At 76.2% G+C, this 57,671-nt stretch carries 43 protein-coding genes and 2 pseudogenes (1 of these 45 only partly in view); 31 read left to right on the top strand and 14 right to left on the bottom strand.

Annotated features, from left to right (window positions below; all coding sequences use genetic code 11):
* Positions 1 to 9: 9 nt before the first annotated feature.
* Genes PH190_RS14295 through PH190_RS14275 form a run of 5 tightly spaced genes read left to right on the top strand, consistent with a single transcriptional unit; the run spans position 10 to position 4,172 of the window.
* A complete protein-coding gene (locus PH190_RS14295; protein WP_274232191.1) occupies positions 10 to 861 on the top strand; it encodes an ABC transporter ATP-binding protein in 852 nt (283 codons plus the stop codon).
* A gap of 37 nt (positions 862 to 898) precedes the next feature.
* A complete protein-coding gene (locus PH190_RS14290) occupies positions 899 to 1,678 on the top strand; it encodes an enoyl-CoA hydratase/isomerase family protein (RefSeq protein ID WP_274232190.1) in 780 nt (259 codons plus the stop codon).
* Positions 1,678 to 2,607 (top strand): class I SAM-dependent methyltransferase, encoded by a 930-nt coding sequence (locus tag PH190_RS14285; RefSeq protein WP_274232189.1) that lies wholly within the window; start codon positions 1,678 to 1,680, stop codon positions 2,605 to 2,607. Before PH190_RS14290 ends, PH190_RS14285 begins: the two co-directional genes overlap by 1 nt.
* Complete coding sequence (locus tag PH190_RS14280) at positions 2,604 to 3,818, top strand: THUMP-like domain-containing protein (protein ID WP_274232278.1); 1,215 nt, start codon at positions 2,604 to 2,606, stop codon at positions 3,816 to 3,818. The genes PH190_RS14285 and PH190_RS14280 overlap by 4 nt, the downstream gene beginning before the upstream one ends.
* A gap of 15 nt (positions 3,819 to 3,833) precedes the next feature.
* A complete protein-coding gene (locus PH190_RS14275) occupies positions 3,834 to 4,172 on the top strand; it encodes a TraR/DksA family transcriptional regulator (RefSeq protein WP_274232188.1) in 339 nt (112 codons plus the stop codon).
* 60 nt (positions 4,173 to 4,232) lie between these two features.
* Here the strand turns inward: PH190_RS14275 and PH190_RS14270 are convergent, their stop codons facing one another.
* From PH190_RS14270 to PH190_RS14260, 3 genes are read right to left on the bottom strand one after another with little or no spacing between them, the layout of a single operon-like run.
* Complete coding sequence (locus PH190_RS14270) at positions 4,233 to 4,802, bottom strand: DUF5709 domain-containing protein (protein WP_274232187.1); 570 nt, start codon at positions 4,800 to 4,802, stop codon at positions 4,233 to 4,235.
* Between the two features lie 8 nt (positions 4,803 to 4,810).
* On the bottom strand, positions 4,811 to 5,764 hold the full coding sequence (locus PH190_RS14265; protein WP_274232186.1) for a nucleoside hydrolase: 954 nt from the start codon (positions 5,762 to 5,764) through the stop codon (positions 4,811 to 4,813).
* On the bottom strand, positions 5,761 to 6,609 hold the full coding sequence (locus PH190_RS14260; RefSeq protein WP_274232185.1) for a ribokinase: 849 nt from the start codon (positions 6,607 to 6,609) through the stop codon (positions 5,761 to 5,763). Before PH190_RS14260 ends, PH190_RS14265 begins: the two co-directional genes overlap by 4 nt.
* A gap of 16 nt (positions 6,610 to 6,625) precedes the next feature.
* Between PH190_RS14260 and PH190_RS14255 the strand changes: the two genes are divergently transcribed.
* The gene (locus tag PH190_RS14255; protein WP_274232277.1) at positions 6,626 to 7,399 is read left to right on the top strand and encodes an acyltransferase; all 774 of its coding nucleotides are present in this window, start codon (positions 6,626 to 6,628) and stop codon (positions 7,397 to 7,399) included.
* Between the two features lie 40 nt (positions 7,400 to 7,439).
* Here PH190_RS14255 and PH190_RS14250 read toward each other — a convergent pair whose 3' ends face one another.
* The 4 genes from PH190_RS14250 to PH190_RS14235 form a co-directional block, all read right to left on the bottom strand.
* Positions 7,440 to 8,669: a glycosyltransferase family 4 protein gene (locus PH190_RS14250; protein ID WP_274232184.1), complete on the bottom strand. Its 1,230-nt coding sequence runs from the start codon at positions 8,667 to 8,669 to the stop codon at positions 7,440 to 7,442.
* A 74-nt stretch (positions 8,670 to 8,743) separates the two neighbouring features.
* Positions 8,744 to 10,309 carry a 1,4-alpha-glucan branching protein domain-containing protein gene (locus PH190_RS14245; RefSeq protein ID WP_274232183.1) on the bottom strand — a complete coding sequence of 522 codons (1,566 nt, stop codon included), beginning with the start codon at positions 10,307 to 10,309 and terminating at the stop codon, positions 8,744 to 8,746.
* 31 nt (positions 10,310 to 10,340) lie between these two features.
* The gene (locus PH190_RS14240; RefSeq protein WP_274232182.1) at positions 10,341 to 11,099 is read right to left on the bottom strand and encodes a class I SAM-dependent methyltransferase; all 759 of its coding nucleotides are present in this window, start codon (positions 11,097 to 11,099) and stop codon (positions 10,341 to 10,343) included.
* 49 nt (positions 11,100 to 11,148) lie between these two features.
* Positions 11,149 to 11,616 (bottom strand): BLUF domain-containing protein, encoded by a 468-nt coding sequence (locus PH190_RS14235; RefSeq protein WP_274232181.1) that lies wholly within the window; start codon positions 11,614 to 11,616, stop codon positions 11,149 to 11,151.
* Positions 11,617 to 11,915: 299 nt separating this feature from the next.
* Here PH190_RS14235 and PH190_RS14230 point away from each other — a divergent pair, with 299 nt between their 5' ends.
* The 15 genes from PH190_RS14230 (at position 11,916) to PH190_RS14160 (ending at position 26,445) form a co-directional block, all read left to right on the top strand.
* On the top strand, positions 11,916 to 12,950 hold the full coding sequence (locus PH190_RS14230) for a FecCD family ABC transporter permease (RefSeq protein WP_274232180.1): 1,035 nt from the start codon (positions 11,916 to 11,918) through the stop codon (positions 12,948 to 12,950).
* Positions 12,947 to 14,014, top strand: coding sequence for a FecCD family ABC transporter permease (locus PH190_RS14225; protein WP_274232179.1), 1,068 nt, complete (start codon positions 12,947 to 12,949; stop codon positions 14,012 to 14,014). Before PH190_RS14230 ends, PH190_RS14225 begins: the two co-directional genes overlap by 4 nt.
* Entirely contained in the window at positions 14,011 to 14,868 is an 858-nt protein-coding gene (locus PH190_RS14220; RefSeq protein WP_274232178.1) for an ABC transporter ATP-binding protein, read from the top strand. Before PH190_RS14225 ends, PH190_RS14220 begins: the two co-directional genes overlap by 4 nt.
* A gap of 68 nt (positions 14,869 to 14,936) precedes the next feature.
* On the top strand, positions 14,937 to 15,896 hold the full coding sequence (locus PH190_RS14215) for an iron-siderophore ABC transporter substrate-binding protein (RefSeq protein ID WP_274232177.1): 960 nt from the start codon (positions 14,937 to 14,939) through the stop codon (positions 15,894 to 15,896).
* 103 nt (positions 15,897 to 15,999) lie between these two features.
* On the top strand, positions 16,000 to 17,427 hold the full coding sequence (locus PH190_RS14210; protein ID WP_274232176.1) for a lysine N(6)-hydroxylase/L-ornithine N(5)-oxygenase family protein: 1,428 nt from the start codon (positions 16,000 to 16,002) through the stop codon (positions 17,425 to 17,427).
* Positions 17,424 to 18,200 carry an SDR family oxidoreductase gene (locus tag PH190_RS14205; protein ID WP_274232175.1) on the top strand — a complete coding sequence of 259 codons (777 nt, stop codon included), beginning with the start codon at positions 17,424 to 17,426 and terminating at the stop codon, positions 18,198 to 18,200. Before PH190_RS14210 ends, PH190_RS14205 begins: the two co-directional genes overlap by 4 nt.
* A 45-nt stretch (positions 18,201 to 18,245) precedes the next feature.
* Entirely contained in the window at positions 18,246 to 19,538 is a 1,293-nt protein-coding gene (locus PH190_RS14200) for an isochorismate synthase (RefSeq protein WP_274232174.1), read from the top strand.
* A gap of 14 nt (positions 19,539 to 19,552) precedes the next feature.
* Positions 19,553 to 21,235 (top strand): (2,3-dihydroxybenzoyl)adenylate synthase, encoded by a 1,683-nt coding sequence (locus tag PH190_RS14195; RefSeq protein WP_274232173.1) that lies wholly within the window; start codon positions 19,553 to 19,555, stop codon positions 21,233 to 21,235.
* On the top strand, positions 21,232 to 21,915 hold the full coding sequence (locus PH190_RS14190) for an isochorismatase family protein (protein ID WP_274232172.1): 684 nt from the start codon (positions 21,232 to 21,234) through the stop codon (positions 21,913 to 21,915). The genes PH190_RS14195 and PH190_RS14190 overlap by 4 nt, the downstream gene beginning before the upstream one ends.
* Positions 21,912 to 23,027, top strand: a complete 1,116-nt coding sequence (locus PH190_RS14185; protein WP_337993813.1) for a FecCD family ABC transporter permease — start codon at positions 21,912 to 21,914, stop codon at positions 23,025 to 23,027. The genes PH190_RS14190 and PH190_RS14185 overlap by 4 nt, the downstream gene beginning before the upstream one ends.
* Positions 23,028 to 23,047: 20 nt before the next feature.
* Positions 23,048 to 24,091, top strand: coding sequence for a FecCD family ABC transporter permease (locus PH190_RS14180; RefSeq protein WP_274232171.1), 1,044 nt, complete (start codon positions 23,048 to 23,050; stop codon positions 24,089 to 24,091).
* Entirely contained in the window at positions 24,088 to 24,966 is an 879-nt protein-coding gene (locus PH190_RS14175) for an ABC transporter ATP-binding protein (RefSeq protein ID WP_274232170.1), read from the top strand. The genes PH190_RS14180 and PH190_RS14175 overlap by 4 nt, the downstream gene beginning before the upstream one ends.
* Positions 24,967 to 25,035: 69 nt before the next feature.
* A complete protein-coding gene (locus PH190_RS14170; RefSeq protein ID WP_274232169.1) occupies positions 25,036 to 25,278 on the top strand; it encodes a phosphopantetheine-binding protein in 243 nt (80 codons plus the stop codon).
* Positions 25,279 to 25,325: 47 nt separating this feature from the next.
* Entirely contained in the window at positions 25,326 to 25,553 is a 228-nt protein-coding gene (locus PH190_RS14165; protein WP_274232168.1) for an MbtH family protein, read from the top strand.
* A 34-nt stretch (positions 25,554 to 25,587) separates the two neighbouring features.
* Complete coding sequence (locus PH190_RS14160; protein ID WP_274232167.1) at positions 25,588 to 26,445, top strand: siderophore-interacting protein; 858 nt, start codon at positions 25,588 to 25,590, stop codon at positions 26,443 to 26,445.
* 278 nt (positions 26,446 to 26,723) lie between these two features.
* Here PH190_RS14160 and entS read toward each other — a convergent pair whose 3' ends face one another.
* Positions 26,724 to 28,076, bottom strand: a complete 1,353-nt coding sequence (gene entS / locus PH190_RS14155) for an enterobactin transporter EntS (RefSeq protein WP_274232166.1) — start codon at positions 28,074 to 28,076, stop codon at positions 26,724 to 26,726.
* Positions 28,077 to 28,287: 211 nt separating this feature from the next.
* Between entS and PH190_RS14150 the strand changes: the two genes are divergently transcribed.
* The 4 genes from PH190_RS14150 to PH190_RS14135 are packed head-to-tail and all read left to right on the top strand — an operon-like array spanning position 28,288 to position 48,127.
* Entirely contained in the window at positions 28,288 to 34,713 is a 6,426-nt protein-coding gene (locus PH190_RS14150; RefSeq protein WP_274232165.1) for a non-ribosomal peptide synthetase, read from the top strand.
* The gene (locus tag PH190_RS14145) at positions 34,710 to 46,208 is read left to right on the top strand and encodes a non-ribosomal peptide synthetase (protein WP_274232164.1); all 11,499 of its coding nucleotides are present in this window, start codon (positions 34,710 to 34,712) and stop codon (positions 46,206 to 46,208) included. The genes PH190_RS14150 and PH190_RS14145 overlap by 4 nt, the downstream gene beginning before the upstream one ends.
* Positions 46,208 to 47,179, top strand: coding sequence for an ABC transporter substrate-binding protein (locus PH190_RS14140; RefSeq protein ID WP_274232163.1), 972 nt, complete (start codon positions 46,208 to 46,210; stop codon positions 47,177 to 47,179). Before PH190_RS14145 ends, PH190_RS14140 begins: the two co-directional genes overlap by 1 nt.
* 9 nt (positions 47,180 to 47,188) lie before the next feature.
* The gene (locus PH190_RS14135; protein ID WP_274232162.1) at positions 47,189 to 48,127 is read left to right on the top strand and encodes a methionyl-tRNA formyltransferase; all 939 of its coding nucleotides are present in this window, start codon (positions 47,189 to 47,191) and stop codon (positions 48,125 to 48,127) included.
* A gap of 52 nt (positions 48,128 to 48,179) precedes the next feature.
* Here the strand turns inward: PH190_RS14135 and PH190_RS14130 are convergent, their stop codons facing one another.
* Positions 48,180 to 48,359, bottom strand: a complete 180-nt coding sequence (locus PH190_RS14130) for a hypothetical protein (RefSeq protein WP_274232161.1) — start codon at positions 48,357 to 48,359, stop codon at positions 48,180 to 48,182.
* A gap of 259 nt (positions 48,360 to 48,618) precedes the next feature.
* Here PH190_RS14130 and PH190_RS14125 point away from each other — a divergent pair, with 259 nt between their 5' ends.
* Together PH190_RS14125 and PH190_RS14120 are read left to right on the top strand one after the other, a co-directional pair.
* The gene (locus tag PH190_RS14125; protein WP_274232160.1) at positions 48,619 to 49,401 is read left to right on the top strand and encodes an electron transfer flavoprotein subunit beta/FixA family protein; all 783 of its coding nucleotides are present in this window, start codon (positions 48,619 to 48,621) and stop codon (positions 49,399 to 49,401) included.
* A 29-nt stretch (positions 49,402 to 49,430) separates the two neighbouring features.
* Positions 49,431 to 50,390 (top strand): electron transfer flavoprotein subunit alpha/FixB family protein, encoded by a 960-nt coding sequence (locus PH190_RS14120; RefSeq protein WP_274232159.1) that lies wholly within the window; start codon positions 49,431 to 49,433, stop codon positions 50,388 to 50,390.
* 178 nt (positions 50,391 to 50,568) lie between these two features.
* Here the strand turns inward: PH190_RS14120 and PH190_RS14115 are convergent, their stop codons facing one another.
* From PH190_RS14115 to PH190_RS30800, 3 genes and pseudogenes are all read right to left on the bottom strand, one after another.
* Positions 50,569 to 50,730: a hypothetical protein gene (locus tag PH190_RS14115; RefSeq protein ID WP_274232158.1), complete on the bottom strand. Its 162-nt coding sequence runs from the start codon at positions 50,728 to 50,730 to the stop codon at positions 50,569 to 50,571.
* Positions 50,731 to 50,745: 15 nt separating this feature from the next.
* Positions 50,746 to 50,952, bottom strand: a pseudogene (locus PH190_RS30805) (cytochrome P450); the annotation flags it as partial.
* Positions 50,953 to 51,020: 68 nt separating this feature from the next.
* Positions 51,021 to 51,320 (bottom strand): annotated as a pseudogene (locus PH190_RS30800) (cytochrome P450); the annotation flags it as partial.
* A gap of 703 nt (positions 51,321 to 52,023) precedes the next feature.
* Here PH190_RS30800 and PH190_RS14105 point away from each other — a divergent pair.
* The 4 genes from PH190_RS14105 (at position 52,024) to PH190_RS14090 (ending at position 55,329) form a co-directional block, all read left to right on the top strand.
* Entirely contained in the window at positions 52,024 to 53,211 is a 1,188-nt protein-coding gene (locus tag PH190_RS14105; RefSeq protein ID WP_274232156.1) for a cysteine desulfurase family protein, read from the top strand.
* 70 nt (positions 53,212 to 53,281) lie between these two features.
* Entirely contained in the window at positions 53,282 to 54,358 is a 1,077-nt protein-coding gene (gene mnmA, locus PH190_RS14100; RefSeq protein WP_274232155.1) for a tRNA 2-thiouridine(34) synthase MnmA, read from the top strand.
* Between the two features lie 141 nt (positions 54,359 to 54,499).
* The gene (locus PH190_RS14095; protein ID WP_274232154.1) at positions 54,500 to 54,961 is read left to right on the top strand and encodes a hypothetical protein; all 462 of its coding nucleotides are present in this window, start codon (positions 54,500 to 54,502) and stop codon (positions 54,959 to 54,961) included.
* A gap of 11 nt (positions 54,962 to 54,972) precedes the next feature.
* On the top strand, positions 54,973 to 55,329 hold the full coding sequence (locus tag PH190_RS14090) for a PRC-barrel domain-containing protein (RefSeq protein ID WP_274232153.1): 357 nt from the start codon (positions 54,973 to 54,975) through the stop codon (positions 55,327 to 55,329).
* A gap of 4 nt (positions 55,330 to 55,333) precedes the next feature.
* Here PH190_RS14090 and PH190_RS14085 read toward each other — a convergent pair whose 3' ends face one another.
* Both PH190_RS14085 and PH190_RS14080 read right to left on the bottom strand, forming a co-directional pair.
* Positions 55,334 to 56,227 carry a cyclase family protein gene (locus PH190_RS14085; protein WP_274232152.1) on the bottom strand — a complete coding sequence of 298 codons (894 nt, stop codon included), beginning with the start codon at positions 56,225 to 56,227 and terminating at the stop codon, positions 55,334 to 55,336.
* Positions 56,224 to 57,671, bottom strand: the 3' portion of a protein-coding gene (locus tag PH190_RS14080) for a xanthine dehydrogenase family protein molybdopterin-binding subunit (protein ID WP_274232151.1). It continues 979 nt past the right edge of the window; only the last 1,448 of its 2,427 coding nucleotides appear in the window; the start codon falls outside the window, past its right edge; its stop codon occupies positions 56,224 to 56,226. Before PH190_RS14080 ends, PH190_RS14085 begins: the two co-directional genes overlap by 4 nt.

The raw sequence follows: 57,671 nt of genomic DNA, 5'->3' as shown, positions 1-57,671 counted from the left end.
TCCGTCAGGATGGCGGCCGTGACCCAGCCGGAGCGCAGCACACCGAGCATCGGGACCAGCACCGCCGACGGGGCCGACGCGGACACCGTGATCCGGCTGGCCGGCGTGGGGGTGCGGCGCACCGGCAGCGACCTGCTCGCCGACCTCGACTGGACCGTCGAGCTCGACGAGCGCTGGGCGGTCCTGGGCCCCAACGGCGCCGGCAAGACGACGCTGCTGCGCCTGGCGGCGGCCGAGATGCACCCGACCACGGGCACCGTCGACCTGCTGGGCGAGCGCCTCGGCCGTGTCGACGTCTTCGAGCTGCGCCCCCGCATCGGCCTCGCGTCGGCGAGCCTGGCCGGCCGCGTGCCGCCCGACGAGACCGTGCACGACGTGGTACGCAGCGCGGGCTACGGCGTCGTCGGGACCTGGCGGGAGCGCTACGACCCCGAGGACGACCACCGCGCGTCCGCGCTGCTCGAGGTCATGGGCGTCGCCGACCTCGCGGGACGGCGCTACGGCACGCTCTCGACCGGCGAGCGCCAGCGGGTGCTCCTCTCGCGCGCGCTGATGACCGACCCGGAGCTGCTGCTGCTCGACGAGCCCGCCGCGGGCCTCGACCTCGGCGCCCGCGAGGACCTCGTCGAGCTGCTCACCGAGCTCGCCGCCGATCCGGACGGGCCCGCGACGGTGATGGTCACCCACCACGTCGAGGAGATCCCGCCGAACTGCAGCCACGCGATGCTGCTGCGGGAGGGCCGCGTGATCGCCCAGGGGCTGCTCGACGACGTCATGACCTCGGAGAACCTGTCGGCCACGTTCGGCCAGCCGCTCGAGCTCACGAGCCGGCGGCGTCGCTTCACCGCGTTCCGGCGATAGGGTCCGCCGGGACCGACCTGATCGAGGAGGCTCTTCGGTGACGGAGTTCGTGCGGCTCGAGGTGGACGGCGGGGTGGGCACCATCCGCCTGGACCGCCCCCCAATGAACGCGATCAACCGCCAGGTGCAGGACGAGCTGGTGGAGGTCGCGACGGAGGCGACCAGCCGCTCCGACGTGCGCGCGGTGGTCGTGTACGGCGGGGAGAAGACGCTCGCGGCCGGCGCGGACGTCAAGGAGATGGCCGACATGACCTACTCCGAGATGGCCGAGCGGACCCACCTGCTCTCGCGCGGCTTCGGGGCGGTCTCGGAGATCCCCAAGCCCGTGGTCGCGGCCGTCACCGGCTACGCGCTGGGCGGCGGGTTCGAGGTGGCGCTGTCCTGCGACCGGCGCATCGCCGGCGACAACGCGACGGTCGGCCAGCCGGAGATCCTGCTCGGGATCATCCCCGGTGGCGGCGGGACCCAGCGCCTCACGCGCCTCGTCGGGCCGGCGAAGGCCAAGGACATCATCTTCACCGGCCGCTTCGTCAAGGCCGCCGAGGCTCTGGAGATGGGGCTGGTCGACGAGGTCGTGCCCGCCGACGAGGTGTACAGCCGGGCCCGCGCCTGGGCCGAGCAGTTCGCCAACGGCCCCACCCGCGCCCTCGCGGCGGCCAAGAACGCCATCGACCGCGGCATGGACATGGACCTGCGCGACGGCCTCGCGTTCGAGTCCGAGGTGTTCGCGGCCCTGTTCGGCACCGAGGACCAGACGATCGGCATGCGGTCCTTCGTCGAGAACGGGCCCGGCAAGGCCCAGTTCCTGGGCCGCTGATGGCGCCCACGCAGGCCGAGGTCGACGCCGCCCGCGACGACCCGAAGCTCGCGAACGTCCTCTACCACGACTGGGAGTCGGACACCTACGACGAGAAGTGGTCGATCTCGTTCGACGAGCGCTGCACGACGTTCGCGGTGGACCGCTTCCGCGCGGTCGCCGGGGATGCGGGACCGTTCGAGCACGCCCTCGAGCTGGGCTGCGGCACCGGGTTCTTCCTGCTCAACCTCATGCAGGGCGGGGTCGCGCGCCGCGGGACGGTCACCGACCTGTCGCCGGGCATGGTGGCGGTGGCGAGGCGCAACGCGGCGAACCTGGGCCTGGACGTCGAGGGCCGGGTGGCGGACGCCGAGACGATCCCGGTGCCCGACGCCAGCGTCGACCTCGTCGTCGGGCACGCCGTGCTGCACCACATCCCGGACCTCGACCGGGCGTTCCGCGAGATCCTGCGGGTGCTCAAGCCCGGCGGGCGTTTCGTGTTCGCCGGGGAGCCGACGCGCATCGGTGACCTCTACGCCCGCAAGCTCGGGCAGGCGACGTGGTGGGCTACCACCCGGTTCGCCCCGGCGTCGTGGCTGCGGCCGCAGACCGAGCTGGACGAGTCGTCGCGCGCGGCGGCGCTGGAGTCGGTGGTCGACCAGCACGTCTTCGACCCCGACCGCCTCGAGCGCTACGCCCACGCCGCCGGCGCGGTGGACGTCCGCGTCGTCACCGAGGAGCTCACGGCGGCGGTCTTCGGCTGGCCGGTGCGCACCTTCGAGGCCGCGGTGCCGCCCGAGAAGCTGGGCATGGGCTGGGCGATGTTCGCCTACCGCACCTGGCAGCGGCTCTCGTGGCTCGACGAGCGCCTCTCCCGCGTCGTGCCGCGCTCGCTGTTCTACAACGCGCTGGTCACCGGGGTGCGGCCGGCGGACCCGGTGGCGCTCTGACGTACCGGTTCACCCTCGACGACGTCGCGTTCCTGGCCTCGGACGCCGGGCGCGACGCCGTCGCGGGGGCGGCGTCGCTGGTCGGCGGGGACCGGCTGCGGGCGGTGTCCCTGCTGCGCGCGCGGCTGGGCGGCCGGGCCGCGCCGGTGCTGGAGACGGCGCTGCTGCAGGACCGGGCGCGGGGGCGGGTGCCCGACGGCTGGCTGCTCACCGCCGAGGCCGCCGAGCAGGCCACCGCCGCGCCGGTCGCCGCGCACCGCGCCGCCCGGCTCGCGGGGCGCGACGTGCACGACGTGACCTGCTCCGTGGGGGCGGAGCTGCACGCGCTCCGGGGTGTGGCGGGTCGCCTGGTCGGCTCGGACCTCGACCCCGTGCGCCTGGCCATGGCGCGCGTGAACGTGCCGGGCGTGCTGCTGGTGCGCGCCGACGCGCTGGCCCCCTGCTCGCGGGACACGGTGCTCGTCGCCGACCCCGCCCGCCGCACCGCCGCCGGCCGCCGCACCTGGCGCCCCGCCGACTTCACCCCGCCGCTCGACGGGCTCGTGGAGGCGGCCGGCGTGTTCCAGCCTGGCGTCCACGCTGGCACTGGACGCCAGGAAACCCACCACGATCTCGTGGTCTCGACGGCCCCGGGCCTCGACCCGGCGCTGGTGCCCTGGGCGGCCGAGGTGGAGCTCGTGAGCCTCGACGGGCGGGTGCGGGAGGCCGCGCTGTGGTCGGCGGGCCTGGCCACGACGCGCCGGCGGGCCACGGTGCTGTCGACCCGCGGCCCCGGGTTCGCGGTCACCGACGCCGAGGACGACGCCTGCCCCGTCGCCCCGGCCGGCGCGTGGATCGTCGACCCGGACGGCGCGGTGGTGCGCGCGGGCCTGGTGCGCCAGTACGGCGCGCGGCACGGGCTGTGGCGCCTCGACGAGCACCTCGCCTACCTCTCCGGCGACGCGCCGCCGCCGGGCATCCGCGCGTTCCGGGTGCTCGAGCACGGCCGCTACAGCGAGAAGACGCTGCGCACGACGTTGCGGCGCCGCGACGTCGGGCGCGTCGAGATCCTGGTGCGCGGCCTGGACGTCGACCCGAACGCGCTGCGCCCGCGGCTCAAGCTCGCCGGGTCGCGGGAGGCCACCGTCGTCCTCGCCCGCCTCGCGAGCGGTCCCGAGGCGTACGTGTGCGAGGCCGTGACCGACCGGGTAAGCCCTGCCGACCGATCCTGAGGAGGCACCACCGGAATGGACGCCGAGACCGCCCGCCGCGCGCTGACCGAGGAGCGCGAGCGCCTGCGCGAGATGGGCTCGTGGTCCCGCGAGCACGAGCCCGCCGTGGCCGTGCAGCAGGAGGGCGCGCTGGGCCAGCACCCCGGTGACTACGGATCCGAGGTCGAGGAGACGATGGAGCGCGAGGGCCTCGCCGACGAGAGCGACCGCCAGGTCGCCGAGATCGACGCGGCGCTGGCGCGGATCGAGGACGGGACGTGGGGCCGCTGCCGTGTCTGCGGGCAGCAGATCGACGACGAGCGCCTCGAGGCCCGCGCTCAGGCCGACACGTGCCGGGAGCACGCGGACCAGTAGCACGCGGACCAGCACTGACGACGGCGGCCCGGCACCCGGTGGTGCCGGGCCGCCGTCGGTTCAGAGCCGGTTCTCGGGGACGCCGCTCGCCGGATCGACGTCCTCGTCGTCGAGGCGCACCTCCGGCCCCTCGAGCTGCTCGTCGGGGTCGCGGCCGATGGCCTGGCCGGTGTCGTCGAGGTCGGCGAGGTCGTCCTCTCCGATGTCGTGCACCGCGGCCTCCTCCGCGGAGGCGGCGCCGCCGGCGATGCCGACGTCCTCGGCGGCGAGCGAGCGCCCCGGCACCTGGTCGGGGTCGGGCTCGGCGGCCGTGAGACGTCCGCTGCGGCCCTGACCGGCCTCGGAGGCGATCCCGCCCTCGGAGAGCTCGGGGCCGGGCGCGGTGGCGGCACCGCCGGTGTCGTCGGGGATCTCGCGGGTCAGGCGGTCGTCGATCGTCTCGCGCTCGCGCTGGCCCTCGGGCGTGGTGTCGGGGTCGTCGAGGCCGAAGGGCCGGTTCGGGGCGACGACGCCGGCGTCCAGGCCGTCGGTGCCGGGCCGGCCGTCGAGCGTCTCGCCGGACTCGAGCTGGACGCTCGCGCCCAGGTCGGGCTCCTCGGGGACCTCGTCGCTGTGCTCGGGCTCGGTCATCCCGGCGGCTACCCGGGTGACGGGCCGGGCACGCCGGCGAGGCACCGGAACAGGGACCGGCGTACCCCGTCGACGTCGGTGCCCTCGGGCAGGGCGACGTCGACGGTGCGGCCGAGCGGGGCACGCCCGCGGCGGTCGGCGAGCACCATCCCGCGGCACGGCCCGAGCGAGGTGTCGACCTCGACCTCCAGCGGCACCGTCGCCAGGGTCCCGGGCTCGATCGCCTCCAGCAGGGCGACCGCGTCGTGGATCGGCACCCGGTCCGCGCCGAGGGCCTCGCCCCGGCCGTAGACGGTGCGGGTCGCCGCGAGGGCCTCGCCGACCGGCCCGGACGCGGCGAGCGCCTCCAGCCACGCGCGGTCGACCGTGACGACGTGGGTGAGGTCGAGCGGCACCAGCGTCGTCGGCACCCGCTCCTCGACCAGGACGCGCCGCGCGGCCTCGGGGTCGGACCAGACGTTGAACTCCGCGCCGGCGCTGACGTTGCCGCCGATGCCGATCGAGCCGCCCATGACGACGAGGCGGCCGATGCGCTCGGCCAGGTCGGGGCGGGTCGCGAGCAGCAGCGCGACGTCGGTGAGGGGGCCGATCGCGGCGAGGACGACGGGCTCTCCGGCCGTCTCGAGGACGTCCGCGATGACGTCGAGGGCCCGGCCGGCGGGCTCGGGACCGAGCGGGCCGAAGCGGTCGGCGACGCCGCCGAGGCCGTCGTCGCCGTGCACGTCGGCCGCGCGCTGGGTCACGGGGTGGATGAGCGGGCGCTCGGCGCCGACGCCGAGCGGGACGTCGCCGCGTCCGAGCATCCCGAGCAGGCGGCGCGCGTTGGTCGTCGTGGTGGCGAGGTCGACGTTGCCGAAGACGGCGGTGACCGCGCGCAGGTCGGCGGCGGCGTGCCGGGCCGCGAGGGCGATCGCGTAGGCGTCGTCGACGCCGGGGTCGGTGTCGATGACGAGCGGGGTCACGGGACGTCCACCTCGTCGAGGGTCGGCAGGGACGGCTGGGCGCCGGCGCGCGTCGCGGCGAGCGCGCCGGCCCGGCAGGCGCGGAGCAGGGCGGCCTCGTCCTCGAGACCCGTCGCGAGCCCGAGGGCCAGGGCGGCGGTGAACGCGTCGCCCGCGGCGGTGCCGTCGACCGCGTCCACCGGCGGCGGCTCGACGTGCGCGACGACCCGGCCGCGGCGGCGCAGCTCGGCGCCCGCCGCGCCGTGGGTGATCGCGACGGCGACGACGTCCTCGAGGTCGGCGTGCGCGGCGAGCTCGCCGTACTCGGCGGCGTTGACGCAGAGCAGGTCGAGCCCCGCGAGGACGTCGCCGGCCACGGGGCGCGCCGGGGCGGCGTTGAGCACGGTGAACGCGGACGCGGCCATGGCGGTGGCGACGGTCTCGTCGGGCACCTCGAGCACGGTGAGCACGACGTCGGCGTCCAGCTCGTCCGGGGTGACGGTGAGGGTGGCGTTGGCGCCGGCGTCCACGACGATGGTGGTCTCGCCGTCGTCGTCGACCTGGATCATCGCGGTGCCGGTGGGGGCGTCGTCGTGGATGCGCACGCCCGCGAGGTCGACGCCGCCGGCGCGCAGGAGGGTGAGGGCCTCGCCGGCCAGCGGGTCGTCGCCGACCGCGGCGTGCAGGCGCACCCGGCCCCCGAGGCGGGCCGCGGCGAGGGCCTGGTTGGCGCCCTTGCCGCCGGGCACGCGGGTCACGCCGCGCGCCGTGAGGGTCTCGCCGGGCGCGGGGAGCCGTTCGACCCGCGCGACCAGGTCGAGGTTGACGCTGCCGACGACGGCGACCCTCGGGCCGGGGCGGGACACCGGGCGATCGTAGGGTCTGCAGACCGTGAGGTCGGATCCGCGCCAGCCGCGACTGTTCACCGGGGCCTCGCTGCGCTGGATCGTGCGCCACCGCGCGTGGACGCCGTTCTACCTGGTGCGGTACTGGCGGATGCTGAAGGTGCGCGTGCGCCAGCCGCACATCGTGCTGCACGGGCTGGTGTTCCTGGGCAAGGGCGTGCAGCTCGAGGCGCGGGAGGGGTTCGGGCGCCTCGAGATCGGCCGGTTCGTGCACATCGGCGACCACACCCGGCTGCGCTGCCACGAGGGGTCGCTGCGCATCGGGGACAAGTCGGTGTTCGGCAACGAGAACACGATCAACTGCTACCTCGACATCGAGTTCGGCGAGGCGACGCTGCTCTCGGACTGGATCTACGTCTGCGACTTCGACCACCGCTACGCCGACGTCCACGCGCCGATCAAGGACCAGGGGATCGTCAAGTCCCCGGTGCGCATCGGGCCCGAGACGTGGATCGGGACGAAGGTGACGGTGCTGCGCGGCGCGCGGGTGGGGCGCGGCTGCGTGCTGGGCGCGCACGCGGTGGTGCGGGGCGACGTGCCGGACTGGTCGGTGGCCGTCGGCGCCCCGGCGCGGGTGGTGCGTGACCGGATGGCGGACTACGAGGCCGCGGCCGCCCAGCGCGAGGCCCTCGCCGACATCGCCCGCAAGACGGCGCTGGCGGCGGGGCAGGCTCTCCCGGCCGGCCCCGGCGACCCGGCCGGCGCTCCTGGGACCTCGGCGGGGGAGCCCGCGCGCCCCCTATGTGAGTGATGTTCCCGGCTATGGCCGCGAAAATCACTCACGACCCCGGTCAGGTCCGGCCGAAGACGTTCCCCGTCGGGATCTTCGGGCGCCCCAGGACGCGGGGCGGGCCGGGGCGGGCGGCGGCGTAGACCGCCGCGGTCTCCTCGGCGATGGCCGGCCAGGCGAAGTCGGTGTCGAGGCGGTCGCGGGCGGCGCGGGCGCGGTCGCGGGCGGCGTCGGGGTCGTCGAGGCAGCGGATCACGGCCCGCGCCAGCCCGGGCACGTCGCCGGGCGCGAAGGACAGGCCCGTGACGCCGTCGACGACCACCTCGCCCAGCCCGCCCGCCCGTGACGCGACGAGCGGCGCGCCGGCCGCCGCCGCCTCGAGCGCGGTGATGCCGAAGGGCTCGTAGCGGCTGGGCAGCACGGCGGCGTCGGCGCGGGCGAGCAGGTCGCGCAGGGTGGCGTCGTCGACGTGGCCGAGCAGGCGCACCGCGCGCCGGACCCGGGCGACCCGGGCCCGCTCGGCGAGCCAGTCGGAGCACGAGCCCGTGCCGGCCACGGCGAGCGTCGTCCCGGGGTGCGCGCGGCGGATCGCGGGCAGGGCGGCGACGAGGTCGTGCACGCCCTTCTCCCACTCGAGCCGCCCGAGGTAGAGCAGGGTCGGCGGGCCGGTGCGCGGCCGGCCGGGCCGCAGCCAGTCGACCGGGTCGATCCCGTTGTGCACGACGGCGACGTCCTCCGGGTCGAGGTCGAACAGCCCCGCGACCTCGTTCCGCATGGCCTGCGAGCAGGTGACGACGGCGTCGGCGCGGCGCGCGAGCCACCACTCCACGGAGTGCACCTGCTGGTTGAGCGGCTGCGAGAGCCAGCCGCCGTGCCGCCCGGCCTCGGTGGCGTGCAGGGTCGCCACCAGCGGCGCGCCGGTGAGGTCCGCGAGCGCGATCGCCCCGTGCGCCACGAGCCAGTCGTGGGCGTGGACGACGTCGGGGGTCCAGTCGCGCAGGAGGCCCGCCGCGGCCCGGAGCATCGCGTGCCCGATCCCGAGGGTCCAGGCGACGAGGTCGCGCACGAACTCCAGGTGCGGCGGGTCCTCGGCGACACGCAGCACGCGCACCGGGCCCACCCGCTCCAGCGTCGTCGGGTGCGTCTCGGCGTCGGTCCCGGCGGGGTGGCGGGCGACGACCACGACGTCGTGGCCCGCGGTCCCCAGCGCCTGGGCCAGCGCGTGCACGTGCCGCCCCAGCCCGCCGACCACGACCGGCGGGTACTCCCAGGACAGCATCAGCACGCGCACCCTGCGAGCGCCTCCCGGTGATCGAGGTGGGTTTCCTGACGTCGAGCGTCAGCGTGGACGCCAGGCTGGCACGATCAGGCGAGCGACCCTACTCCGGAGTAGGTAGGAGCGGTGCGACGGTGGTCACCGCTCGGGTGACGCCGCAGCCCCCGGGCGTCGAGCCGGCCGAACACGTCGTCCTGCGCCGCGAACGCCGCGGCCCGGGCTCCGGCCTCGGCGTGGCGCCCGGCGGGCAGGAGGTCGGTGAGCTCGCGGACCCGGTCGCGGTGCTCGGCCGCGCGGCGCCGGGCGTAGTGGGCGGCGGAGTCCTTGGTGACCATGAACGCCCAGTCGCTCGACAGCGCCAGCGCCGCCTGGGTCGCGAGCGCGTCGAGGGTGGCGTCGCGGCCCGCGGTCGGCGCGGCCCCGTCGACGGCGGCGAGCAGGCGCCGGGCGACCTCGGCGTTGTCGGCCACCATGTCGCGCACCGCCGGTTCCCCGGCCCCGTCCCACACCCGCCAGTCCTTGCCCGACCCCCACGACGACGCCGGCAGCACCACCGGCTCGCGGACGTGCCCCGCCTCGACCGCGCCGCGCAGCGTCGTCACCCGGACCCCGGCCGCCGGCAGCGCGGTGAGCACGGCCGCGAGCCAGTCCGGGCCCTCGTGCCACCAGTGGCCGAAGAGCTCGGTGTCGAAGGCGCTGACGACGACGCCGGGGCGTCCGCGGCGTCGCCGCAGGTCGTCGAGCCGGGCGCGGACGACCGCGACGAAGTCCGCCGCGTCCCGCGCGACGGCCGCGGCGGCGCGGGCGGGGTCGTAGGGCTTCTTGTCCTGCGGGGCGACGCGACGACCGGTGACGCGCGCCGGCTTGAGGCCGGTGCCGTGGTCGAAGGTGTGGAAGTCGCGGTAGTCGGGCCCGCCGGGGTAGCCGGCGCGCGGGGACCAGACCCGGTAGGTCACCTCGAGGTCGCGCCCGAAGGCGACGACGTCGGTGCCGTCGACGGGGCGCGCGGCGGCGGTGTCCCCGCGCATCGCCGGGCCGTCGACGAGGAAGCGCTCGACGCCCGCCGCCGCGTAGTCCTGCTCGAGGCCGGGGGCGTAGCCGCACTCGGGCGCCCAGATGCCGCGGGGTCGCCGGCCCAGGCGCAGGGCGTGGTCGCGCAGCCCGGCGTCGAGCAGGAACCGCCGCACGCGGCCGGGCAGCAGCGGGGCGAACGGGTGGGTCGCGGGCCCGCCGAGCAGCTCCACGACCCCGTCGTCGGCGAGCCTCCGCAGCACCGGCGACCCGCCGTGGCGCCAGTCGCGCTCGAACACCTCGAGGGCGTGGGCGGCGGCGCGGTGCTCGCGGGTGGCCAGGGCGGGGTGCGTGCGGTGTGCCTCGTGCGCGCGCAGCTGCCAGTCGGCGAGCCACGTGTGCATCGCCCGCAGGGCCGCCGGGTGGTCGAGCTGGGCGGCGAGGACCGGGGTGACGCCGAGGGTCAGCAGATCGCGGTGGCCGTGCGCGGCGAGCCGGTCGAGGGTCTCGACGACGGGGAGGTACGAGTGCGCCCACGCCTGGTAGAGCCAGTCCTCGCCGACCGGCCAGGCGCCGTGGCGCAGCAGCCAGGGCAGGTGCGAGTGCAGGACGAGGCAGAAGGAGCCCACCGGTTCCGCGGTCAAGCACGCTCCTCTCGTCGGGGCGCCGAGTCTCTCAACGCGGCCGGACGGCGGTGACGAGGAGGTCGAGCGAGGCGTCGACGTCGTCGGTGCGCAGGTCGAAGTCGGCGGCGGCGACGGACGCGACGTCGGCGGCCAGCTCCTCGGGCCAGGGCTCGCCGGAGAGGGCCAGGGCGACCTGCGCGGCGATGAGCGAGCCCCCGTGGCGGGCGTCGAGGGCCCGCAGCGCCGAGCCGTGGTGGAGGCCCTGGAGGTCCTCCACGTGCATGCCGGCCTCGGCCACCAGCGACACCAGCTCGCCCCCGGTCAGCTCGCGGGTGTGGAAGGGGTTGAGCGGGCGGTCGTCGGGCCCGGCGCCGGGGGAGAAGGTCAGGCGGTTGGGCGTGGCGCAGTGCAGCCGCCCCCCGGGGCGCAGGACGCGGGCGCACTCGGCGAGGAAGCCGGGCTGGTCCCGCAGGTGCTCGATCACCTGCAGGGTGACGACGGCGTCGACGCCCCCGTCGGGCACCGGCAGCGCCTGGAGGTCGGCGCGGACGACGTCGACGGTCGGGTAGCGGGCGCCGACGTGCACCGCCACCGCCGGGTCCAGCTCGAGACCGACGACCCGCCGCGCCCACGTCGCCAGCAGCGCGGCCCCGTAGCCCTCGCCCACCCCGGCGTCGAGCACCACGGCGTCGCGGCACGCCGGCGCGAGCGCGAGGTAGACCGCCTCGTGGCGGCGGAACCAATAGTTCTCGACGTCGAGCCCGGGGACCGTGCGCTCGCCGGTGAGGGGGAGATCGGTGTGCGTCATGGCCGGGCCATCGTGGCCGCCCGCCCGTGACCGTGTCGCAGGACCCCGCTCACGCGGGCTGCGTGGACCCCCGCGCGTACTCGCGCATCGTCGCGACGACCTCGTCCTGCGCGGGCGTCGTCGGGCGGGGTGCGGCGGGGGAGATGCCGCCCTTGTCGCGGTTCATGAGCAGGGGGATGTCGGGCTCGTCGTCCTCGTCCGACACCCGTGCCATCGACCACCGCCCGAAGACGCGCTCGGGCACGACGCCCTCCTCGAGCACGGCGACGCGCTCGTGGCGCGGGTCGTGGTGGATCGTGTCGTAGAGCTCGCGGACCACGGCCTCGTCGCCCTCGAGGGCCTGCACGATGCTGTCGTGCCAGACCAGCAGCGCGCCCGTGACCCCGCTCTTGCTGTTCTTCGACCGGGCCGTCGAGAAGATGGCCCCGAGCTCGGCCTTGCGCTCGTGCGGCGGGACGCGCAGGTGACTGCTGTAGATCAACCGGAAGACCGGTCCGGACGTCGCGGGATCCGCCATCGCGTCACTCCTCGGTCGCCACCGACGACGCCGGTGCCTGGTCGCAGCTCTCCCGCACGCTAGCGGATCGTGACCTCGATCACACCTGTCCGCGTACGGACGATCGCGGCGGTCGAGGCGGCGTCGGCGTGTCGCGCGATCGACGATGTGGCGATCCTATCGATGAGTGCCAGCGAGGCCGCACCGCTGGCACACCGGAGGTGTGCCGGCCCACCCCGCGAGCCGAGGACCGGCGTGCCGGAGGGCGGGGCTGTTAGGTTGCCCTTGGCTAACGGGGCGCCGGCGGAAGGGCACGCAGGGTGGGCACGACCGTCGTCGGACGTCTCGCGCCCCCGGTCCGCCGGCGCAGCCGCCCGTGGCTGGCGCTCGGGCTGGGGCTCGGCGCGCTGGCGGTCGTCGTCGTCCTCAGCATCGCGGTGGGGGCGTCGCCGACGACCCCGGGCCAGGTCTGGGACGCGCTGGTGGCGCCGACCGGCGCGCCCAGCGACGTCGTCGTCCGCGAGCTGCGCCTGCCCCGCACCCTGCTCGGGATCCTGGTCGGCGCCGCGCTGGGCGTCGCCGGGGTGCTCATGCAGGGCCACACCCGCAACCCGCTCGCCGACCCCGGGCTGCTGGGCATCAGCGGCGGCGCGGCGTTCTGCGTCGTGCTCTCCACCACCGTGCTCGGCGTCACCGACGTCTTCGGCTACGTGTGGTTCGCCTTCGCCGGGGCCGCGCTCGCCGCGCTGCTCGTGTTCACCCTCGGCGCCGCGAGCCGGGGCGGGCCGACCCCGGTCACGCTGGCGCTCGCCGGGCTCGCGGTCTCGGAGCTGCTGCTCGCGCTGACCTCGGCGATGGTGCTCGGTGAGGGTCCCTCGCTCGACGCCTACCGGTTCTGGGCAGCCGGCGCCCTCGACGACCGCGGGGCGGCGCTGACCCTGCAGGTCCTGCCGTTCGTGCTGCTCGGGCTGGTGCTGGCGATCGCCAACGTCCGGGCGCTCGACGTGCTCGCCCTCGGCGAGGACAGTGCCCGCGGCCTCGGGCAGGACGTGACGCGGGCGCGGCTGGTCGGGCTGGTCGCGGTCACCCTGCTCACCGGGGCGTCGGTGGCGGTCGCCGGACCGATCGGGTTCGTCGGCCTCGTCGCCCCGCACGTCGTCCGCTCGCTGGTCGGACCCGCACACGGGCGGCTGATCCCGCTGGCCGCGCTCGTCGGCGCGGTCCTCGTGCTCGCCGCCGACGTCGTCGGGCGCCTCGTCGTGCGCCCCGCCGAGCTCGCGGTCGGCATCGTGCTCGGCATCGTCGGGGCGCCGTTCTTCGTCGCCCTCATCCGCCGCCGGATGGTGAAGCTGTGAGCGCGCCCGTCGCCGGCCGCCGTCCCCTGCGCGCCGGCCCGGTCTCGGCGGTCTGGCGTCCCCGCACCGCGTTCGTGGTGCTCGGCGGCCTGGCGCTGCTGGTCCTGGTCGGGGCGGCGAGCGTCGGGCGCGGCGAGTACCCGATCGCGCTCGCCGACGTCCTGCGCGTCCTGGCCGGCGCCGGCAGCCGCGGCGAGACGTTCGTGATCACCCAGCTGCGCCTGCCCCGGGTGCTCTGCGGCGTGCTCGTCGGCGCGGCGCTCGGGGTCGCCGGCGCCATCACCCAGGGCGTCGCCCGCAACCCCCTGACCAGCCCCGACGTCCTCGGCGTCACCGACGGCGCGGGGGTGGCGGCGCTGGCGGTGCTCGTGCTCGCCGGCACGGGCGGCTCGGCGGTCGGGCTGCTCGCCGCCGTCGGGCTCCCGCTCGCGGCGCTGGTCGGCGGGCTGCTCGCCGCCGCGCTCGTCGTCGGGCTCGCCTACCGGCAGGGCCTCGACGCGTTCCGCTTCATCCTCGTCGGCCTCGGCATCAGCGTCGCCCTGGTCTCGGTGACGTCCTGGCTGCTGGTGCTCGCGAACGTCCAGCAGGCCTCGCTCGCCCTGATCTGGCTGCGCGGGTCGCTCAACGCCCGCGGCTGGGAGCACGTCGTGCCGGTGGCGGTCGTCCTGGTGATCGTGCTGCCGATCGCGATCGTGCTGGCCTTCCGCCTCGACGCCCTCGACCTCGGCGACGACGCCGCCCGCGGGCTGGGCGAGCGGGTCGACCGCTCGCGGGTCCAGCTGCTCGGGCTCGCCGTCGTCCTCGCCGCCTCCGCCTGCGCCGCCGCGGGCCCGATCCGCTTCGTCGCGCTCGTGACCCCGCAGGTCTCGCTGCGCCTCACCGGGGGCTCGCGCCCGCCGCTGCTCGCCTCCGCGGTCGCGGGCGCGCTGCTGGTCGTCACCGGCGACCTCGTCGCGCGCACCGTGCTCGGCGGCGAGGTGCCCGTCGGCGTCGTCACCGTCGTGCTGGGCGCCCCCTACCTGCTCTACCTGCTGGTCCGCCGGACGAGGAAGGACTCCGCATGACGGGAGCAGCCCGGCTCTCCGCCCAGGGCGTGCGCGTCGGCTACGGCGACGCGGTCGTCGTCGGCGGCACCGACGGCCTCGACCTCGACGTCGTCGACGGCACCGTCACCGCCGTCATCGGCCCCAACGGCTGCGGCAAGTCGACGCTGCTGCGCACGCTGGCGCGCCTGCTCGTGCCCCGCCACGGCCACGTCCTGCTCGACGGGCGGCGCCTCGACGCCGTGCCCTCGCGCGAGGTCGCCACCGTGCTCGGGGTGCTGCCCCAGGACCCGACCGCCCCGGAGGGCATCCGGGTCGCCGACCTCGTCGCCCGCGGGCGGCACCCGCACCAGCGCTGGTTCCGGCAGTGGTCGGCCGACGACGAGGCGGCGGTGGCCGAGGCGCTGGCGTGGACCGACATGACCGGGTTCGCCGAGCGCACGCTGGACACGCTCTCGGGCGGCCAGCGCCAGCGCGTCTGGATCTCCATGGCGCTCGCGCAGGGCACCGACGTGCTCCTGCTCGACGAGCCCACGACGTTCCTCGACCTCGCCCACCAGGTCGACGTCCTCGAGCTCGTCGGGCGCCTGCACCGCGAGCGCGGCCGCACCGTGGTCATGGTGCTGCACGACCTCAACCTCGCCGCGCGCTACGCCGGGCGGCTGGTGGCGATGCGCGACGGCGAGGTCGCGGCCGTCGGGACCCCGCACGAGGTGCTCACCGAGGACACCGTCCGCGACGTGTTCGGGCTCGACGCGCGCGTCGTCGACGACCCGGTGGCCGGCACGCCGATGGTCGTCCCGATCGGCCGGCACCGCCCCGCGACGGGGCGCACCCCCGTGATCACGGGCGTGACGGAGGACGCGCCGGGTTGACCCGCTGTACGACTTAGGTGAGCCTGCCCTCCGACACGATCTGGTCATCGTCGATCCACGGAGAGCACATGACGCGCCTCGCCCCTCGTCTCCTCGGCGCCCTGGCCGCGGTCCTCGCCCTCGTGCTCGCCGGCTGCGGCTCGGGCGGGGACCAGCAGGCCGCCGCGCCCGCCGCGCCGGGCTTCCCGGTGACGATCGGCCACGCCTACGGGCAGACGACGATCCCGGACCGCCCGCAGCGGGTCGTGACGGTCGGCTACAACGACGCGGACTTCGTGCTCGCGCTCGGCGTCGTCCCCGTCGGCGTGCGCCAGTCGATCGGCGCCTTCGACAGCGCGACCCGCCCCTGGGCGCAGCAGGCCCTCAACGGGCAGCGCCCCGAGGTCGTGGGCAGCGACGAGCTCGACATCGAGAGGATCGCCTCGCTGCAGCCCGACGTGATCATCGGTCTGTACTCGTACATGGACCAGGCGACCTACGACCGGCTCTCCCAGATCGCCCCGACCCTCGCCGACCCGGTCAAGGACGTCGCCGCCCCGTGGCAGGAGCAGACCCGCATCACCGGGCGGGCGCTGGGCGTGCCCGAGCGCGCCGAGCAGGCCGTCGCCGACGTCGAGCGCCGCTTCGCCGACGCCCGCACCGCCAACCCGCAGTTCGCCGGGAAGAACGTCTCGGTGACGCTGGTGGCCGCCTCGGAGTTCTACTCGCTGGGTCGCGACGACCTGCGCACCCAGGTGTTCACCGGCCTCGGGCTGGGGGTGCCGCCGACCACCGAGACGCTGTCCAGCGAGCTCATCGGGCGCCTCGACGCCCAGGGCATCGCCGTCGTCGGGGTCCCGCCGCAGGTCGCGCTGGGCAACCCGGTGTTCGCGAACCTGGGGGCCACGCGGGCGGACCGCGTGGCGTTCCTCGGCGAGGAGTCGTCGCCGGTGGCCGGCGCGCTGGGCTTCTCGAGCCCGCTGAGCCTGCCGTACCTGCTCGACCAGATCACCCCGGAGCTCGCGCGGGTCTACGCGACCACCCCGTGAGGGCGTCGTCACGGGGTGTGTCCGGGCCGACACTGACGTCGCCCGACGCGTGCGGGTTAGGTTAGGGTCCCCTAACGATCATGCGTCGACGGCGAGGAGAGCGATGAGTCGCGAGCCGGGGCGAGCCGGTCCCGACGACGGAGCGGACGTCGTCGACGTCCTGGGGGTGGGGTTCGGTCCGTCGAACCTCGCGCTGGCCCTGGCCGTCCAGGAGCACAACGAGCGGGCGGCCCCGGGCGAGGGGCGCATCCAGGCGGCGTTCGTCGAGCAGCAGGCCGCCTTCGGGTGGCACCGGGGGATGCTGCTCGAGGGCGCCACGATGCAGGTGTCCTTCCTCAAGGACCTGGTGACGATGCGGGACCCGACGAGCCCGCGCTCGTTCCTCAACTACCTGCAGGGCCAGGGCCGGCTCGCCGATTTCATCAACACCAAGACGATGTTCCCGTCGCGGGTGGAGTTCCACGACTACCTCGAGTGGTGCGCCGCGGACGTGCGCCACCTCGTGTCGTACGGGACGCGGGCGGTCGGCGTGCAGCCGGTGACCGGCCCGGACGGCACCGTCGACCAGCTCGACGTCGTCCTGCGCGACGCCGACGGCGACGCCTCGACCGCGCGCGTGGTGCGCACCCGCAACCTCGTGCTCGCCACCGGCCTCGTGCCGTGGCTGCCGGCAGGGGGCCAGCGGGGTCCCTGCGTCTGGCACAACAGCGAGCTGCTGCCGCGCCTGCGCGAGCTCGGGCACGGCCGGCGGCACTCGCGGCGCTTCGTCGTCGTCGGCGCCGGCCAGAGCGCGGCGGAGACCACGAGCTACCTGCACGAGCGCGTGGACGCGGCCGAGGTGCACTCGGTGTTCTCGCGCTACGGCTACAGCCCCGCCGACGACACGTCGTTCGCGAACAGGATCTTCGACCCGGAGGCCGTGGACCACTTCTACGCGGCGTCCGGCGAGGTCAAGCAGATGCTCATGGACTACCACGCGAACACGAACTACTCGGTGGTCGACCCGGAGCTGATCCAGGAGCTCTACCGGCGGGCCTACCAGGAGCAGGTCGGCGGCGAGCAGCGGCTGTTCGTGCACGGCGCGTGCCGGGTCGCGGAGGTCCGCGGGAGCGAGGTCGGGCCGATCGAGGTCGACATCGAGTTCCTGCCGACGGGCAACCCGCGCACGGTCACCGCCGACGTGCTCGTCTACGCCACCGGCTACCGCCCGATCGACCCCAGCGCCTTCCTCGGCGACGTGGGCGCGTGGTGCCGGCGCGCCGAGGACGGCGAGCTGCTCGTCGAGCGCGACTACCGCCTGCACACCGTCGAGCCCCTGCACGCCGGCATCTACCTGCAGGGGCCGACCGAGCACACCCACGGCATCAGCTCGACGCTGCTGTCGACGACGGCCGTGCGCGCCGGCGAGATCCTCGACTCGGTGCTCGGGCACCGGCGCCCCACCCCGGAGCTGCCGGTGGCCCACGACCAGGCCGGCGAGCCCGCCACCGTCGGGCCGGGGTGGGGGGACCCGGGGGTGGTGACGTCGTGACCGGTCCTGCGGGCGCCGCCCTGGTCACCGGCGCCGCGGGCGGGATCGGCCGGGCGGTCTGCCTTCGCCTCGCCGACGCCGGCACGCCGGTCGCGCTGCTCGACCGCGACGCCGAGGCCGTGGAGGCGGCCGCCGCGGCGGTGCGCGAGCACGGCGGGTCGGCGGTCGCGGTGCCGGCCGACGTCACCGACGGCGCGGCGGTGCACAAGGCCGCCGACGCCGCCGAGGAGACGCTCGGCCCGCTGGGCACGCTGGTCAACGTCGCGGGCGTGCTGGCCGTCGGCCGTGTCACCGAGCTGGACGACGCCGACTGGCAGCGCTGCCTCGACGTCAACGCCACCGGGGTCATGCACGCCTGCCGGGCGGTCGGCGCGCGCCTGGCCGAGCGCGGCGCGGGATCGGTGGTCACGGTCGCGTCGAACGCCGCGGGCGTCCCGCGGATGGGCATGGCCGCGTACGCGGCGTCGAAGGCCGCGGCGGTCGCCGTGACGCGCGTGCTCGGCCTCGAGCTCGCCGGCCGGGGCGTGCGCGCCAACGTCGTCTGCCCCGGCTCCACCGACACCCCGATGCTGACCGCGATGGGCGACCTGCCCGCCGACCACGCCGCGCTCGTCGCCGGGTCGCCCGAGACGTTCAAGGCGGGCATCCCGCTGGGGCGCGTCGCGGCCCCCGAGGACGTCGCCGAGGTCGTCGCGTTCCTCGCCTCCGACGCCGCCCGCCACGTGACGCTGCAGACCGTCTACGTCGACGGCGGCGCGTCCCTGGGCCCCTGAGCCCGGCCCGTCCGTCCCGCTCGGCACGCACCGTGAGAGGACCCCATGACCAGCATCCCGACCAGCGCCGGTCCGGAGTCCGGGACGGGCGATCCCGCTGCCCCGCCCGCGTCCCTGCCCGAGCGACACCCCGAGTCCCTGCCCACCCCCGGCTCGGCGCCCGGGGCGTTCCTCTTCTCCACCCGGGACGTCACGCTGCGCACCGCCGGGGTGCGGGCGCGCGTGCCCGAGGAGCCCGGCGCGAGCGTGGGCGTCGCCGCCGCCGCGACGCTGGCCGCCGAGCGCGAGGCCGGCAACCCGGACCCGGTGGTCGTGGGCGCGGTCGGGTTCGCGCCCGGCCGCGCGCGCCTGGTCGTGCCCGCCCGGGTCGAGCGCACGCCGACCGTGCGGCCCACCGTCGACCAGGCGCCCGCCGCCCCGCCGCTGACCGCGCCGCCGTCGGCGCCCGCGTCGATCGGCACCCGCTGGGACTTCCGCGAGGAGCCGCCGCCCCCGCGCTACGCCGCGGCCGTGCGCCGGGCCCTGGAGATGATCGACGAGGGGCGCCTGACCAAGGTCGTGCTCGCGCGCTCGGCGACGCTCACCGCGCCCGAGGACGTCGACGTCACCGCCCTGCTCGAGCGCCTCGCGGCCCGCAACCCGTCGGGCTACGCGTTCGCGGCCGACGTCGAGGACCCCGAGCCGACGGGTCCTACCGACCCCACCGCGCCCCGCCGCACCCTGCTCGGTGCCAGCCCGGAGCTGCTCGTGTCCCGCCGCGGCCACACCGTGCTCTCGCAGCCGCTGGCCGGCACCGCACCGCGCAGCCCGGACCCCGAGGAGGACGCCCGCCGCGGGGAGGCGCTCGCGGCGTCGACCAAGGACCACCGCGAGCACGCCCTGGTCGTCGAGCGGGTGGCCGAGCGGCTCGCGCCCTACTGCACGTCGCTGGACGTCCCCGCGCGCCCGAGCCTGACCCGGACCTCGGCGCTGTGGCACCTCGCCACCCGCATCGAGGGCCGGCTGCGCGACCCCGCGCCGTCCTCGCTCGAGCTCGCCGAGGCGCTGCACCCGACGCCCGCGGTGGGCGGCGAGCCGACCCCGGTGGCGCGCGAGGTGATCGCCGAGCTCGAGGGGTTCGACCGCGGCTGGTACGCCGGTCTCGTCGGCTGGTGCGACGCCGAGGGCGACGGCGAATGGGCCATCGCGATCCGGTGCGCCGAGGTCGCCGGGCGGGTCGCGACGGTGTTCGCCGGGGCCGGGATCGTCGAGGGCTCCCGGCCCGAGGCCGAGCTCGCCGAGACCGGCGCCAAGTTCCGCACCCTGCTCACGGCGCTGGGGCTGGAGGCCACGCCGTGACCGCGGTGGGCCCCGTGACCGACGGCGTCGTGCCCTACCCGGCGGAGGCCGCCGAGCGCTACCGCGCCGCCGGGTACTGGACGGGCCAGACCTTCCCCGCCCTGCTCGACGCGGCCGTCGCCGACCACGGCGGGCGCACCGCCGTCGTCGGCACCGGCCCGTCGGGCGGCGAGCGCTGGACCTACGCCGAGCTCGACGCCCGGGCGCGCGGGCTCGCCGCGGGGCTGGCCGAGATCGGGGTGGCGCCGGGCGACCGGGTGGTGGTCTGGCTGCCGAACGTCCCGGAGTACCTCGAGGCGGTGTTCGCGCTGTTCCGGCTCGGCGCGCTGCCGGTCTTCGCGCTCCCCGCGCACCGCGAGAGCGAGATCCGCTACTTCGCCGAGCACGCCGAGGCCGTCGCGATCGTGACGGTCGGGCGCCACGACCGGTTCGACCACGCCGCCGCGGCGCACGCGATCGCCGCGGAGGTCCCCTCGGTGCGCCACGTCGTCGTCGCCGACGTGCCGGGCGCGGAGCCCGTCGCGGGCTGGCTGTCCCTGTCCTCGCTGCGCCGCACCCCGCCGGACACGCTGCCCGGCGACGACGCCGACCCGTCGTCGGTGGCGTTCCTGCAGCTCTCGGGCGGGACGACGGGGCTGTCCAAGCTCATCCCGCGCACCCACGACGACTACCTCTACAGCGTCCGCGCGAGCGCGGAGATCTGCGGGCTGACCGCGGAGACCGTGTACCTCGCCGCCCTGCCGGCGTCGCACAACTTCACGATGAGCTCGCCCGGGCTGCTCGGGGTCGTGCACGCCGGCGGCACCGCGGTGCTCGCGCCCTCGCCGGACGCCGACACCTGCTTCGGGCTGGTCGAGAGCGAGCGGGTGACCATCGCCGCGGTGGTCCCGCCGCTCGCGGCGGCGTGGGTGCAGGCGGCCGGTCGCACGCAGCGGGACCTGTCGAGCCTGCAGGTGCTGCAGGTCGGCGGGGCCAAGTGCGCGCCCGAGCTGGCGCGGCGGATCATGCCCGCGCTCGGCGCGCGGCTGCAGCAGGTGTTCGGCATGGCCGAGGGCCTGGTCAACTACACGCGCCTCGACGACCCCGACGACGTCGTCCTGAACACCCAGGGCCGGCCGATCTCGCCGGACGACGAGCTGCGCGTCGTCGACCCCGACGACCCCGATGAGCCCGAGGTCGCGCCGGGCGAGGTCGGCGCCCTGCTCACGCGGGGCCCGTACACCATCCGCGGCTACTACCGCGCCGACGAGCACAACGCGACGGCGTTCACCGCCGACGGTTTCTACCGCACGGGCGACCTCGTGCGGCTCACCGAGCGCGGCGACGTCGTCGTGTCCGGGCGGGTCAAGGAGCAGATCAACCGGGGCGGGGAGAAGATCGCGGCCGAGGAGGTCGAGAACCACCTGCTGGCCCACCCCGACGTCGTCGACGCCGCGATCGTCGGCGTGCCCGACGACTTCCTCGGCGAGCGCACCCACGCCTTCGTCGTCGCGGTGCCCGACCGGGACCCGCCGGGCTCGGCCGCGCTGCGCCGGTTCGTGCGCGAGCGCGGCGTCGCGGCCTACAAGGTGCCCGACGTCGTCGAGGTCGTCGCGTCGTTCCCCGCCACGGGGGTGGGCAAGACCAGCCGCCGCGCCCTGCGCGCGGCGCTGGCCGCGCACCTGCGCGAGGAGTCCGGAGAGGAGAGCCGTTCGTGAGCCTGCCGTCGATCGCGCCCTACGCCCTGCCGCGGGCGCACGAGCTGCCGGCGAGCCGGCCGGACTGGTCGCCCGACCCTGCCCGCGCGGTGCTGCTCGTGCACGACATGCAGCGCTACTTCCTGGCGCCGTTCTCGCGCACCGAGGAGCCGGTCAGCCAGGTCATCGAGAACATCGCGACGCTGACGGCGCGGGCCCGCGAGCTGGGCGTGCCGGTCGTGTACACCGCGCAGCCCGGCGTGCAGCCGCCCGCCGACCGGGGCCTGCTCGACGACTTCTGGGGCCGCGGCCCGGCGGCCGCCTACGCGAAGGACCCCGACGTGGTCGCGATCGTCGACGAGCTCACGCCGGCGGCGGGCGACGAGGTGCTGACGAAGTGGCGCTACAGCGCGTTCCAGCGATCGCCGCTCGAGCAGATGCTCGCCGACCGGGGCCGCGACCAGCTGGTGATCACCGGCATCTACGCCCACATCGGGTGCATGGTGACGGCCGTGGACGCCTTCATGCGCGACGTGCAGCCGTTCCTCGTCGCCGACGCCGTCGCCGACTTCTCCCGCGACCACCACGAGCAGGCCCTCACCTGGACCGCCCAGCGCTGCGGCGTCGTCCTCGCCACCACCGACGCGCTGCGGGCCCTCGATCCGGCCGCGCCCGCTGCCGTCCGGGAGGCGCCGGCGTGACGGCAGTGCCCACCGAGCCCACCGAGCCCACCGAGCCCACCGAGCCCACCGAGCCCACCGAGCCCACGGCCGACCGCGGCGGCGGGGTCGAGCGGTCGCCGACCCGCCCCACGAGCCTACGGGCGGGCGGCCTGGTCGTCGCGGGCGTGCTCCTGGCGCTGGCGGCGGTCGCGAGCCTCATGGTGGGGAGCCGCGGCATCCCGCCGGGCGTCGTGCTCGACGCGCTGCTGCACGGGCCGTCGGGGCCCGCCGACACCGACGCGGTGATCGTGCTCGAGCAGCGCCTGCCACGGACGCTGCTGGGCCTCGCGGTCGGGCTCGCGCTCGGGGCGGCGGGGGCGCTCATGCAGGCGCTGACCCGCAACCCGCTCGCCGACCCCGGCGTCCTGGGCGTCAACTGGGGCGCGTCGGCCGCGATCGTCGCCGGGATCCTGCTGTTCGGCATCACGACGCTGAACGGCTACGTGTGGTTCTCGCTGGCCGGGGCCGCGCTCGTCGCCGTGCTGGTCTACCTGCTCGGCGCCACGGGCCGCAGCGGCGCGACACCCGCGCGCCTCGCGCTGGCCGGGACGGCGATCGGGGCGTCGCTGCAGGGCGTCATCTACGCCGTGGTGCTCGTCGACGCCACCACCTTCGACCAGTTCCGGGTGTGGCGCGTCGGCTCGCTGACCGGGCGCGACCCGCAGGCGCTGCTGCAGGTGCTGCCGTTCCTCGTCGTCGGGGGGCTGCTCGCGCTCGGGCTCGCGCGCGCCCTCAACGCCCTGGCGCTCGGCGAGGAGACCGCCCGCGCGCTCGGCGTGCGCGTCGGGCGCATCCGGATGCTGACCGGGATCGGGATCGTGCTGCTGTGCGGCGGCGCCACCGCCGCGTGCGGCCCGATCGCCTTCGTGGGGCTCGCCGTGCCGCACCTCGCGCGCGTGGTCACCGGGCCCGACCAGCGGTGGGTCGTGCCGTGGTCGATGGTGCTCGGCGGGCTGCTGGTCGTCGCGGCCGACGTCATCGGGCGCGTGGTCGCGATCCCCGCCGAGCTCGAGGTCGGGGTGGTGGCGGCGTTCGTCGGCGCACCGGTGTTCCTGGCGATCGCCCGGCGCCGGCGGGTGGTGGCGCTGTGAGCGGGACCGTGAGCAGGACCGTGAGCAACACGGTCCTGCCCACCGGGCCCGTGGTGCGCACCCCGCGGGTCTCGCTGCGCGTGCACACGCGCACGGTCACCGGCGTCGTGGTGCTGCTCGTCGTCGCCGTCGTCCTCGCGGCGATGGCCCTGACCCTCGGCGACTACCGGCTCTCGCTCGGCCAGGTCGTCGGCGCGCTGACGGGCAGCGGGTCGCGCGCCCAGCAGTACGTCGTGGTGGGGCTGCGTCTGCCGCGGGTCGCCGTGGCGCTCGTCGTCGGCGCGGCGCTGGGGGTGGCCGGCGCGGTGTTCCAGTCGCTCGCGCGCAACAACCTCGCGAGCCCCGACCTGCTGGGCTTCACCACGGGCGCGGCCACCGGGGCGCTCGTGTCGATCGTCCTGGTCGGCGGCGGACCCACCGGCACGACCATCGGCGCGATCGTCGGCACCCTCGTCACCGCGCTCGCCGTCCAGGCCCTGCTCGGCGGGGCGGTCGGCGGGTACCGCCTGGTGCTCGTCGGCATCGGCGTCAACGCCGTGCTCGCGGCGCTGAACAACTTCCTCATCCTGCGCACCGACCTGTCCACCGCGGTCGCGGCGCAGAGCTGGCTCGTCGGCACGCTCAACGGCCGCAGCTGGCCCGAGGTGCTCGCCGTGGCGGTCGCGCTGGTGCTGCTCGTGCCGATCGCGGTCGCGGGCAGCCGCCGGCTCGACCTGCTCGGCATGGGCGACGACGTGGCGCGCGGCCTGGGCGTCACCGTCGAGCGCACGCGGGTGGTGACGCTGCTGGTCGGCGTGGCGCTCGTCGGCGTCGCGACCGCCGCCGTCGGCCCGATCGCCTTCGTCGCGCTCGCCGCGCCGCAGCTCGCCCGCCGGGTCACCGGCACCACCGGGCCGGGCATGGTGGCCGCGGGGCTCATGGGTGCGGTGCTGCTGCTCGCCGGGGACGTGCTCGGCCAGCGCCTCGCCGCGCCGACGCAGTTCCCCGCGGGCACCATGACCGCGGCCATCGGCGGGCTCTACCTCGTGTGGTTGCTCGCCAGGGAGTGGAGGGCAGGACGATGAGCGCGGGCGATGTGCCGGGGGACGGGGCACGGCTGCGGGCCGAGGGCGTCACGCTGGCCTACGAGCAGCGCACCGTCATCCGCGACCTCGACGTCGCCGTGCCCGACGGGTCCTTCACCGTGGTCGTCGGGCCCAACGCGTGCGGCAAGTCCACGCTGCTCCGCGGCCTTGCGCGCATGATCAAGCCGGCGGCGGGGCGGGTGCTGCTCGACGACCGCGTGATCTCGTCGTACGGGCCGAAGGAGGTCGCGCGCCGGCTCGCGCTGCTCCCGCAGAGTCCGACCGCGCCCGACGGCATCACCGTGCTCGACCTCGTCGCGCGCGGGCGCTACCCGCACCAGTCGCTGCTGCGGCAGTGGTCGGTGACCGACGAGGAGGCGGTGCGCGACGCGATGGCGGCCACCGGGGTCACCGAGCTCGCCGAGCGCGACGTCGGCCAGCTCTCCGGCGGCCAGCGCCAGCGGGTGTGGATCGCCATGGTGCTCGCGCAGCAGACCCCGCTGCTGCTGCTCGACGAGCCGACGACGTTCCTCGACATCGCCTTCCAGCTCGACGTCCTCGACCTGTGCGCGGACCTGCACGCCGGCGGCGAGCGCACCCTGGTCGCGGTGCTGCACGACCTCAACCAGGCCTGCCGCTACGCCACCCACCTCATCGCGATGCGCGAGGGCCGGATCGTCGCCCAGGGCCCGCCCGGCGAGATCGTCGACGCCGACCTCGTCCGGGCGGTCTTCGGGATCACGTGCGCGGTCGTACCGGACCCGCAGACCGGCACCCCGATGATCGTTCCTGCTGGTCGCGAGATCCGGCGGCAGCGCCGCGAGGCAGCCCGCGCCGAGGACCCCGTCGGGTCCGGGGCGCTCGGTGACGCCTGACACTGCCCGCGTGATCTGCTTAGGTTAGCCTCAGTTACGGTAGCGGTCGTCGACGGAGAGGACGTGCACGTGGCCACCCCGGACGGATCCGGTGTCGACCTCGAGCGGATGCGCACCGACGTCGCCCGCGCCCTGGACGAGCCGCCCGAGGCGATCGGCGACGGTGACGACCTGCTCGACCGCGGCCTGGACTCCATCCGCCTCATGAGCCTGGTGGAACAGTGGCGCGCCGACGGCACCGAGGTGAGCTTCATCGACCTCGCCGAGACGCCCACCCTCGAGGCCTGGGCGGGGCTGCTCGGCCGGTCCTGACGTCCCCGATCCGACCGACCGACCCGACCCCTGACGGGAGCTCCCGCGTGACGAACCCCTTCGACGACGAGGACGGCCGGTTCCTCGTGCTGGTCAACGACGAGGGCCAGCACAGCCTGTGGCCGGTGTTCGCCGACGTCCCCGCCGGCTGGACCGTCGTCCTGGGCGAGGCGCCCGAGGGCGAGACCCGGGCGGCGTGCGTCGAGTACATCGAGACGAACTGGACCGACCTGCGGCCGCGCAGCCTCGTCGAGCGCACGGCCGGGACCGCCTGACCCACTCGCCGGCCGCACGCCGAGGAGGAGAGCGATGACGAGCGTCGAGACCCGCCCCACCGGGCAGTCGTGGATCGACGGAGCGCCGAACCCGGTCCGCCGGGTCCTGCACGAGCTGACCCCGCGCCTCGCCGAGGTGGTGCGCGTGCAGCGGCTGACGCCGCGCATGGCACGGGTGACGCTCGCCGCCGATTTCACCGGCATGCCGGCCGGGGCGGCCACCGACCACGTCAAGCTCTTCTTCCCCGCGCCGGGCGAGGAGCTGCCGGTGATGCCGACGATCGGCGAGCGCGGGCTGGTCCCGCCGCCGCCGGGCACGCCGCGCACCTACCGCGACTACACCGTGCGCCGCCTCGACCGCGAGGCCGGCGAGCTCGACGTCGACATGGTGGTGCACGCCGGCGGCCTCGCCGGGGCGTGGGCCGCGTCGGCGTGCCCGGGCTGCCGGGTCGGCGTCCTCGGCCCGCGTGGCTCCGAGATCCTCGCCGACGACCTCGACTGGTACGTGCTGGCGGGCGACGAGACCGCGCTGCCGGCGATCGGCCGCTGGCTCGCCGAGCTGCCCGCCGGGGTGCGCGCCGAGGTGTTCTGCGAGGTCGCCGACGCCGCCGAGGAGCAGGAGCTCGTCTCCGACGCCGACGTCACCGTGCACTGGCTGCACCGCGACGGCGTGCCCGCCGGCGAGGCGACGCTGCTGCACGACGCGCTCGCGGGCGTGACCTTCCCCGCCGGCCGCGGCTTCGTGTGGGTCGCCGGCGAGGCCGGGGCGCTGCGCCCGGTGCGGCGGATGCTGCGCGCGCGGGACGACCTCGACAAGCGCGACCACGACGTCGACGGCTACTGGCGCCGCGGCGTCGTCAACCACGACCACCACGCGCCGGCGGAGGACTGAGCCGGGCTCGCGGCGGGAGGCCCGCTGGCAGCTCTCCACTTCGATCTCGCGAGGGTGTCGTGGCTGCTGTTATCGGGACGACGACGGTGACACTCTCGGAAGATCGAAGTGGAGAGCACTCACGGCGCGCTCCGGCACCGGCTTCGCGCGAGCGGCGGTCGGCGTGAGCGACCAGCTTGGGGCCTGCGGAACGTGCCCCTCGCCGCGACGGGCACGTTCGGCATGACCCACAGGCCCCGCGACCTGCGGGATGTGCCCCTCGCCGTGCGGAACCGGCCCTACCGGCGCTCGCCCCCGGTCTCCTCGATCTCGGCGTCGGTCTCGACGTCGCTGGACGGCTCGATCTCCGCCTCGGGCTCGAGCGGGGAGTGCTCGGGCACGCCGGTGGGGTGGGCGGCCCACTCGTCGTCGCGCAGGCTGACGCGGCGGAGCGGGGGGAGCGAGGCGGCGAGGGCGGCGGTGGCGACGACGCAGACCGCGCCGCCGGCGACGACCGCCGGGCCGGGGCCGAGCAGGCGCGAAGCGACACCGGCCTCGACACCGCCGGCCGAGGGCCCGACCGTGGCCTGGGCGAGCCAGACGCTGGAGACGCGGCCCTGGAGGTGGTCGGGCGTGCAGTGCGCGAGCAGGGCCCGGCGCAGCACCTCGGAGATCATGTCGCAGGCGCCCGCGACGACGAGGAACCCGAGCGCCAGCGGCAGGGATCCCGAGAGCCCGACGCCGGCGATCGCGGCGCCGTAGAGCAGGACCGCGACGACGAGGACGCGGCCGGAGCGGTGGACGTGGGTGGTCCAGCCGCTGGTCAGGGCGGCGATCATCGCGCCGACGGCGGGGGCGGTGTAGAGCAGGCCGGCGGCCTCGGGGCCGGCGCCGAACACCTCGATCACGAGCTGCGGGAACAGCACGTAGGGCAGCGCGAACACCATCGCGGCGACGTCGATGAGCAGCACCCCGCGCACGACGCGGTGCCGCGCCACGAAGGACGCGCCCTCGGCGATGGAGCGCAGCGGGCGGGCGGTCGGCGCGCCCTGGGGCGGCAGCGACGGCAGGAACCACAGCAGGGTCGTGGTGATCAACGAGCCGAGAGCGCAGAGCGCGTAGTTGACCGCGAGCCCCGGTCCGGCGATGAGCAGGCCGGCCAGCGACGGGCCGACCACCGCGCCGACCTGCGTCGACAGGGCGACGAGCGCCCCGGCCGCGGCGAGCTGCTCGCGCTCGACGATCGCGGGCGTCACGGCCATCAGCGCGGACTGGCTGACGGCGGTCGCGCCGTTGAGGCCCACGCAGAGGTAGATCAGCCAGAGCTGGGGCGTCGGGACGTACGCGTTGAGGGCCAGGACGGCGAAGACGAGGGTCGCTCCGCCGCGCGCGAGCAGGATGACGGTGCGCCGGTCGAAGCGGTCCGCGATGACGCCGCCGGCGAGCGTGCCGGCGAGGGTCGTGGTGCCGACGACCGCGCTCGCGATGCTGACCTGCAACGACGAGCGGGTCATCTCGAAGACCTGCCAGGGCACGCCCACCGTCGTGAGGGCGATGCCGAGGAGCGAGACGACCCGTGCCGAGAACACCAGCCGGAACGCCGGGCTCGACCGCAACGGGAACAGGTCGATCATCAGCCGCGAGGCCCGCACCCGCACCTCCCCTCCGAGACCGTCTGGTCGAGCGGTAGGTGAGGCTATCCATACCACCGCGGGCCCCGGCAACCCCACCCGCGCGTGGTCGGTCGGACACGCATCGTCGAGCGCAACGTGGTCCGCGTCGCGCGGGGTCCCGGTTGCGGCTCGCAGGTTAGGCTTGCCAAACTCGCCGGGTCCGAGGGCCGACGTCGGCGAGGAGGTGGGCGTGGTCGAGGCGCACGATCTTCCCCTGACCGGCGCGCAAGCAGGCATCTGGTTCGCCCAGCACCTGGACCCGTCCAACCCGATCTACAACACCGGCGAGCGCATCGACCTGCGCGGACCGCTCGCGCCCGACGTGCTCGTCGCGGCCATCGGCGACGCGGTCGACGAGGCCGACGCGCTGCACGTGCGGTTCACGACCGTGGACGGCGAGCCCCGCCAGGTCCCGCTGGGGGCGGAGGAGCGCGCCGCGTGGTCGGTGACGCGCGTGGACCTGCGCGGCGAGGCCGACCCCGAGGCCGCCGCCCGCGACTGGATGGCCGGCGCGCTGGGGCAGCCGGTGGACCTCGACCGCGGGCCGCTGTTCGCGCAGGCCCTGCTGCGCCTCGCCGACGACCACCACGTCTGGTTCCACAGCTACCACCACGTCGTCATGGACGCGTACGGGTTCTCGCTGATCGCCCGCCGCGTCGCCGCCCTCTACGCCGCACGGCTCGCCGTCGACGAGGCGCCGGTACGCCGGGCCGGGACGCTCGCCGAGCTGGTCGCGGCCGACGCCGACGCCCGCGAGCGCCGTCGCGAGGACGACCGCGCGTTCTGGGCCGACCGCTTCCCCGGTCCGCCCGAGCCCGCGACCCTCGGGCGGGGGAGCCGGCGGTCGTCGTCGACGTTCCTGCGCCGCGGCAGCACCCTGCCGGCCGCCGCGGTCGAGGAGATGGAGGCCGCGGCCCGGGCCGGCGGCGGGCACTGGCCCGAGCTGGTCCTCGCCGCCGTCGCGCTCTACCTGCACCGGCTCGCGGGCGCGCCCGACGTCGTGCTCGGCGTGCCGATGATGGGCCGGCTCGGAGGCGCCGCCTCGACGACCGCCGCCCGCACACCCGGGATGCTCGTCAACATCGTGCCGCTGCGCCTCGCGCCGACCCCGGCGACGACGGTGGGCGAGCTGGTCGGCGCCGTCGCCGCGGAGCTCGCCGCGGTGCGCGACCACCAGCACTACCGCTTCGAGGACCTGCGCCGCGACCTGCGCCTGGACGCCGGCGCCGGCACGGCCGGGGCTCGCGGCGAGGCGGCGCTGGTCGGGCCGTGGGTCAACGTCAAGCCGTTCGCCGACAAGCTGCGCTTCGGCGCCGAGACCACGGGCACCGCGCGTCCGGTGTCGGGCGGGCCCGTGCACGACCTCGCGGTCAACGTGCAGCGCCAGCCCGACGGCAGCCTCGTCCTCGACCTGGACGCGAACCCGGCGACCTACGACGCCGACGCGCTCGCGGGCCACCACCGGCGCCTCGCCGCGCTCCTGGCGACGCTCGCCGCGACCCCGCCCGAACGGGCGATCGGCGCGGTGCCGCTGCTCGACGACGCGGAGCGCGACGCCGCGCTGGCCGCGGGAACCGGCGCGCCGCTCTCGTCGCTGCCCGGCGGGGACCTGACCGCCGTGCTCGCCGCGGCCGCCGCCGCGCACCCCGACCGCGTCGCGGTGACCGGCCCCGGTGGCCCGTCGCTGACCCACGCCGAGCTGGACCGGCGCGCCCGGGGCCTCGCCGCCCGGCTGCGGGCCGCGGGCGCGGGACCGGACAGGCTCGTCGCGATCGCCCTGCCGCGCACGCCCGAGCTCGTCGTCGCCGTGCTCGCCTGCGTGCACGCCGGGGCGGGCTGGATGCCGCTCGACACCGACGCGCCCGCCGCCCGGCTGGCGCTCGTCGTCGAGGACGCCATGCCGACCCTCGCACTGGTGGCGCCCGAGACCGCCGACGCGCTGCCGGGCGTGGCGACGCTCGACGTGACGGCCGCGCCGACACAGCCGGGGCGGCCCGGTGACCTCCCGCCGGTCGACGACGCCCACGTCGCGCACGTCATCCACACCTCGGGCTCGACCGGGCGCCCCAAGGGCGTCGTCGTGCCGCGGGACGCGCTGCGCACCTTCCTGCTCGACATGCACGGGCGCACCGGCCTGCGGCCGGGCGGGGAGCTGGTCGCGGTCACGACGATCGGCTTCGACATCGCCGCGCTCGAGCTGCTCGTGCCGGTGCTCGCGGGCGCGTGCGTCGTCGTCGCGCCCCGGCGCACCGTGCAGGACCCCGCGGCCCTCGCCGACCTGCTGCGCGAGCACCCCGACGCCGTCGTCCAGGCCACGCCGACGCTGTGGCGCGCGCTGGCCGACGTCGCGCCCGAGGTGCTCGCCGGGCGTACGGCGCTGGTGGGCGGCGAGGCGCTGCCCGCCTCGCTGGCCGCCGACCTCGACACCGCCGGCGCCGACGTCACCAACCTCTACGGCCCGACCGAGACGACGGTGTGGTCGACGGCCGCCCACGTGAGCGAAAATCACGGTCAGGACCGTGAAATGCGCTCACATCGGGCGCCTCCCATCGGCCGCGCCATCACCGGGACGCGCACGCGGGTGCTCGACCGCGCCCTGCAGGACGTGCCCGACGACGTCGTCGGCGAGCTCTACATCGCGGGCGCCGGCTTGGCGCGCGGCTACCTCGGGCGCCCATCGCTGACCGCCTCCCGCTTCGTCGCCGACCCCACCGGCGAGCCCGGCGCGCGCATGTACCGCACCGGCGACCTCGTGCGCCGCGACGCGTCCGGCGTCCTGCACTACCTGGGGCGCGCCGACGACCAGGTCAAGGTCCGCGGGCACCGCGTCGAGCCCGGCGAGATCGAGGCCGCGCTCGACGCCCTCGACGGCATCGCGCGCTCGGTGGTGTCGCTGCGCGAGGACCGCCTCGTCGCGCACGTGATCGCCGACGACGGCCGGGAGCCGAGCACCGCGGAGGTGCGCGAGCGCCTCGCCGGGACGCTGCCCGAGCACATGCTGCCGGCGGCGGTCGCGGTGGTCGACGCCTTCCCGCTGACCGCCAACGGCAAGGTCGACAAGGCCCGCCTGCCCGCGCCGGCGCTCGACGCGACGGCCCCGCGCCGCGAGCCCGCGGGACCGGTCGAGGCGGCCCTGTGCGCGGTCGTCGCCGAGGTGCTCGGGGTCGCGTCCGTCGACCCCGACGACGACTTCTTCGCCCTCGGCGGCCACTCGCTGCTCGCGACCCGCGTCGTCGCCCGCGCCGGCGACCGGCTGGGCGGCACCCTGACCGTGCGCGACGTCTTCGACGCCCCGACGCCCGCCGGCCTCGCCGCGCGCCTCGACCCGGCCGGCGACCACACCGACGCCGTCGCCCCGCTCGTCCCGCGCACCGACCGCACCACCGAGCCCCCGCTCTCGCCCGCCCAGCAGCGGCTGTGGTTCCTGCACCGCCTGCACGGGCCGTCGGCGACCTACAACATCCCCGCCGTGCTGCGCCTGCGCGGCGCGCTGGACACCGACGCGCTGCGGGCCGCGGTCGGCGACCTCGTCGCCCGCCACGAGGCCCTGCGCACCGTGCCGGTCGAGGACGACGAGGGCGTCGCGCGCCAGCACGTGGTCACCGACCCCGAGGTGCCGTGGACGCGCATCGCGCGTCCCGACGACGTCGAGGCGGCGATCGACGAGGCCGCCCGCACCGTGGTCGACGTCGGCACCACGATCCCGGTCAACGCGACCCTGATCGGCGACGGCAGCGGTGACGGCAGCGACCACGTCCTCGTGCTCGTCGTGCACCACCTCGCCGCCGACGAGTGGTCGCTGGCGACCCTCGCCGACGACCTCGCCGCCGCCTACGCCGCGCGCCGCGCGGGCCGGGCGCCGGACCGCGCGCCGCTCGCGGTGCAGTACGCCGACCACACGGTGTGGGACGCGGCGCGCCTCGGCGACATCGACGACGCGGGATCCCGGGCCGGGGCGCAGCTGGCGTGGTGGCGCGAGCGCCTGGCCGGTCTGCCCGAGGAGATCGCACTGCCCACCGACCGGCCGCGGCCCGCCGAGCCCTCGGGCGCGGGCGGCGTCGTGCGGTTCACCGTGGACGGCGAGCTGCACCGGGGCGTGCGCGCGCTCGCCCGCGACACGGGCACGACGACGTTCATGGTGCTGCACGCGGCGTTCGCCGCCCTGCTCACCGGCATGGGCGCGGGCACCGACATCGCCGTCGGCAGCCCCGTCACCGGGCGCACCGACCCCGCGCTCGACCCGCTGGTCGGGCTCTTCGTCAACAACGTGGTGCTGCGCGTCGACACCGGCGGCCACCCGACCGGTCGCGAGCTGCTCGCGCGGGTCCGCGAGGCCGACCTCGACGCCGTCGCGCACGCCGACGTCCCGTTCGAGCGGGTGGTGCAGGCGCTCGACCCGGGCCGCGCGCTCGCCCGTCACCCGCTGTTCCAGGTGATGCTGTCCTACCGCGAGGTGCGCGCGGAGGGCCCGTCGATGCCCGGGCTGGACGCGTCGCTCGAGCTGCGCGAGACCGGGACCGCCAAGTTCGACCTGACCGTCGACCTCACCGAGACCCGGGGCACCGACGGCCTCGAGGGGTTCGTCGAGCACGCCCTGGACCTCTACGACGAGGCCACGGTGCAGGCGCTGCTCGACCGGTGGAGGCGCCTGCTCGCCGCGCTGGTCGCCGAGCCCGACCGGGTCGTCGACACCCTGCCGCTGGTCGACCTCGCCGAGCACGACCGCCTCGTCGCCGCCGGGGTCGGGCCGCGGGCGGTGACCGACGGGCGATCGCTGCCGGAGCGGATCGCGGCGGTCGCCGACGGGTCGCCGGACGGGGTCGCGGTGCGGTGCGGTGACGAGACGCTGACCTACCGCGCGCTGGTCGACCGGGCCGGCGCGCTCGCCGGGGCGCTCCGCGACGCCGGCGCCGGGCCGGGTGCGCTGGTGGGCGTGGCGCTGCCGCGCACGCCGCAGCTGGTGGTGGCGCTGCTCGCCGTGCTCGGGTCCGGGGCGGCGTACCTGCCGCTCGACCCCGAGCACCCCACCGCGCGCACGCAGCAGGTGCTCGACGACGCGGCGCCGGTCGCGGTGGTCGCCGAGGCGGGGTTCGACGCGGGCCCGGTGCCCGTGGTGGCGCCCGACGCCGGCGGGGACGTGACGCCGATGGGCGGCCCGGTCGGCGACGAGACCGTCTACACGATCTACACCTCGGGCTCGACGGGCCGGCCGAAGGGCGTGGTCGTGCCCGCGGGCGCGCTCGAGGCGTTCCTCGGCACGATGGGCGAGCGCCTGCCGCTCGGACCCGGCGACCGGTGGGTCGCGGTGACGACGGTGTCGTTCGACATCGCCGCGCTCGAGCTGTGGCTGCCGCTGGTTTGCGGCGCCGAGGTGGTGCTCGCCCGGCGCGAGGAGATCCTGGACCCGCCGGCGTTGGCCTGGCTGATCTCGGGCAGTGCGGTCACCCAGGCGACCCCGACTCTCTGGCAGGCGCTGGTCTCCGACGAGGCCGTCGACCCGGCCGCGACGCTCGCCGGTGTGCGGGTGCTCGTCGGCGGCGAGGCGCTCCCGCCGGCCCTGGGCGCGCGCCTCGCGGCGGCCGCCGCCGAGGTCACCAACGTCTACGGACCCACCGAGACGACGATCTGGTCGACGGCCGCCCACGTGAGCGGAATTCGCGGCCATGACCGCGAATTCCGCTCACATGGCCTCGGGAGCCCGCTCGCCGGGGAGCGCGCCTACGTGCTGGGTGCGGGCCTGCAGCCGGTGCCCGACGGCGTGGTCGGCGAGCTCTACCTCGGCGGCGTCGGGGTCACCCGCGGCTACCACGCGCGCCCGGACCTCACCGCCGAGCGCTTCGTCGCCGACCCCCACGGCGCGCCGGGGGAGCGGATGTACCGCACCGGCGACCTCGCGCGCCGCGACCCGGACGGCGGCCTGCACTACCTCGGCCGCGTCGACGACCAGGTCAAGGTCCGCGGCTTCCGCATCGAGCTGGGCGACGTCACCGCGGCGCTCGAGGCCACCGACGGGGTCGCCGCGGCCGCCGCCGTCGTGCGCGCCGGCACCGGGGACGCACCGGCGCGGCTGCTCGGCTACGTGGTCGGCGACCCCACGGCCGACCCCGCCCCCGACCCCGAGACCGTGCGCGCCGCCGTCGCGCAGCGGCTGCCCGAGCACATGGTGCCGGTCGCGGTGACGGTGCTCGACGCCTTTCCGACCACCCCGAACGGCAAGATCGACACCCGCGCGCTGCCCGAGCCCGACGTCGAGGGCGCGCCGGCGGGCGGGGGCCGCGCGCCGGAGACCGACGGCGAGCGCGCCCTGTGCGCGGTGTTCGCCGAGGTCCTCGCCGTGCCCGAGGTCGCCGCCGTCGGCGCCGACAGTGACTTCTTCGCCCTCGGCGGCGACAGCATCGCCTCGATCCGCGTCGTCGGCCGGGCCCGCGCGCACGGGTGGGCGATCGCCGCGCGCGACGTGTTCACCCGCCGCACCCCGGCGGCGCTCGCCGCGGCGGCCACGCCGGTCGCGGAGACCGACGGCCACACGGCACCCAGCACCCCGCTGGTGACCCTCGACGACGACGAGCTGGAGGACATCACCGACGGCTGGGACGCGGAGTGGAGCGTCCCGTGACCTCCACGCGCGACGAGCGCGCCCAGAGCGGTCCGGCGATCGCCGACGTCCTGCCCCTCTCGCCGCTGCAGGAGGGCCTGCTCTTCCTGTCGCGCTGGGCCGCCGGCGACGGCGGCACCGGCGTCGACCCCTACACGATCCAGCTGCGCCTCGACGGCCACGGCCCGCGCCCCGAGCGGCTGCGCGCCGCGCTCGATGCCGTGCTCGCCCGCCACGACGTGCTGCGCGCCGCCGTCCGCGACCGCCAGCGCGGCGGGCCCGTCGCCGTCGTGCCCGCCGCGACGGCGGTGCCCTGGCGCGAGGCGGACGCCACCGACGACGCCGAGCTCGAGGAGGCCTGCGAGGCCGAGCGCCTGCGCCCCGTCGACCTCGGGCGCCCGCCGCTGGTGCGCGCGCTGCTGGTGCGCCGCCCCGACGGCCGGTGGCGCCTCGCGATCACGCTGCACCACCTCGTCGCCGACGGCTGGTCGCTGGGCCCGCTGGTCACCGAGCTGCTCGACCACGCCGAGGGCCGCGAGCCCGCCGCCGAGCCGGTGCCCTACCGCCGACACCTCGAGTGGCTCGGCGAGCAGGACACCGGGGCGATGGCGCAGCGCTTCGCCGACGACCTCGCGGGCCTCGACGAGCCCACCCGCCTCGCGCCCGCCCCGACCGCGGCCGAGCACACGCCCGCCCACCTCCCCGCCGTCGTCGAGACCACCCTCGACGGCCCACTGGGCGACGGCCTCGCCGAGCTCGCGCGCGCCCGCGGCGTCACGACCGCGACCGTGCTCTCCGTGGTCTGGGGCCTGGTGCTCGCGCGGCTGACCGGCCGCGACGACGTCGTCTTCGGCACCACCGTCTCGGGCCGCCCACCCGAGGTGGCCGGCGTGGAGTCGATCCTCGGGCTCTTCGTCAACACGGTGCCGGTGCGGGTCCGGCTGCGCCGCGGCGAGACCGTCGGCGCGCTGCTCGACCGCGTCCAGGACGAGCAGGCCGCCCGCTGGCCCGACCACCAGGCGAGCCTCGCCGAGGTCCAGCGCCGGGCCGGGATCGGCGAGCTCTTCGACACCCTGCTCGTCGTCGAGAACGTCGGCCTCGACCCGTCGGCGCTGGCCCGGCTCGCCCCGGACCTCGGCGTCGACGAGGTGACCATCCGCGACGCCACGCACTACCCGGTCAGCCTCGTCGCCCTGCCCGCGCACGGCGACGAGCCCGCGCGGCTGCGCCTCGTGCACCGCCCCGAACGGGTCGGCGCCGACGACGCCCGGGCGCTGCTCACGCGGGTCGAGCGGGTCCTGCACGCGGTGGTCGGCGATCCCGAGCGCCGTGCCGACGACGTCGACGTCCTCGACGACGCCGAGCGTCGCCACGTCGTCGTCGACCTCAACGACACCCGCGTCGACGTCGCCCCGCGCACCTGGCCGGCGATGTTCGACGCCGCCCGGGAGGGCGCGGGCCCGGACGCCGTCGCCCTCGTCCACGGCGACGAGCAGCTCTCCTGGGGCGAGCTGGACGAGCGCTCCGGACGCCTGGCGCGCGCCCTCGTCGCGGCCGGCGCCGGCCCCGAGCGGGTGGTCGCGGTGTCGCTGCCGCGATCGGTCGAGCTGTTCGTCGCGCTCGTCGCGGTGCTGCGCGCCGGCGCGGCGTTCCTCGCGCTCGACCCCGACTACCCGCCCGACCGGCTCGCTTTCATGCTCGACGACGCCGACCCGGTGGCCCTGGTCGGCGGCGACGACCTGCCCACCGACGCCCCGCGGATCGCCGTCGACGCCGACGCCCCCGGGACGGCGCTCCCCGCGCCGGACCCGGAGAACGCGGCCTACCTCGTCTACACCTCGGGGTCGACGGGCCGGCCCAAGGGCGTCGTCGTGCCGCACACCGGCGTGGCGGACCTCGTCGCGACGGCACGGTGCACGCTGGGGGTCGCGCCGTCGTCGCGCGTCTCGCACTTCGCGTCGGTGAGCTTCGACCTCGCGGTGTTCGAGATGTCGATGGCGCTGTGCGTGGGCGGGACGCTGGTCGTGGTGCCGACCGAGCTCCGCGTCCCCGACGCCGAGCTCGTCGCCTACCTGGTCCGCCACGGCGTCACGCACGCCGCGCTGCCGCCGTCGGTGTCGGGCGCGCTGCCCGCCGACGTCACGCTGCCCGAGGGCATGACGCTGCTGGTCGGCACCGAGGCCGTGCCGCCCGAGCTGGTCGCGCGCTGGGCGCCGGGCCGGACGCTGGTCAACGCCTACGGGCCCACCGAGGTCACCGTCAACGCGACCTTCGGCGACCTGTCCGGGCAGGCCGGGGCCGACGCCGTCGCCACGCACAGCGCCGCGCCGATCGGTGTGCCCGACGTCAACGGGCGCGCCTACGTCCTCGACCACCGCCTGCGCCCGGTCGCGCCCGGCGTGGTCGGCGAGCTCTACCTCGCGGGCGCGGGCCTGGCGCGCGGCTACCGCGGCCGGCCCGACCTCACCGCCGACCGGTTCGTCGCCGACCCCTTCGGCGAGCTGTTCGGCGAGCCCGGCGCGCGCATGTACCGCACCGGCGACCTCGTGCGCCGCCGCCCGGCCACCACCCGCGACGGCACGCCCGACCCGTGGCCCGAGCAGCTCGAGTACCTCGGCCGCGCCGACGACCAGGTGTCGCTGCGCGGCTTCCGCGTCGAGCTGGGCGAGGTCAGCTCGGTGCTGGCCGCCGACCCCGCGGTCGCGCAGGCCGTCGCCGTGGTCCGCCGCGACGGGCCGTCGGCGCGCCTCGTCGCGTACGTGACGCCCGAGGACACGGCCGACACGGCCGTCCCCGACCCCGCGGACCTGCGGCGACGCGCCTCGCGGGCCCTGCCCGAGCACATGGTGCCCGGCGACGTCGTCGTGCTCGACGCGTTCCCGCTCACCGCCAACAACAAGATCGACCGGTCGGCGCTCCCGGCGCCCGAACGGACCGTCGACGCCGGCGGCCGCTCGCCGGCCACCGCGGCCGAGGAGGCGCTGACGGCGGTCGTCGCGGCGGTGCTGGGCCTCGACGAGGTCGGCGTCGAGGACGACTTCTTCGCCCTCGGCGGCGACAGCATCGTCTCGATCCAGCTCGTCTCGCGCGCCCGCCGCGCGGGCTGGACGATCACGCCGCGCCAGATCTTCGAGGCGCGCACGCCGGCGGGCCTGGCGGCCGTGGCCGTCCCGGTCGACGGCGCCCGCCCGGCCGCGCGCGCCGACGGCACGGGGACGGTGCCGCTGACGCCGATCCAGCGCTGGCTCGTCGCCCGCCCCGGCCCGATCCGCACCTACCACCAGCGCGTGGTGCTCACCGTGCCGCCGGACGCGGACCTCGCGCCGGCGCTGCAGGCGGTCCTCGACGCCCACGACCTGCTCCGCGCGCGCCTCACCGACGACGCGCTGGAGGTGCCGGCGGCCGGGTCGGTGCGCGCCGGGGAGGTGCTGGTGCGCGTCGAGGGCGATCTCGAGGAGGTTGCGCGCACCACCGCCGACCGCCTCGACCCGCGCGCGGGCCGGATGGTCGCCGTGTCCTGGCTGCCCGGCCGGCTCGTGCTCGCCGTGCACCACCTCGTCGTCGACGGGGTGTCGTGGCCGGTCCTCGTCGGCGACCTCACCGCGGCCGCGGCGGCGGGGCAGGCGCTCGAGCCGGTGCCGACGCCGTTCCGCGCGTGGGCGCAGGCGCTGGTCGCGACCGCCGAGGAGCGCCGCGACGAGGTGGCCGCCTGGCAGGAGGTCCTCGCGGACGGGGGCGCGGTCCTCGCGCGGCGCCCGCTCGACCCGGCCCGCGACACCGTCGCCACCACACGGCACCACCACGTCGAGCTCGAGCCCGCGGTCACCGAGGTGCTGCTCGGCGCGCTGCCGGCGTCGGTGCGCGGCGGGGTGGACGACGTGCTGGTCACGGCGCTGGCGCTGGCGGTGGGCCGGCGGGTCGGGGGCCGATCGCTGGTGATCGACCGCGAGCGCCACGGCCGCGAGCCGTCGGCGGTGCCGGGCGAGCCGGACCTCACTCGCACGGTCGGCTGGTTCACCGCGACCCACCCGGTGCGGGTGCCGCTGCCGTCCGGGGACCTCGACCGGGCGCTCAAGGCCGTCAAGGACGCCCTGCGCGCCACCCCCGGCGACGGACTGGGGTTCGGGCTCCTGCGCGACGTCGCCGGCGTCGCGTTCGACGGGCCCGCGCCGGAGCTGCTCGTCAACTACCTGGGGCGCAGCGCCGCCGGCGCCGGGGACGGCTGGGCGCCGGCTCCCGAGGCGCCGGTCATGAGCGGGGGCGGGGACGACGCGATGCCCGCCGCGCACGCGCTCGAGGTCAACGCGCGCACCGAGGAGCGCGAGGACGGGCCCCACCTCGTCGCGCGGTGGAGCTGGCCGGGCGGGGTCCTGACCGAGGAGGACGTCACCGCCCTCGCCGCCGCCTTCGCCGACGCCTGCCGCGAGCTCGCCGCCGCCCGCGACGTGATCGGCGGGCCCACGCCGGCGGACTTCCCGACCGTCGCGCTCACCCAGGACGACGTCGACGCGCTGGCGGGGCGGGGCGACCTGGTCGACGTCGTGGCCCCGGCGCCGCTGGCCGAGGGGATGCTGTTCACGTCCCGGTTCGAGGGCGCGAGCGAACCGAGTCTGGACGGCGACGACGTCTACGCCGTGCGCCTGGAGGTCGACCTCGACGGCGAGGTGACCGACGCCGACGTCGCGGCCCTGCACCGCGCCTTCGCCGCCCTGACCGTGCGCCACGACGCCCTGCGCGAGACCTTCCCGACCGTCTCCTCCGGGCGCCCCGTGACGCTCATCGGCGCGCCGGGGGCCGACGGTCTCGTGCGCCTCGAGGTGCACGGGACGACGCTGCACCTGGTCAGCCACCACGCGGTGCTCGACGGCTGGTCGATCCCGGTGGTCGTGCGCGAGCTGTTCACGCTGTGGTCGGCGGCGCGGGGGACCGACGGCGAGGCGGCGGCGATCCTCGAGCGCGCCGGCCTGCCCCCGGCGCTCCCGCACCGCGACCACCTGCACCGCCTCGCCGCCGCCGACCACGCCGCCGCGCTGGCCGCGTGGCGCGACGCCCTCGGCGACCTCGACGGCCCCACCCGGATCGCCGCCGAGGGCCGCGACCCGGGCGCACCCGCCGTGACCGTGCGCGTCGTCGGGCTCGGCGACGCGGTCGCCGCGCTGGCCCGCGAGCGGGGCGTGACGCTGTCCTCGGTGCTGCAGGTGGCGTGGGCGCAGGTGCTGCGCGTGGCCACCGGGCGCGACGACGTCGTCCTCGGCCAGACCGTGTCGGGGCGCCCGCCGGACGTCGACGGCATCGACACCGCGGTCGGCCTCTACATCGCGACGGTCCCGGTGCGGGTGCGCGCCCGCCCCGGCGACACGCTGGCCGGGCTCGTCGCGCGCACGCAGGCCGAGCAGGCGGCGCTGCTCGACCACCAGGACGTCGGCCTGCCCGCGATCCAGCGCGCGGTGGGGCTGGGCGAGCTGTTCGACACCCTGCTCGTCGTCGAGAACTACCCCCTCGACGAGGACGCGGTCTCCGACGCGCTGCCCGACGGCCTGGCGGTCGCCGCGGTGCGCAGCCACGACGCCCCGCACTACCTGGCGAGCCTCGTCGTGACTCCCGGCCCGGACGGGCTCGTGCTCCAGCTCGACCACCGCACCGGCGTCGTGTCCGCCGCCGACGCCGAGACCCTCCTCGACCGCGTCGAGCGGGTGCTGACCGTGCTGGTCGAGGCCCCGGACACCCCGCTCGCGCGCCTCGACCTGCTCGGCGACGACGAGCGCGACGCCGCCCTGGCCGCCGCGCAGGGACCGCCGGCGCGGGGCGACGGGCGCTCGCTGCCCGTGCGCCTCGCCGCGGTGGCTGCCGAGGCGCCGGACGCGGTGGCGGTGCGCTGCGGCGACGCGGTGCTGACGCGCGGGGAGCTGCAGGAGCGCTCGGCGGCGCTGGCCGGCGCGCTGCGCGAGGCCGGCGCCGGCCCGGGCGCGCTGGTCGGGGTGGCGTGCGAACGCTCGCCCGACCTCGTCGTCGCCCTGCTCGCCGTGCTGCGCACCGGCGCGGCGTACGTCCCGCTCGACCCCGGCTACCCGGCGGCGCGGATCGCGCAGGTGCTCGACGACGCGGCACCGGTCGCGGTCGTCGGGGACGCGGCGGCGCTGCCGGCCGGCACGACGGCGGTCGACCCGCAGGCGCGCGGCGCCGAGGGTCCGCTCGCGGGCCCGGTCGGCGACGAGACCGTCTACGTCATCCACACCTCGGGCTCCACCGGGCGCCCCAAGGGCGTCGTGATCCCCGCCGGCGCCCTCGACGCGTTCCTCGGCGCGATGGACGAGCGGCTGCACCTCGGCCCCGACGACCGCTGGGTGGCCGTGACGACGGTGTCGTTCGACATCGCCGCGCTCGAGATCTGGCTGCCGCTGCTCGGCGGCGCGGAGGTGGTGCTCGCCCAGCGCGAGGATCTGCTCGACCCGCCGCGCCTGGCGTCGCTGATCGCGGCGGGCCCCGGGCGCACCGTCGTGCAGTCGACCCCGACGCTGTGGCAGGCGCTGCTCGGCGACGACCGCGTCGACCCGGCCGCGACCCTCGACGGCGTGCGCGTCCTCGTCGGCGGCGAGGCCCTCCCGCCCGCGCTCGGCGCCCGGCTCGCCGCCTCCGCCGCCGAGGTCACCAACGTCTACGGCCCCACCGAGACCACGATCTGGTCGGCGGCGTCTTATGTGAGCGATTTTCCCGGCTATGGCCGGGAAAATCACTCACGTGGGGTCGGGCGGCCGCTCGCCGGCGAGCGGGCGTACGTGCTGGACGCGGCCTTGCGCCTGCTGCCCGCGGGGGTCGCCGGCGAGCTGTGGATCGCCGGCGCCGGGGTGGCGCGGGGCTACCACGCACGTCCCGCGCTGACCGCCGAGCGCTTCGTCGCCGACTCGTACGGCGCGCCGGGCGAGCGGATGTACCGCACCGGCGACCTCGCGCGCCGCGACGCCGACGGCACGCTGCACCCGCTGGGCCGAGTCGACGACCAGGTCAAGGTGCGCGGCTTCCGCATCGAGCTCGGCGAGGTCACCGCCGCCCTGCAGGCCGCCGACGGCGTGTCCGTCGCGGCCGCCGTCGCCCGCCCCGGCGAGGACGGTGCCCCGGCGCGCCTGCTCGGCTACGTCGTCCCCGCCGGCGGCGCGGTGCTCGACCCGGCCGCGGTCCGTGACGCCGTCGCCGCACGCCTGCCCGACTACATGGTGCCGTCGGTGGTCACGGTGCTCGACGCGATGCCGACCACGCCGAACGGCAAGGTCGACACCCGCGCGCTCCCCGCGCCCGACGTCGAGGCGCCCGCCGGCCGCGCGCCGTCGGGGCCCGTGGAGGAGGCGCTCGCCGCGGCGGTCGGCGCCGTGCTCGAGGTCGGCGCGGTCAGCGCCGACAGTGACTTCTTCGCCCTCGGCGGCGACAGCATCCTCGCGGTCGCCGTGGTCGGGCAGGCGCGCGCGGCCGGCATCGCGGTCACCCCGCGGCAGGTGTTCGAGCAGCGCACGGTCGCCGGGCTGGCGGCGGTCGCGGGCACGACGGCCGACACGCCCCGGCGGGTCCCGGTCGCCGTGCTCGACGACGCCGACCGCACCGCCGTCGCCGCCCGCGTGCCCGGCGGCGCCGACAACGTCGTCGACGTCGTGCGCCCGAGCCCGCTGGCCGAGGGGCTGCTGTTCCTCGCGCGCCTCGGCGCGGACGCCGGCGGCGACGTCTACACCATCCAGCTGCTCGTCGACCTCGACGGACCCGTCGACCCCGACGCCCTGCGCGCGGCCGTGCAGACCGTCGTCGACCGCCACGACGCCCTGCGCACCGTCTACCCCGACGGCCCCGACGGGCGCCCGGTCGGCGTCGTCCTGCGCCACGTCGACCTGCCCTGGTGGATCACCACCGACGACCCGCAGCAGGTCGCCGACGCCGAGCGTGGCCGGACCGTCGACGTCGCCGACGGCCCGCTGCTGCGTGCAGTGCTCGTGCGCCGCGACGCGACGCGGCACCGCCTCGTGCTGACCTTCCACCACGTCGCGATCGACGGCTGGTCCCTGCCGATCGTGCTGCGCGAGACCCTCACCGCCTGGGAGGGCCGCGCGCTCCCGGAGGCCCCGCGCTACCACGACCACCTCGCCGCCCTCGCCGTCCGCGACGCCGACGCCGACCTCGCCGTGTGGCGCGACGCCCTGGCCGGCGTCACCGCCCCGACCCGCGCGGTGGAGACCCCCGACGCCGACCGCACCGTCCTGCCGCACCGCACCCCGGTGCCGCTGGACCCGGACGTCGCCGCCCGGGTCGCGGCGACCGCGCGGCGCCTCGGCGTCACCGTCGCGACGGTCCTGCAGGCCGCGTGGGGCGTGCTCGTCGGGCGCGCCGCGGGTGGGCCGGACGCCGTGTTCGGGCAGACGGTGTCCGGGCGCGGCTCCGGCGAGGTGAACGATGCCGTCGGCCTGTTCATCAACACCGTCCCGGTGCGCGTCGTCGAGCGCCCCGCCGAGACCCTCGCCGACCTGCTCGTCCGGGTCGGCGCCGAGCAGGCCGCGCTGCTCGACGTCGGGCACGTCGGGCTCGCCGCGATCCAGCGCGCGATCGGCGTCGAGGACCTGTTCGACACCCTGCTCGTCGTCGAGAACTACCCGGTCGACCGTGACGCGGTGCGCGAGCGCGGCCCGGCCGGGGTCTCCGTCGCCGACGTCGGCGGGCGCGACGCCACCCACTACCCGCTGGTGCTCGTCGCCGCCCTCGACGCCACCGGCGCGCCCGACCTGCACCTCGCCCACCGCCCCGACGCCGTCGACGACGACGCCGCCGCGGCCTGGACGGCGCGCCTGGCCCGGCTGCTCACCGCCATCGCCGACGCGCCGGGCACCCCGCTCGCACGCCTCGACCTGCTCGCCGACGACGAGCGCCGCGCGCTGGCGGACGGGACCGCCACCGCCGTCGACGCCGGCGACGGCACCTGGCCCGCCCTGTTCGCGGAGCGCGTCGCCGCGCACCCCGACGCGCCGGCCGTGGCGGCCGAGGCTCCCGACGGCAGCCCCCGGTCGAGGTCCTACGGCGAGCTCGCCGCCGACGCCGGGCGGATCGCGGCGGCCCTGCAGGCGCGCGGGATCGGGCGCGGCGACGTCGTCGGGGTGGCGCTGCCCCGCTCGGCGGTGCTCGTCGCCGGGCTCGTCGGCGTCCTCACCGCGGGCGCGGCGTACCTCCCGCTCGACCCGGACTACCCGGCCGCGCGCCTGGCGTTCATGCTCACCGACTCCCGCGCCCGCGTCGTCCTCACCACCGCCGACACAGCGGCCGGCCTGCCGGCGGTCGACGGCGTGGAGCTCGTCGACGTCGACGGCCTGCCCGACGCGCCGGCGCCCGCCGTCCCGGACCTCGTCCCCGACGACGCCGCCTACCTGATCTACACCTCGGGCTCGACGGGCCGGCCCAAGGGCGTCCTGCTCCCGCACCGCGTGGTGCCCTCGCTCGTCGCGACGGCCACCGACCGGCTCGGCGTGCGCGCCGGCGCGCGCGTGCTGCAGTTCGCGTCGGTCAGCTTCGACGTCGCGTTCTGGGAGCTCACGATGTCACTGCTCACCGGCGCGCGCCTCGTCGTCGCGCCGTCGCGGGTGCGGCTGGCCGACCCGGTGCTCACGACGTTCCTCGCCGACCAGGGCTTCGGCGCCGGCGACGTGACGATCCTGCCGCCGTCGCTGGTCGCGGCCCTGCCGCCGGACGCGAGCCTGCCCGACGGGTCGGTGCTGCTCGTCGGTACCGAGGCGGTGCCGCCCGCGATCGTCGAGCGCTGGGCCGCGCGCCTGCGGGTGGTCAACGCGTACGGGCCCACCGAGGTGGCCGTGAACTCCACCCTCGGCGAGGCCGACCCGGCCGACGCCGCCACCGGCCGCATCCCGATCGGCGTGCCCGACCCGAACACCCGCGCCCACGTCCTCGACGCGGCCCTGCGCCCGGTCCCGCCCGGCGGGGTCGGCGAGCTGTACCTCGCGGGGCCGGGCCTGGCCCGCGGCTACCACGACCGGCCCGCGCTCACGGCCGAGCGCTTCGTCGCCGACCCGTTCGACACCCCCGGCGAGCGCATGTACCGCACCGGCGACGTCGTGCGGCGCCTGCTCGACGGCCGGCTCGACTACCTCGGGCGCGCCGACGACCAGGTCAAGGTCCGCGGCTTCCGCATCGAGCTCGGCGAGGTCGCCGCGGCGGTGTCGGCCGCGCCCGGGGTGGACCGCGCGGTGGTCGACACGCGGCCGGGACCCGGCGGTGACCTGCGGCTGGTGGCGTGGGTCGTCCCGGACGGCGCCGGCGAGCTGGACGCCGTGCGCACCCACCTCGAGCAGACCCTGCCCGCGCACCTGGTCCCCGCCGACCTCGTGCCCCTCGACACCATCCCGGTGCTGCCGACCGGCAAGGTCGACCGCGCCGCGCTGCCCGCCCCGAGCGGCGCCGCGGGCGGCACCCCGCCGCGCACCGACGCGGAGCGCGACGTGGCCGCGGTGTTCGCCGAGGTGCTCGACGTCGCGCCCGAGCAGGTCGGCGTGGAGACCGCGTTCGCCGACCTCGGCGGGCACTCGCTGCTGCTCGCGGTGCTGCGCACCCGCCTCGCCGACCGCCTGGGCCTGACCGTGCCGGTCGCCGAGCTGATGCGCCGCCCCACCGTCGCCGACGTCGCGGCGCTGGCAGCGGGTACGGCAGCGGGCACGGCGGCGGGCACGGCGAGCGGCGCGGCCGACCCCGTCCCGCTGCGCCAGGCCCCGGGACGCCCGCTGGTGCTGCTGCCCGGTGCCGGGGGCGTCGTGCACCCCTACACGGCGCTCGCCGCGCAGGTGCCCGACCGCGCGGTGTGGGCGCTGCCCGGCCGCGAGCTCGGCGACCCGGACTTCGCGCCGGCGACGCTCGACGACGTCGCCGCCGACCAGCTCGTGCGCCTCCGCGAGGTCGCGCCGACCGGCCCCCACGACCTCGCCGGCTGGTCCTTCGGCGGCGTCGTGGCCCACGCGGTGGCGGTCGCGCTCGTCGCGGCGGGGGAGGAGCCGGCGTCGCTGACGTTGCTCGACGCCTGGCCGGGCGAGGGCGCTCGGGAAGACGCCGGCGACGTCGACCCGGTCGCCTTCCTCGCCGAGGTGCTCGGCCTGCCGGCGACGTCGGACCCGGACGCGCTGTCCGCCGCGGTCGCCGCCCGCCCCGAGCTCGCGGGCCTCTACCCGCCACCGGTGCTCGAGGGGGCGCTGCGCCACGTCCGGCACGCGGTGCCGGCGCTGGCCGCGCACCGGCCCGCGCTGCTGCGCACCGACGCCCCGGTGACCGTCGTCGTCGCCGTGCCGGAGGGGAGCGCCGACCGCGACGAGCGGGACGCCCGGCTCGCCGACGCCCGCGGGCGCTGGGGCCCCGTGCTCCCCGCCCACGCTCGCTACCGACCGATCGCGGCCTCCCACCACGGGCTGCTGCGACCGGGCGCCGTCGAGACGGTCGGCGCCCTGCTCACCGAAGTGCTCGCGTCCCCGACCCCCGAGGAGACCCCTTGATGGCCCCGCACGCCCGTCCCGGCCTGTCCCGGCGCGGCTTCCTGGCCGGCGCCGGCGGCGTGGCCGCCACCCTCGCGCTCGCCGCCTGCAGCGGCGGCGGCGAGGGCGGCGGTGGCGGCGGGGCCACGCGCACCGTGGAGGGAGCGGGCGGGCCCGTCCAGATCCCCGCGAACCCGCAGCGCATCGTCTGCACCGACTTCTACACGACCTACGCCCTGCTCGACGTCGGCGTCACCCCCAGCGGGACCGCGCAGGCGACGCTCGGCGGCGTGCTGCCGGAGTACCAGCAGGTCTACGACGGGATCCCCAAGGTCGGGACGCCGACGGCGCTGAACTTCGAGGCGATCGCGGCCCAGGGCCCGGACCTCATCCTCGGCACCCTCGTGCCGAACCTGCCCGCCGACCTCGGCGCGCAGCTCGCGGGCATCGCGCCGACGCTGCTGCTGCCCGCGGCCGCGAACCCGGGCAGCTGGGGCGAGCGGGCGCTGCGCACCGCCGACGCGGTCAACCGGCTGCCGCAGGGCGAGCAGCTCGAGGCGAGCTACGACCAGCACGCCCAGCGCATCCGCGAGCAGTTCGGCCCGACGCTGGCGCGGACGAGGTGGGCGCTGGTGCGCGGCAGCTCGGGCGGCGTGTTCTTCTCCGACTACCCGACCTCGTGGAGCGGCGTGGTGCTCGCCGACAGCGGCTTCGCGTTCGGGCAGTTCGCGGCCGGGAAGACCGGCGCGGGCGGGCGGCTGTCCTACGAGCAGGCCACCCAGCTCGACGACTGCGACGTCGTCCTGCACCTCGCCGACACCCGCGGCGGCGTCGACGCCAACACCCAGACCCTGCTCGCCCAGCCCGCGTTCCAGCAGGTCCGGGCCGTGCGCGAGGGCCGCCTCTTCCCGCTGCCCAACTACTACTGCAGCCACGTCAAGCAGGGCGAGGCGGTCCAGAGCTACCTCGAGACCATCCTGCCGCGAGTCTGAGGAGAGAGCGTGCGCGTCGTCCTGTTCGGCTACCAGAAGTGGGGCGCGCGGCTCCTCGCCGCGCTCCTCGAGTCACGCCACGAGGTCGTGCTGACGGTCAGTCACCCGGAGGAGGGGGAGTGGGCGCCCGCCATCTTCTCCGAATCGATGGGTGACCTCGCCCGCGAGCACGGCATCCCGGTCGTCTACCGCGAGAAAGCCGTGGACGCCGAGCTGGTGACGGCGATCAAGGAGGCCGACGCCGAGATCGGCCTGGCCTGCAACTGGCGCACGTGGATCAGCCCCGAGGTGTTCTCGGCGCCCACGCGCGGGACGGTGAACACCCACGACTCGCTGCTGCCGAAGTACGCCGGCTTCTCGCCGCTGAACTGGGCGCTCATCAACGGCGAGAGCCAGGTCGGGATCACCGCGCACTGGATGGACGCCGACCTCGACCGCGGCGACATCATCACCCAGCGTACGGTGCCGGTGACCCCGACCGACACCACCGAGGACCTCTTCCACCGCACCGTCGGGCTGTTCGGGGAGCTCTCGCTCGACGCCTTCGACCGCGTCGAGCACGGGCCCCACGACTGGCTGCGCCAGGACCCCGCGCACGCGTCGTTCTTCCACAAGCGCGCCGACCCGGACAACCGGATCCACTGGGACCGCGCGGCGCGGGACCTCGTCAACCTCGTGCGCGCGCAGACCGGGCCCTACCCGAACGCCTGGTGCCTGCACGAGGGACGGCGCCTGCGGGTGCTCGAGGCGTCGGTGTCGCGGGAGAAGGCCGGCGGGACCCACGGCCGTGTCTTCGCGCGCGAGGGGCGCGGGGTCGTCGTCGTCGCCGGGCCGGAGGCCTGGCGGGGCGGGCAGCACGGGCTGGTGCTGCAGCGGGTCAAGGACGACCAGGACGTCGAGCACGTCGCCGGCGACTACTTCCGGCGGATGGGCGACTACCTGACCTGAGACACGGCGCCGTGCCCCAGGGGACGCCCGGGGCACGGCGTCGTGTGCTGACTCAGCGGTGCCCGCCCGGGGCGCCGCCGTGCCCGCCGCCCTTGCCGCGGAACTTGTTCAGCATGTCCTGCGCCTTCGCGCGGTTCTTCGGGTCCGACGCGTAGCGCTTCGCCTGGTCGGTGTACTTCCGGCCCTGCGGACTACGCAGGAACTCACTGACCTTCGAGAACAGACCGGGCACGACGACTCCTCACGGAGAGCGAGGCGGTCTTTCCGCCCCGTATCCACCCACGATATCGCCCGATTCGGTCACCGCGGAGTTACCCACGGGTAAGGCCCTACACCCTACTCGTCGGTAACATGAGAGGCGTTCGCCACGCTGCCGATGGGCACCGGGCGTGGGAGAGTCAGGGCAGAAGGTAAGTTACCGACGAGTATCTTACCGGGCGGTAACAGCGTCCCTCGGGACGGATGCGAGCACAGGAGGTCGCAGCAGGCCCATGAACATCGTCGTGCTGATCAAGCAGGTGCCCGACACCTGGTCGGAGCGCACCCTCTCCGACGCCGACAAGACGCTCGACCGCGCGTCGTCCGACGCGGTGCTCGACGAGATCAACGAGCGCGCCGTCGAGGAGGCGCTCAAGATCAAGGAGTCGGGCGACGCCGAGGTCACCGTCCTGACCGTCGGCCCCGACCGCGCCACCGACGCCATCCGCAAGGCCCTCTCGATGGGCGCCGACAAGGCCGTCCACGTCAACGACGAGGCCATCCACGGCTCCGACGCCGTGACCACGGCGAAGATCCTGGCCAAGGCCATCGGCACCGTCGACGACGTGCAGCTCGTGCTCGCCGGCAACGAGGCCACCGACGGCCGCAGCGGCGCGATGGCCGGCATGCTCGGCGAGGTGCTGGGCTGGCCGTCGCTGACCCACGCCAACGAGCTGACCGTCGAGAACGGCACCGCGAGCATCAAGCGCGAGACCGACGAGGGCACCTGCGACGTCACCGCGTCGCTGCCCGCCGTCGTCAGCGTCGGCGAGAAGATCAACGAGCCGCGTTACCCCTCGTTCAAGGGGATCATGGCCGCGAAGAAGAAGCCGGTGAACGCGCTCGGCATCGCCGACCTCGGCCTCTCCGCGGACGAGGTCGGTCTCGCGGGCTCCCTGGTCCAGGTCGACTCCTTCGCCCCGCGGCCCCCGAAGTCGGGCGGCCAGAAGGTCGAGGACGAGGGCGACGGCGGCGCGAAGATCGCCGAGTTCCTCGTCGGCCAGAAGCTCATCTGATCCACCCCACCGACACCGAGAGGAGAACCATGGCCGAGGTCCTGGTCCTCGTCGACCACGTCGACGGGGAGATCAAGAAGAACACCTACGAGATGCTCACGGCGGCGCGCCGCCTGGGCGAGCCGTCGGCGGTCGTCGTCGGCACCCCGGGCACGGCGGCGAAGCTCGCCGAGGGCCTGGCCGCGCACGGTGCGGAGAAGGTCTACGTCGCCGAGTCCGACGACGCGGTGAACTACCTGTCGACCCCGCAGGTCGACGCACTGGCCACGCTGGTCGAGCGGGTCTCCCCGCCGGCCGTGCTCGTCCCCGCGGGCGCCGACGGCCGCGAGGTCGCGGGCCGCCTGGCCGTGCGGACCAACTCCGGCTGGCTCAACGACCTCGTCGAGGTCGACGGCCAGCGCGAGGGCACCCACTCGATCTTCGGTGGTGCGTTCACGGTCCAGTCCCGCGCGACCACCGACACCGCGGTGATCTCGTGGCGCTCCGGCTCGATCGAGATCGAGGAGCAGGCCGGCGCCGGCACGCAGGAGACCGTCGAGGTCCCGGCGATCGACGAGGCGAAGTCCGGCAAGGTGTCGAACCGCCAGCCAATCGTCGGCGGCGACCGTCCGGAGCTCACCGAGGCCAACGTCGTCGTGGCCGGCGGCCGCGGCGTCGGCTCGGCGGAGAACTTCGACGTCGTCGAGACCCTCGCGGACTCGCTGCACGCCGCGGTCGGCGCCTCCCGCGCCGCCGTCGACTCCGGCTACTACCCCAACCAGTTCCAGGTGGGGCAGACCGGCAAGACGGTCTCGCCGCAGCTCTACATCGCGCTCGGCATCTCCGGCGCGATCCAGCACCGCGCCGGCATGCAGACCTCGAAGACCATCGTCGCGGTCAACAAGGACCCCGAGGCGCCGATCTTCGAGATCGCCGACTTCGGCGTCGTCGGCGACCTGTTCTCGATCAGCCCGCAGCTGACCGAGGAGGTCAAGAAGCGCAGCTCGTAGGGGCGCACCCGGACTAACCGGAGGGCCCCTCCGCTCGACCTGTTCGAGCGGGGGGGCCCTTCGCTCGTTCGCCGGGGCGGCCCGCGGGGCGCCCGCGGGGCGCCCGCGGAGATCAGCAGGTCGGAAGGCACCCCGGAGCCCCGCGATGAGGTGCGTCTCGACCTGGTGATCTCGGGGCCTATCGACCGCCGGGCCGGCGAGGTGTGAACGTCAGCGGTAGGTGGGTCAGCGCCCAGGTCGTGCCGATCTCCTCCACCACGGCCGCCGGGTCCTCGACCGCGATGTCCTCCATCGCCGTCAGCACCTCCTCGACGGCGACCTTCAGCTCGGCGCGCGCCATGTGCATCCCCACGCACAGGTGCGGCCCGAAGCCGTAGGCCATGTGCCGGTTGGGCCGGCGGTCGACGTCGAGGTCCTCGGGACGGTCGAAGGTCCGCGGGTCGTGGTTGGCGCCCGCCCAGTTGAGGTAGACGCGCTCGCCGGCGCGCATCCGGTGCCCGCCGATCTCGGTCTCGGTGAGCACGGTCCGCGTGTGCGAGCGCGTCGGCGTCGCGAGGCGCATGAGCTCCTCGAGGGCGTCGGGGATGCGCTCGGGGGAGCGGCGCAGCTCGTCCTGGAGCTCGGGTGCTCGGCGAGGAGCAGGAGGACGAAGCTCATCGAGCTCGCCGTGGTCTCGAAGCCCGCCGGCAGCAGGATCACGCAGTAGTCGAGGATCTCCTCCTCGGTGAGCGGGCGCCCGTCGACCGTCGCGGTGGTCAACGCCGTGACGAGGTCGTCGCCGGGCTCGCGGCGCTTGGCCGCGGCGAGGTCGGTGAAGTACGCGTAGATCGCCTCGGCCTGGTTCCCGCCCTCGGCGCGGCCCCGCACGAGCGCGACGGCGAGGTCGGCGAGGCGCTCGCGGTCGGGGCCGGGCACGCCCAGCGCGTCCATCAGCGCGTGCGCGGTCATCGGGTTGCACAGCTCGCCGAACACCTCGCACCGCCCGCGGTCGACGAAGCGGGCGATCAGGTCGCGGGCGATCGCGCGGTAGGCGGGCTCCTTGTCGGTCTGCACCGACCGCGACAACAGCGGAGCGATGATCTGCTTGTACTGCCGGTGCAGCGGCGGGTCGGACTCCATCGGGATCATCGGGCGCGTGTTGCCGAAGTGCTGGAGCAGCACCGGGAACGCGGAGAACGCGGAGTCCTCCTGGCGGTGCAGCTCCTGCAGCTCGGCGTAGCCCGAGACGGTCCAGATGCCCTCGCCGAACCCGTCGGTGCGCGTCACGGGGCACTGCCGCGCCATCTCGCCGGCGATCCGGACGTACCGGCCCCGCGTGAGGCTCTCCGACAGCGGGTCGAAGTGCTCGCGGAGGTGCTCGGCGTCGTCGTGGGCGCCCGCGGGGCACCACGGGGCCCAGTAGCCGGCTGTCTCGTCGCTCACGTCTCGCGGCATGCGACCTCCGGCGGCGGGCGGGCGTGACCGGCCGCGACGCTAGTGCCCGCGCGGCCGGATCACCACGCAGTCCGTGCTCGGTGCCGTGCTCGACCCTTGTGAGCGAGGAGCCGCGCCGCTGGTCCGCCGCGACGCGTCCTCGCCCCGGAGGACCGCGGGGGAGACCGGCGGTGCACGAGGGGATTACGCTGGCCGGTCGATGACGTACCTGGACCACGCGGCGACCACGCCGATGCTGCCGGAGGCGGCGGCCACCCTGACCGAGGCGCTCGGGCGCGTCGGCAATGCGTCGTCGCTGCACTCGGCCGGGCGCCGCGCCCGCCGGGCGGTCGAGGAGTCCCGCGAGACGATCGCGGCGGCCGTCGGCGCGCTGCCCTCGGAGGTCGTGCTGGCCACCGGCGGCACGGAGGCCGACAACCTCGCGGTCAAGGGCCTCTACTGGGCGCGCCGGGCCGCCGACGCCCGCCGCACCCGCGTCGTGGTGTCCGCCGCCGAGCACCACGCGGTGCTCGACGCCGCGGAGTGGCTCGCCGGGCACGAGGGCGCGACGCTCGACGTCCTGCCCGTCGACGCCCAGGGCCGCGTGCTGCCCGAGACCCTGCGCGAGGTGCTGGCGGCCCACCCCGACGAGGTCGCGGTGGTCAGCGTGATGTGGGCGAACAACGAGGTCGGCACCGTCAACGACGTCCGCGCGCTCGCCGAGGTCGCCCACGAGGCCGGAGTGCCGTTCCACACCGACGCGGTCCAGGCCGTCGGGGCCGTGCCCGTCGACTTCGCGGCGTCCGGCGTCGACGCGCTGTCGCTCACCGGGCACAAGCTCGGCGGGCCGGTCGGGGCGGGCGCGCTGCTGCTGCGCCGCGACGCCGTCTGCACCCCGCTGCTGCACGGCGGCGGGCAGGAGCGCGACGTCCGCTCGGGCACCCTCGACGTCCCCGGCACGATGAGCCTCGCGACCGCCGTGCGCGCCGCCGTCGCCGACGTCGAACGCCGCACGGCGGTGCTCACCGGGCTGCGCGACGACCTCGTCGCCCGCGTCACCGCCGAGGTCCCCGACGCCCGCCTCAACGGCGTCCCGCTCGACCGGCCCGGCGAGCGCCTGCCCGGCAACGCCCACCTGTCCTTCCCCGGCTGCGAAGGCGACAGCCTGCTCATGCTGCTCGACGCCCGGGGCATCGAGTGCTCCACCGGCTCGGCCTGCACCGCCGGCGTCGCCCGCCCGTCCCACGTCCTGCTGGCCATGGGCCTCGACGAGGACCTCGCCCGCGGCTCGCTGCGCTTCTCGCTGGGCCACAACTCCACGGGCGCCGACGTCGACGCGGTGGTCGAGGCGATCGGTCCGGTCGTCGAGCGCGCCCGCCGGGCCGGGGACGCGCTGGCGCACTCGTGAGGTGCCTTCGGCACGTGAGCAGAAAGAGGTGCTGGAGCACTTCTTTCTGCTCACCTGCGCGGAGCGCACCGTGAGGGTCCTCGCCGCCATGAGCGGCGGGGTCGACTCGGCGGTCGCGGCGGCGCGGCTGCGCGACGCCGGCCACGAGGTCACCGGCGTGCACCTGGCGCTGTCGGCGAAGCCCGCGACGATGCGCGAGGGCGCGCGGGGCTGCTGCTCGATCGAGGACTCCCGCGACGCCCGGCGCTGCGCCGACGTCCTCGACATCCCGTTCTACGTCTGGGACATGGCCGCGCGGTTCCGCGACGACGTCGTCGAGCCCTTCGTCGCCGAGTACGCCGCGGGCCGCACGCCGAACCCGTGCCTGCGGTGCAACGAGAAGATCAAGTTCTCGGCGGTGCTCGAGCGGGCCCGCGCGCTGGGGTTCGACGCCGTGGGGACCGGCCACTACGCGCGGCTCTCCGCGGACGGGGTACTGCGGAGGGCCGCCGACCCCGACAAGGACCAGTCCTACGTCCTCGGCGTCCTGCGCCCCGACCAGCTCGACGGCGCCCTGTTCCCGCTCGGCGACAGCGTGAAGTCCGAGGTGCGCGCCGAGGCGGCGGCGCGCGGGCTCGTCGTCGCGGAGAAGCCCGACAGCCACGACATCTGCTTCATCCCCTCCGGCGACACCCGCGGCTTCCTCGCCGAGCGGATCGACGCGGCGCCGGGGGAGATGGTCGACCCGAGCGGGGCCGTCGTCGGCCACCACCGCGGCGTGCACGACTTCACCGTCGGCCAGCGCCACGGCCTCGGCATCGCCCGCCCCGCGCCGGACGGGCGGCCGCGCTACGTGCTGGGCCTCGAGCCCGTGAGCCGCACGGTGCGCGTCGGGCCGGCCGAGGACCTCGACGTCACGACGCTGCGCGCCACCGACCCGGTGTGGCTGGCCGGGGCGCCCGCCGACGCCGTGGCGTGCGTCGTCCAGGTCCGCGCCCACGGGGGCCTGGCGCCGGCGACGGTGCGGGCGGACGGTGAGGGCGTCGAGGTCGTGCTCGCCGAGCCCCTGCGCGGTGTCGCCCCGGGCCAGGCGGCGGTGTTCTACCGCCCCGAGCCCGGCGGGGACGTCGTCCTGGGCAGCGCCACCATCGCGTCGACCGGCCGCTGACCCGGTCCCGGACGCCCACCCCGGACGCAACGAACGCGCTGTTCGCTGCTTCTAGGCGCGCGAAGGCCCCGTTGATCACCGCCGGGAGCCGCCCGCGATAGCCGAAGGACATGGCGCCGGCGGAGTAGGATCGGTGTCAGCATGACCACGAACTGCATCGGGTGCGGCCGCGCGATCCCCGCGGAGCGCGCCGAGCTGGGATACACCTACTGCACCGCCCCGGACTGCCAGGCGCAGTACCGCCGGGGCCCGACGGTCACCGCGGTGGCCGTCAACAAGAGCGGCGACGCCTTCCGCGTCGCCGAGCCCGACGAGATCGCCGCGCGCGCCGCCGCGGGCGAGTTCGCCACGAAGAACACCGGCCTCGGCACCGCGCCCGTCGACACCCCCCGGGTCCCGGCGCCGCGCCGTCCCCCGCGGCGCCCGGTCGCGGCGCGCGCCGCGCGACCGTCCTGGACCCCCGCCCAGGAGAACGTCGTCCGGCTCTACGCGGACATGGGTCTCTCGCCGCGGCAGATCGCCGAGCGCGCGCGGCAGAACACGCCCCGACTGGGGATCACCGAGGCCCTCGCGGTCCGCGTCCTGTCGGCGCCGCGCCGCTAGGGTCTGCGCCCATGGGCTTCGAGGCCGAGAACATCCGCGACTGGCAGGGCAAGAACGTCGTCGACCCCGCCGGCGGCAAGATCGGCGAGCTCGAGGCGATCTACGTCGACACCGTCTCCGACCAGCCGGCGTTCGCCACGGTGATCGTCGGCATGATCGGGCGTCGGCGGCTCGCGTTCGTCCCGCTCGCCGGGGCGACGGTCGCGCCCGACCACGTGCGCGTGACCGTGGCCAAGGACCTCGCCAAGCACGCTCCGTCGATCGACACCGACGGCGAGCTCGCGGCCGAGGACGAGCCGGCGATCTTCGAGCACTACGGGCTCGCGGCGGCCTCGCCCGGCGCGGCGCGTCGGCTGGCGCGGCGCTGACCCGTCACACGATCGCCACCGGGTCCAGCATCGAGCCCGTCGCACCCTGGATCTTGAGCGGGAGCGCCACGAAGAGGAACTCGTACGCCCGGGCCCGCGCGAGCTCCTCGAGGTAGATGGACTCGAAGAGATAGATCGCGTGCTCGATGAGCAGCAGGCTGTGGACCGGCTGCGGGTTGGCGGGGTCGCCGTAGTCGGGCGGCGGCTGGACCTCGAAGGTCTCGGTGTCGCTGCCCGCGGCCACCACCCCGCGGTCGAGCATCCAGCGGGCGGCGGAGAGGTCGGGACCGGCGGTGGCGTGCCGCGTCATCGCCTCGGTGTCCGGCCAGTGCCCGAGGTAGCCGGTGCGGACGAGCACCACGTCCCCGGCTCTCACCTCGACGCCCTGGTGCGCCGCGACGGCCGCCATCTCGTCGGCGTCCACCACCGACGACCGGGGCAGCGCGTCCACCCCCCGGTGGCCCGGCACGTCGATGAGGACCCCGCGGGTGACGAACGGCGGCAGCTTCGAGGCGTCGCCGTGCCGCGGGCCGCTGTCGCCGAGGTGCTCGCGCGGGTTGCCGCCGCCGTACCAGTGGTCGTCGTCGCCGATGGTGACGTGGGCGAGCGCGTCGACGTGGGCGCCGCTGTGGGACGTCGCGCTGAGCAGCTCGGCCATGTACCCGTAGCCGACGCCGTTGCGCGGGCCCCACGGCTGGGCCCCCTCGGCGCGCAGCCCGCCCGGGGTGCGCGCCATGCTCACCCGGAACGGCGGGTGGGCGCCGAACAGCGGCATGTCGGTGAACCGCGGCACCGCCAGGGAGAAGACCTCGCCGCGCGTGGGCAGCGCCAGCGCGGCGAGGATCTCCTCCGGACGGCGGAAGGCCGCCGGCCCGCGTTCCGGGTCGACCGCGGTCATCGGCGCCCCTGCGCGTCGGCGACCATGCCGACCACGCGCTCGGGCGTCATGGGCAGCTCGTCGACCCACACCCCGAGGGGGCGCAGCGCGTCGTCCACGGCGCTCGCGATCGCCGTCGGCGCGACCAGCCGGCCGCCCTCCCCGGCGCCCTTCACGCCGTACTCGGTGAACGGCGAGGGCGTCTCCAGGTGCTCGAGCACGATCTCGGGGACCTCGTGCATGCTCGGCAGCAGGTACTCCCGGAACGTCGGCGTCTCGAGCTCCCCGTCGGAGGCGCCGTAGCGGTACTCCTCCATCAGCGCCGCGCCGATGCCCTGCACGATGCCGCCGATGACCTGCCCCTCGACCAGGGCCGGGTTCATCACCGTGCCGCAGTCGTTGACCACGTAGTAGGCGCGCAGGGTCACCTGCCCGGTCTCGGGGTCGACCTCGACGATCGGGATGTGGCAGGCGTGCGACACCATCGGGTAGAAGGCGCCGAGGTCGCTGCGGTCGGCCGTGGGCGGCGTGAAGTACGGGTGGTCGTAGGTGTGGACCGCGACCAGGCCGCTGCTCTCGGCCTCGCTCGTGCCGTCGTTGAACAGGTGGGCCCGCATCGCGACCTCGGCCATGGTCATCGACGTGCCCGGCGCCCCCTTCGCACGGAAGACGCCCTCGACGCACTCCACGTCCTCGGGGTCCATCTCCATCGCGCTCGCCGCGACGCGGATCATCTTGTCCTTGACCGTCCGCGCGGCGCCGCGGGTCGCGCCCGAGAGCATGATCGTGACCCGGCTGCCGCCGGGACCGGCCGAGATCGCGCCGCTCGTGGAGTCGGCGTAGGCGACCGAGACGGACGACGGGTCGATCCCGAACTCCTCGGCGACGACCTGCCCGACCACGGTCTCGGGGCTGTTGCCCCACAGCGGGCAGCCGATCGTGGCGCGGACGCCGCCCATGGCGTCGACGTCGATCTTGCAGCTCTCCGGGGTGCTGGTCGCCGGCAGCGGGGCCTCGTCGCCGTAGAGGAACCACCACTCCGAGGCGTTGTAGCCCGAGCGCTCCTGGCAGCTCGCCAGGCCGATGCCGAGGTAGCGGCCCTCGGCGCGCAGCCGCTCCTGCTCCTCGCGCCACCGGTCCAGCCCGGCGATCTCGAGCGCGCGGTCGAGGACGGCCTCGTAGTCGCCGCTGTCGTAGACGTTGCCCGTCGGGATCTTGTACGGGAACTGCTCGGGCCGGATGAAGTTGCGCCGCCGCAGCTCGACGCGGTCGATGCCCATCTCGAGGGCGGCCTTGTCGACCAGGCGCTCGAGGATGAAGTTGCCCGGGTCCGCGCCCGCGCCGCGGAAGAAGCCCTGCTGGACCTTGTTGGTCAGCACGCACGAGACGTCGTAGCGCAAGCTGCCGATGCGGTAGGGGCCGACGGGCTGGGCCACCGCGTTGCCGTGCTGGCCGTGGGCGAACT

This window comes from Actinomycetospora straminea, from assembly GCF_028737255.1.
In the GTDB taxonomy this organism is placed as follows: domain Bacteria; phylum Actinomycetota; class Actinomycetes; order Mycobacteriales; family Pseudonocardiaceae; genus Actinomycetospora; species Actinomycetospora straminea.
Note: the sequence above shows the minus strand (reverse complement) of the source record. Positions and strands in the feature narration are given on the sequence as shown.

What these genes read in the sequence shown, in the direction of transcription:
- PH190_RS14295 (WP_274232191.1), top strand. Translation starts at nt 10, where the DNA reads ATGGCGGCCGTGACCCAGCCGGAGCGCAGCACACCGAGCATCGGGACC.
- PH190_RS14285 (WP_274232189.1), top strand. Translation starts at nt 1,678, where the DNA reads ATGGCGCCCACGCAGGCCGAGGTCGACGCCGCCCGCGACGACCCGAAG.
- PH190_RS14275 (WP_274232188.1), top strand. Translation starts at nt 3,834, where the DNA reads ATGGACGCCGAGACCGCCCGCCGCGCGCTGACCGAGGAGCGCGAGCGC.
- PH190_RS14270 (WP_274232187.1), bottom strand. Translation starts at nt 4,802, where the DNA reads ATGACCGAGCCCGAGCACAGCGACGAGGTCCCCGAGGAGCCCGACCTG.
- PH190_RS14240 (WP_274232182.1), bottom strand. Translation starts at nt 11,099, where the DNA reads ATGACGCACACCGATCTCCCCCTCACCGGCGAGCGCACGGTCCCCGGG.
- PH190_RS14235 (WP_274232181.1), bottom strand. Translation starts at nt 11,616, where the DNA reads ATGGCGGATCCCGCGACGTCCGGACCGGTCTTCCGGTTGATCTACAGC.
- PH190_RS14220 (WP_274232178.1), top strand. Translation starts at nt 14,011, where the DNA reads ATGACGGGAGCAGCCCGGCTCTCCGCCCAGGGCGTGCGCGTCGGCTAC.
- PH190_RS14215 (WP_274232177.1), top strand. Translation starts at nt 14,937, where the DNA reads ATGACGCGCCTCGCCCCTCGTCTCCTCGGCGCCCTGGCCGCGGTCCTC.
- PH190_RS14210 (WP_274232176.1), top strand. Translation starts at nt 16,000, where the DNA reads ATGAGTCGCGAGCCGGGGCGAGCCGGTCCCGACGACGGAGCGGACGTC.
- PH190_RS14200 (WP_274232174.1), top strand. Translation starts at nt 18,246, where the DNA reads ATGACCAGCATCCCGACCAGCGCCGGTCCGGAGTCCGGGACGGGCGAT.
- PH190_RS14175 (WP_274232170.1), top strand. Translation starts at nt 24,088, where the DNA reads ATGAGCGCGGGCGATGTGCCGGGGGACGGGGCACGGCTGCGGGCCGAG.
- PH190_RS14160 (WP_274232167.1), top strand. Translation starts at nt 25,588, where the DNA reads ATGACGAGCGTCGAGACCCGCCCCACCGGGCAGTCGTGGATCGACGGA.
- PH190_RS14140 (WP_274232163.1), top strand. Translation starts at nt 46,208, where the DNA reads ATGGCCCCGCACGCCCGTCCCGGCCTGTCCCGGCGCGGCTTCCTGGCC.
- PH190_RS14125 (WP_274232160.1), top strand. Translation starts at nt 48,619, where the DNA reads ATGAACATCGTCGTGCTGATCAAGCAGGTGCCCGACACCTGGTCGGAG.
- PH190_RS14120 (WP_274232159.1), top strand. Translation starts at nt 49,431, where the DNA reads ATGGCCGAGGTCCTGGTCCTCGTCGACCACGTCGACGGGGAGATCAAG.
- PH190_RS14115 (WP_274232158.1), bottom strand. Translation starts at nt 50,730, where the DNA reads ATGGCGCGCGCCGAGCTGAAGGTCGCCGTCGAGGAGGTGCTGACGGCG.
- PH190_RS14105 (WP_274232156.1), top strand. Translation starts at nt 52,024, where the DNA reads ATGACGTACCTGGACCACGCGGCGACCACGCCGATGCTGCCGGAGGCG.
- PH190_RS14095 (WP_274232154.1), top strand. Translation starts at nt 54,500, where the DNA reads ATGACCACGAACTGCATCGGGTGCGGCCGCGCGATCCCCGCGGAGCGC.
- PH190_RS14090 (WP_274232153.1), top strand. Translation starts at nt 54,973, where the DNA reads ATGGGCTTCGAGGCCGAGAACATCCGCGACTGGCAGGGCAAGAACGTC.
- PH190_RS14085 (WP_274232152.1), bottom strand. Translation starts at nt 56,227, where the DNA reads ATGACCGCGGTCGACCCGGAACGCGGGCCGGCGGCCTTCCGCCGTCCG.